Consider the following 56,654-nt stretch of genomic DNA (forward strand, 5'->3'; position numbering starts at 1 on the left):
GCCGGCGCAGCCCTGAGGATCCGGTCCGGCCTCGTCCCGGGTGCGGGGCGTCTTGGACCTGAACCTGCCCACCAGCCGCCCCGGCCGACCGCCCCCCCCCGCCCCCCCCCCGGGGGGGGCCCCCCCCCCCCCCCCCCCCCCCCCCCCCCCCCGCGGCCCCCCCCCCCCCCCCCCCCCCACCACACACCCCTGGATCAGTCCCGAGCCCCCAGCAGGTGGTCCATCGCCAGCTGGTCGAGCCGCTCGAAGGCCATGCCACGCGCGGCGGCCGCCTGCACGTCGAAGTCCTCGAAGGCCGTGCGGTCCGCCAGCAGCGCGTGCAGACCGTCCGCGGCGGTGGGCTGTGCGAGCTGGTCGAGCCGCGAAGCGCGCAGCGCCTCCTGCACCTCCGGGTCGGCGCGGAAGGCGGCCGCACGCTCCTTCAGGATGAGGTAGTTGCGCATGCATCCGGCCGCCGACGCCCACACGCCGTCCAGGTCCTCGGTCCGCGGCGGCTTGAAGTCGAAGTGGCGCGGTCCGTCGTAGCCGGCGCTCTCCAGCAGGTCGACAAGCCAGAAGGCGGCTCGCAGATCACCGGCCCCGAAGCGCAGGTCCTGGTCGTACTTGATGCCGGACTGGCCGTTGAGGTCGATGTGGAAGAGCTTGCCCGCCCACAGGGCCTGGGCGATGCCGTGCGGGAAGTTGAGGCCGGCCATCTGCTCGTGGCCGACCTCGGGGTTCACGCCGTACAGCTCCGGGCGCTCCAGGCGCTCGATGAACGCCAGCGCGTGCCCGACGGTGGGCAGGAGGATGTCACCGCGCGGCTCGTTCGGCTTGGGCTCGATGGCGAAGCGGATGTCGTAGCCCTGGGCTGTGACGTACTCGCCGAGGAGGTCGAACGCCTCCTTCATACGGTCGAGGGCGGCGCGCACGTCCTTGGCGGCGCCGGACTCGGCGCCCTCGCGGCCGCCCCAGGCCACATAGGTCTGCGCACCCAGCTCGACCGCGAGGTCGATGTTGCGGATCGTCTTGCGCAGGGCGTAGCGGCGCACGTCGCGGTCGTTGGCGGTGAACGCGCCGTCCTTGAAGACGGGGTGCGTGAAGAGGTTGGTGGTGGCCATCGGCACGGTCATGCCGGTCGCGTCGAGCGCCTGCCTGAAACGCTTGATGTGCGACTCGCGCTCGGTGTCGGAGGACCCGAAGGGGATCAGGTCGTCGTCATGGAAGGTCACTCCGTGGGCGCCCAGTCCGGCCAGGCGCTGCACCGTCTCGACCGGGTCGAGGGCGTGGCGCGTGGCGTCGCCGAACGGGTCCCGTCCCCGCCAGCCGACGGTCCACAGGCCGAAGGTGAACCTGTGCTCGGGGGTGGGCCGGTAGTTCATGCCGCGGCTCCTTGCTCGCTTGCGACTATTTCGTCATGGCGATTTACAAATTAGTATGCCGACGCATCCCTGGGAAGGGACAAGATGGTCCCGACCGGGGCGATACTCGGGTCACCACGCCCAGGAGACCGAGAAAAGACCAGGTCAGATCCCGCGATCCGCGGAAAGAGGGAGAGCCGATGTCAGCAGCCGAGGGTCCGCTCGTCGTCGGTGTGGACTCGTCCACGCAGTCCACCAAGGTGCTCGTCGTCGACGCGGCCACCGGACAGATCGTGGCGAGCGGCCAGGCGCCGCACACCGTCACCTCCGGGGCGGGCCGCGAAAGCGACCCGCACCAGTGGTGGGACGCCCTGTGCGCGGCGCTGCACCAGTGCGGGGACGCGGCGCACGAGGCCGCCGCCGTGTCGATCGCCGGCCAGCAACACGGGCTGGTCACCCTGGACGCCCAGGGCGCCCCGGTGCGGCCGGCCCTGCTGTGGAACGACGTGCGCTCGGCCCCGCAGGCCCGCCGCCTCGTCGAGGACCTCGGCGGCCCGAAGACGTGGGCGGAGCGCACGGGCAGCGTGCCGGGCGCGTCCTTCACGGTCACCAAGTGGGCGTGGCTGGCCGAGCACGAGCCGGAGGCGGTGCGGTCGACGGCCGCGGTGCGCCTGCCCCACGACTACCTCACCGGGCTCCTGACGGGCCTGGGCACCACCGACCGCGGCGACGCTTCTGGCACGGGCTGGTGGGCGTCCGCCACGGAGGCCTACGACGAGGAGGTCCTCGCCCACGTGGGACTCGATCCCGCACTGCTGCCCCGCGTAGTGCGCCCCGGCGAGGTGGCGGGTACCGTGCGCGACAGCCATGAGCTGCCGTTCTCCAAGGGCACCCTGGTCGCGCCCGGCACCGGCGACAACGCCGCCGCCGCACTCGGCCTCGGACTGCGTCCCGGGACACCCGTACTCAGCCTGGGCACCTCGGGCACGGTGTACGCGGTGGCGAAGCACCGCCCGGCCGACCCCTCCGGCACCGTGTCGGGCTTCGCCGACGCACGGGGTGACTGGCTGCCACTGGCCTGCACGCTCAACTGCACGCTCGCCGTCGACCGCATCGCCGCCCTGCTCGGCCTGCACCGGGAGGGCGTCGACCCCGGCACCACCGTCACCCTGCTCCCCTACCTCGACGGCGAACGCACCCCGAACCTGCCCAACGCCTCCGGGCTGCTGCACGGACTGCGCCACGACACCACCGCCGGGCAACTGCTGCAGGCCGCCTACGACGGCGCCGTCCACTCCCTGCTCGGCGCACTGGACCTGGTCCTCGACGAGGACGCCGACCGCACCGCACCGCTGCTGCTGATCGGGGGCGGCGCCCGCGGCACGGCATGGCAGCAGACCGTTCGGCGGCTGTCGGGACGGCCGGTGCAGGTGCCCGAGGCCAGGGAACTGGTCGCACTGGGCGCCGCCGCCCAGGCGGCGGGGGTGCTGACCGGAGAGGACCCGGCCGCGGTCGCCCGCCGCTGGAGGACCGCCGACGGGCCGGTACTGGAGGCCGTGGAGCGGGACCAGGAGACGCTGGCCAGGATCTCCGGGGTACTCTCCGACGCGGCCCCGCTGCTGGAGCGGGGGACGCGGACCCGCTGACGGAGCCCGCGGGCACCCGCCGACCGACACCGGGCGCCGGACATCCGCCGCCGGACACCGACCGAGGACGACTCAGGCATGACCGCACCGTTGCACGAGGCCCACCCGGCCGGTCCCGGGCGCTCGCTGCCCGACACCCAGCAGGGCATGCGCCGCCGCAACCTCGCCCGGGTCATGCACACGGTCGGCGCCCAGGGCCCGCTGTCGAGGGCGGCGGTCGCCTCGCGCATCGGCCTGACCCGTGCGGCGGTGTCGACCCTCGTCGACGAGCTCGTCCGCACCGGGCTGCTGGAGGAACTGGGTCCCGAGCGGCCCGGCCGGGTGGGCCGCCCCGGCTCGGCGCTCGCCGTCAGCGGCCGCGGCCCCGCCGGGGTCGGTGCGGAGGTCGGCGTCGACCACCTCGCTGCCTGCGTGGTCGATCTGCGCGGTCGGGTACGAGCCCGGGCCGTGCGCCACGGCACCAATCGGGGACGCCGCCCAGAACCGGTGACGAAGGACCTCACCGCGCTGATACGCCGGGTCGTCACCGAGGCGGAGCAGCAGGGTCTGTGGGCGGCCGGACTCGCCGTCGCCGTGCCCGGACTGGTCGCACGGGACGGCCGTACGGTCGTCCGGGCTCCCAACCTCGACTGGCACGACACCGACCTCGGTGCCCTGCTGCCGCCCGGGTTCCCCGTGACGGTGGACAACGAGGCCAACTTCGGCGGGCTCGCGGAACTCTGGCTCGGCGAGGACACGCCGCGCGACTTCCTGCACGTCTCGGCGGAGATCGGCATCGGTGCCGCAATCGTGGTCGACGGACGGCTGCTGCGCGGAACGCGCGGCTTCGCGGGCGAGTTGGGTCATGTGCCGGTCGAACCCGAGGGGCCCGCCTGCCCGTGCGGCGGCCGCGGCTGTCTGGAGCAGTACGCGGGTGAGGAAGCGGTCCTGCGGGCGGCCGGCCTGGAGCCGGGCGAGGACCGGGTCGGGCTGCTCGCCACCCGGGCCGCCGCCGGGGACGAGAACGTACGGCGTGCGCTGCACGAGGCGGGTACGGCACTCGGGGTGGCACTGACGGGCGCGGTCAACCTGCTCGATCCCGAAGCCGTCGTGCTGGGCGGCGCGCTGGCCGGGCTCGCGCCCTGGCTCCTGCCGTCGCTGGAGGCCGAGCTGGCGCGGCGGACCGCCGGGCCCGCCTGCCCGGTGTCCGTCTCGAAACTGGGCCCCGAGGGCCCGCTGCTGGGTGCGGCGCACGCGGTGGTGCGGGGCGTTCTCGACGACCCCGCGGCGGTGGCCCAACGCGCCCAACACGCCTGAGCCCCGGCCGCGACGGTCCGGCTCCCGGCTCGCAACTCACCTGATCACAGGCTCACTTCACCCGTTCGAGTGGCCGAGTTCTCCACAATCGTGGGCCCATCCGCCGAACCCCGCCGCGCCCTTCTGCCCAACCGGCAAGCGCCGTACCGTGATTCACGCGAGGCGCTCCCGTCATGCCGGTCGGCGGCAGGCGCGTCGGGGTGGACAAGGGGGTTCACATGATGGCCTGTCTGTTCACCGCGGCGTGTGTCGCCGAGCCGGCGCGGGAGCAGACGCCGATGACGACCGTCACCATGCCGCAGAACGGAGCTGTGCAGCGATGAGCGACCCCCGCACCCTGACCGTGCGGCCCGAACCGGGCGAATGCGCCTGGATGTTCGGCGGCGCACCGCCCGTGGCGTTGCATCGCCCCGGGCACGGTCCTCGACCTCTGCGTGGCGCGCTCGCCTCCCCCGAAACCGCCGCTGCCGGAGACCGGGTGGATCTGGCAGCTGGACCGGGCGCGGCGCACCGCGCTCTTCCAGGCACACGACAGCGACATCCGGGCCGAGCTGCCGAGCGACCCCATGCACGGCACGGTGGGCGTGGCACCCGCCAATTCGGAGGTGCGCTCGGCGCTGGTGCCCGACACGCACGGCGGAAACGCGGAAACGCGGACACACCCGAGATACGTGCCGGCATCACCTGCCACCTCGGCGTGAACGTGGAAGGCGCTCTGCTCAGCCTCGGCGACGGACACGCCCGGCAGGGTGAGGGACGGCTTCAGCGAGCTGGACGCCTACCAGTTCGCGGCCCAGGCCGTCGAATCGCCCTTGGCCAACGTGTGCGACACCAACTACACGTGCGTGGCCAAGCTCCGCAAGGAGTGGCTGCCGGTGCGCGACACTCACCGCGGACTGCACGCACGGCTGCTCGAGACGGTGGCGGTACTGCGGGACCGACCACCGTGCCCTCCGCCCGCGAGCATGCCCACACACGCACAAGACGACCGCACAAGAGGACCACACAAGAGGACCGCACAAGAGCCCCCCACGAGAAAGGCCATCGCCCATGGACCGGGCCAGACCCCTTCCCAGCCGACGACGGATCCTGAAGGGCGCCGCCCTCGCCGCCGTCCCCTACGCGTTACTTCCCGCCACGCGGGCCGGTGCCCATCCCCAGACCGTCGACTACCCGCCCGCCGAAGGGCAGCCGGCGAGCAGCTCCAACTACACCGCGTCCGACCGGCCCACCAGCTACTCCATCGACCGGGTAATCATCCACGTCACGCAGGAGGCGTACGCCAGCACCCTGGCCATCTTCCAGAACCCGCAGACGGAGGTGTCCGCGCACTACGTCGTCCGGTCCGCCGACGGGCACATCGCGCAGTGCGTCCGCGAGGCGGACGTCGCCTGGCACGCGGGGAACTGGGACTACAACACGCACAGCATCGGCATCGAGCACGAGGGGTGGGTGGACAAGCCGGCCTACTTCACCGACGCCCTGTACGAGCAGTCGGCGAGGCTCACGGCGGCGATCTGTGACCGGTACGGCATCCCCAAGGACCGCGCGCACATCATCGGGCACTACGAGGTGCCGGGCACGGACCACACCGACCCGGGACCGAACTGGGACTGGGTCCGCTACATCAGACTGGTCAACTTCGCCTGACGGCCGCGACGTGGCCGGACGGCAGCCCGGCTCGGTCTCTCACGGGCCGCCCTGTCCAGCGGCCTCGCCGGATCGGGCCTCGTCTGAACGAGCCCCGCCGGGACGAGTCCCGCGCGGCCCGGCCTCGCCGGACCGAGTCCCGCCGGGCCGGATCCCGCGCGGCCCGACCTCGCCTGGCGAGCCCCGAAAAGGCTGGCCTGTCGAGGTGGGCCTGTTGAGATGGGCCCCCGGGCCCGGCCGGGGGCGGGTCCTGCCGGGGGAAGTCCTTCCGGGCGGGGAGTCCTTCCCGGCGGGATGCTCATCATTGGGGCGAACCTCGTCGAAGAGGTTGTCCGGGCGCACACTCGGCGTGACGATGTCCCCCAGTCGCATCGCCGTCGGAGGCCGCATTGACCGATCCGTGGGTGGCCCTGGAGCCGGGGGCCGACCCTGCCGAGCGTGTCCGGGCACTGCGCCGGGCGCACGAGACGTTCACCGCGGTGGGCACGGTGCCGCGACCGGTGCGTCCGGTGGTGGCCGACTCCTGGCGGCGTTCCGCGCGGGCCGGTGTCGGACCGGACGGCACCGCGAGCGTGGAGCTGGCGGACGGTGACCTCGGCGCCTACCGGGCGGAGCATCCACTGGCACCGGTGATGCCGTTGTTCCGGGAGCTGCTCGGCACCTTCGCAGCCGATGGGGAACATCTGCTCGCGGTGTGCGACACGCACGGCCGGCTGCTGTGGGTGGAGGGCCATCCGACGACGCAACGGCGGGCCGGGCGGATGAACTTCGTGCCGGGTGCCCGCTGGTCGGAGTCGGCCATGGGGACCAACGCGCCGGGTACCGCGGTCGCCGTGGACCGCCCGGTGCAGGTGTTCGCGGCCGAGCACTTCATCCGGCGGGTCCAGCCCTGGACGTGCGCTGCGGCCCCGGTGCACGATCCGCGGACCGGGCGGGTGCTCGGCGCCGTGGACATCACCGGCGGAAACGGTCTCGCGCACCCGCACAGCCTCGGTTTCGTGCAGGCGGTGGCGCGCGCGGCCGAGTCCCAGCTGGCACTGATCGCGCCGCGCGGGCCCGCCGCCGGCACGCCGGAGCTGACCGCGCTGGGCCGCGACGAGGCCCAGCTCCTGGTGGGTGGTCGCGGCATCCGGCTGAGCCGCCGGCACAGCGAGATCGTGGTGCTGCTGGCCCGCCACCCGGAGGGCCTCACCGGAGACGAGCTGCTGTGCGCGCTGTACGAGGACGAGTCGGTGACACCCGTGACGCTGCGGGCCGAACTGGCGCGGCTGCGCCGGGTGCTCGGCCCGGGTCTGCTCGCGTCGCGCCCCTACCGGCTCACCGTTCCGGTCGGGTCTGACGTGACCGTCGTCGAGCGACGGCTGGAGACGGGAGCGGTCGCGGCCGCCGCGACGGCGTACGGGGGCCCGTTGCTGCCCGCCTCGCAGGCTCCGGCGGTAGTGCGGCTGCGGCAGCGCCTGGCCGACGGACTGCGCGGCGCGCTGATCGCCCGCCGCGACCCCGACCTGCTGGCCGACTGGGCACACGCGCCGTGGGGCGAGGAGGACCTGGAGGTGTGGCAGGCCCTGGCCGCCGTACGGCCGACCGCGACGGTCCGCTCCCGGCTTGCCGCGCTCGAGGCGGAACTGACGGCGCCGGGCGGTTGGCGCGGATGGGGACCCCCGGCGACGCGCTGACCGCTCCGTGGCGGCAGGCAGCCACCACCACCAAGGCCTGCGTCTCGGGCCCGCCTGCGTCTGCACCCGGCCCCCGTCCGGCTCCCGCCTCCATCGCTGCTCCCGCCGCCGCCTGCGTTCCGCCCCCGCTGCCGCCGCCACCTGCGTTCCCGCCCCGCTGCTGCGCAACCTCGTTGCAACGTGTCCCTTCCTAGCCTCGCGCCGAGAGCTGCCCAACGGCGGGCAGCGCTGCTGAGGGAGGCAGACCAGGATGACTCGTTACGCGGCGCCCGGCACCGAGGGTGCGATCGTCTCCTACCAGGCGCGCTACGACCACTTCATCGGCGGCGAGTACGTGCCGCCTGCCCGGGGGCAGTACTTCGAGAATCCGTCGCCGGTGAACGGGCAGCCGTTCACGGAGGTCGCGCGTGGGACCGCGGAGGACGTGGAGCGGGCGCTGGACGCGGCGCACGCGGCCGCCCCGGGCTGGGGCCGGACGTCGGCGGCCGAACGCGCCGGCATCCTGCGGAAGATCGCCGACCGCATGGAGACCCATCTCGAGCCCCTGGCCGTCGCCGAGAGCTGGGAGAACGGCAAGCCGGTCCGCGAGACCCTGGCCGCCGACATCCCGCTGGCCATCGACCACTTCCGCTACTTCGCGGGGGCGATCCGCGCGCAGGAGGGCTCCCTCGGCGAGATCGACGACGACACGGTGGCGTACCACTTCCACGAGCCGCTCGGGGTGGTCGCACAGATCATCCCGTGGAACTTCCCGATCCTGATGGCTGCCTGGAAGCTCGCGCCGGCGCTCGCCGCGGGCAACGCGGTGGTGCTCAAGCCTGCCGAGCAGACCCCCGCCTCCATCCACTACTGGATGAGCCTGATCGCCGACCTGCTGCCGCCCGGTGTCCTGAACATCGTCAACGGCTTCGGTGTGGAGGCGGGCAAGCCGCTCGCCTCCAGCCCCCGGGTGGCGAAGGTGGCGTTCACGGGTGAGACGACGACGGGGCGGCTGATCATGCAGTACGCCTCGGAGAACATCAAGCCGGTCACGCTGGAGCTGGGCGGCAAGTCGCCGAACATCTTCTTCGACGACGTCTCGGCGGCGAACGACGACTTCCGCGACAAGGCGCTCGAGGGCTTCACGATGTTCGCGCTCAACCAGGGCGAGGTGTGCACATGTCCGTCCCGGGCGCTGATCCAGCGCGGCCACTACGCGGAGTTCGTGGAGGCGGCGGTCGCGCGCACCGAGCTCATCAAGCCGGGCCATCCCCTGGACACCGAGACGATGATCGGCGCCCAGGCCTCCAACGACCAGCTGGAGAAGATCCTCTCCTACTTCGACATCGGCCGGCAGGAGGGAGCGCGGGTCCTCACCGGCGGTGAACGCATCGAGCACGATGGGGAGTTGAAGGGCGGGTACTACGTACGGCCGACCATCTTCGAGGGTGACAACCGCATGCGGATCTTCCAGGAGGAGATCTTCGGGCCGGTGGTCTCGGTGACCTCCTTCGACGACTTCGACGACGCCGTCAAGATGGCCAACGACACGCTGTACGGCCTCGGCGCCGGCGTGTGGACCCGGGACATGAACACCGCCTACCGCGCCGGCCGCGCGATCCAGGCGGGCCGCGTCTGGACGAACTGCTATCACGCCTACCCCGCGCACAGTGCGTTCGGGGGCTACAAGCAGTCGGGTATCGGCCGCGAGACCCACAAGATGATGCTGGACCACTATCAGCAGACGAAGAACCTCCTGGTGTCGTACTCGCCGAAGAAGCTGGGCTTCTTCTGACTTGGTCTTCAGTGTGCGGCGGGGTCGTGGGGTGGTCGGCTTCTTCGTTCGCTGTTGGGCCGGCTGCGTCTGGCGAGGTGTGTGCACATCGTTGTCCACCGTCAGCGAAAGGACGTCGCTCACCGGCATCGGTTCCGGCACGGCCCCGCGGTTTCGCCCGCGCTCGGCCGCCGGTGAGTCATCCGGGCGCACCTCGGAGTGGAGGGACAGGAAACGGCGCACATCCACGGACGCGGAGTGCGCCCGGCGGCGCCCTCCTGTGGCCGTCGTCAGGCGCCTCCGGGAGCGCGGAAGGTAGTTGCACTGGACGCAGCTCATAGCGCTTCTTCCACCAAGCGCACCTATGAGCCGCACGACAATGCAGTGCCACGAACAACCCCCGGGCGAGGTGCACGCACTCCGGGAAATTCTAGTTTCGTATATTATGCGACTTTTGTGAACTCCCTTGTCACCGGCTCACGTTACGCAGCTAGCTAGGTGCTGCGCCCGCTTCCGGCCCGGGTTCCCATGAGCCCTGGGCAGACCGACAGCACACCGGGCAGGCTCCGGGGCGTCGGTCAGGGAAGTGGTCGGGAAACCGCACGTGAGGAGTAGTCGTGAAGAAGGCATATGAGGCACCGACGCTCGTTCGGCTCGGCACCTTCCGGAAGGAAACGGGGCTCCTTCAGCGCTCCGGCAACGACCGGCTGATCCTGAGCAAGAACTGACGTCCGACGGTCCTTGACCCGACGTCATGACTGAACTGCACGAAAGTGCGGGGACGGGCCCCGGCGACGCGCACTTCGCGGTCTTCACCGACCACGTGGACGCGGCCGCCGTGGCCCGCTCCTTCACCCGCCCCAGAAGCCGGATCCTCGCGCATGCGTCGGGCCGGCCCTGGCTGGTCGGCCAGTGGCACGACGACGAGGTGGTCTCGGCGAATGCCGGAGGTGCCGCCCTCGCCGTCGTCGGCTGCTGCCCCATCGACGCCGGCGAACTGCGGCGGCGGGCCGCACGGTTGCGCGATCTCGCGGAGCTCGACGCGCTGGCCCGCTCCCTCCCCGGCAGTTTCCACCTCGTCGGCGCCCGCGACGGACAGATCAGGGTTCAGGGCACCGCCTCCGGACTGCGACTGGTCTTCCACGCGGAGATCGACGGCGTGCGGGTGGCCGCCACCCGCGCCGACACCCTCGCCGCCGTCCTGGGCCTCGACCCCGACGTCGAGGAGCTGGCCGTAAGGCTGCTGTGGCCCACCCCGTATCCGCTGTTCGAGACGTCCCTGTGGCGTGCGGTCACCGCCGTTCCTCCGCAGGACGCCGTGATCGTCGCCGCGAACGGGCGCACCGTACGGCACACCCGGTGGTGGACACCGCCGGAGCCGGTCAGGCCACTGGCAGAAGCGGCGCCCCTGATCCGGAAGGCACTTCAGGAGGCCGTCGGCGCGCGTACCCGGCAGGGCGGCGTGGTGAGCTGCGACCTGTCCGGCGGCCTGGACTCCACCTCCGTCTGCTTCCTGGCCGACCGCTCCCCCGCCCGCGTGGTGGCCAGTACGTGGCCGGGACGCGATCCGGCGGACACCGACCTGTACTGGGCCGAACAGGCGATGGGGCACCTCCCGGACGTGGAGCACGTGGTGTGGGACGCAGACGCGTCGCCGCTGGTCTACGAGGACCTTCTCGGCATCGGCGACCTCCTCGACGAGCCCACCATCGGTGTCATGGACCGCTCCCGGGTCCTGCATCATCTGCCCGGCCTCGCTGCACGCGGCAGCCGGTTGCACCTGACCGGCATCGGCGGCGACCACGTGGCATGGTGCTCGGAGGCGTACTACCACCGGCTGCTGCGCGGCCGTCCGCTCTTCGCCCTGCGCCAGTTGCGCGGGTTCCGGGCACTGTGGCAGTGGCCGCTCGTCGGCACGGTCCGCGCTCTCGCCGACTCCCGGCCGTACGGTAAGTGGCTCGCCGACGCCGCCGGCCAACTGCGTGGCCCGTTGACCCCGTCGGTCGCGACGGGTCTCGGCTGGGGCATGGCCCCGCGCCTGTTCGACTGGGTGACTCCCGACGCCGAACGGATGGCCCGTCGGGCACTGCTCGCGGCCTCGGCGACGGTCTCGCCGCTGCATCCGGACCGTGGCCTGCACACCGACCTGGAGCAGATCCGCTCGTGCACCCGCGTCATCCGGCAGTGGGACCGGATGGCGGCCCGCGCCGGCCTGCCGATGGCCTCTCCCTTCCTCGACGACCGCGTCATCGAGGCGTGTCTCGCCGTACGTCCGAGCGAGCGCGTCACGCCCTGGGCGTACAAGCCCGTCCTGAGCGCCGCGATGCGCGGGATCGTGCCCGGGGCGTGCCTGCGGCGGGCCAACAAGGCCACGGCCTCCATGGACGCCTCCAACGGACTGCGGGAACACCGTGCCGACCTGCTGGCCCTGTGGGAGGACTCGCGGCTGGAGGAGCTGGGCCTGGTCGACGGCGCGGAACTCCGCCGCCTCGCCCGGCGGCCCGCCTCTCCGGGACTGTCCGACGCCATCCTCTACTCCACGATCGCCGCCGAGGTGTGGCTGCGGGGACTCACCCGCAACCGCACCCATGTCCCACACCCCTGACCCCATCCCCACGTCAGAAAGGTCTCCACATGCCCCTGCGGTTCGGCGACAACGTCTCCACGGCCGAGACCGACTACGGCACGGTGCTGCTGGACGAACAGGGCGGCGCCTACTGGGAGTTGAATCCGACCGCCACCCTGGTCGTGCGGACGCTGCTCGACGGCGGCGAGGCGTCGGACGCGGCCGCCGCCCTGGTCCGGGAGTTCGACATCGACCAGGCTCAGGCCCTACGGGACGTCGAAACGCTCGTCCGGGAACTGCGTGGCTCGGGGCTCGCCTCATGACGACGCCCAGCGCGCTGCAACGTCCCACCGGTGTTCCCGTGGCCCGACGCCTGGCCGCCCGCCTCGTCCTGCTCCCCGCCGTCGCCCTCGCCCTTCTACCGCCCCGCCGGATCCGCACCGTGCTCGGCGTCCTGCGGCGCGGCGCCGCACCCGCCACCACCGCGCAGGCCCAGAACGCACGCGACGCCATGTGCGCCGCCAGCCTGCGCTGCGCCGGACCGAAGGGGTGCCTGCCGCGCTCCCTGGGGGCGGCCCTGTTGTGCCGAGTCGGCGGAACATGGCCGACCTGGTGCACGGGCGTACGCGTCGTCCCGCCCTTCACCGCGCACGCCTGGATCGAGGCGGAGGGCCGTCCCGTCGGCGAGGGTGTGCCGGAGGGCTACTTCGCCCGACTGGTGGCCGTCGACCCGCTGCGCCGCCCGACGCACCGATGACCGGCACGACGGTCCGGGACAACGGCAGGCCCCCGGCCGACGAGGGTGACAGGTCCACCCGGGCGGCGGTGGCAACGATGTACCGGCTCACCGCCGGGCACCGGAGCGCCGTCGCGGTCGCCACGGTGCTGACTCTCGTGGGTTCCGCCCTGGCACTGGCCCAACCGCTCGTCGCCAAGCACGTCGTGGACGCGAGCGGGCGCGGGCAGGTCGTCTGGCCCCTGCTGGCACTCCTCTGCGCGCTGTTCCTCACCGAAGCGGCGACGGGAGCCGCGGGACGCTTCCTGCTGGAACGGATGGGAGAAGGTGTCGTACGGCAGCTCAGGCGCGGGCTGGTGGGGCGGCTGCTCCGGCTGGAGATGAGGGAATACGAACGGCACAGGGGCGGCGACCTCATCTGCCGGGTGACGGCCGACACCACCCTGCTCCGGGAGGTCGTGTCGCAGGCCCTCGTCGATCTGGTGACGGGAAGCCTTGTCGCCGCCGGGGCGATCGTCCTCATGGCGTGGCTCGACCCCCTGCTGCTGCTCCTGGTCGCCGTCACCGTGGCCGCGGCGGCCCTGGTCGTGGCCTCGCTGCTCACCGGCATCAGGTGCGCGTCCGAACAGATGCAGGACTCGGTCGGTGCCATCGCCGCCGACCTGGAACGCGCCCTCGGCGCCCTGCCGTTGGTCCGCGTGCACCGCGCCGAGGAGCGTGAGGCGGCGGCCATCGGCGCACGCGTCGAGGCGGCCTACGGCGCGGGGGTACGCACCGCGAAGCTCGCCTCTGTCATGAGCCCCGCCGTCGAACTCGCCGTGCAGGGCTCCTTCCTCGTCGTCCTGGTAGTCGGCGGCCTGCGCGTCAACGGCCGGGCCGGCTCCCTCGGCGACCTCGTCGCCTTCCTGCTGTACGCCTCGTACCTCGTCCTGCCGCTGTCCTCCGTCTTCCGTGCCGTGGGGCTCATCCAACGCGGGATGGGCGCCTATCAGCGCATCGACGAAGCACTCCGTCTGCCTGTCGAGCCCACCGCACCGCGGATCACGGGAGTCCGCACGCAGCCACCCCGGCCGGCCGTGCCGTCCGCGACCCCCGCACAGCCCGCTCTCGCCCTGCGCGACGTCCGCTTCGGCTACGCCCCGGACCGGCCGGTCCTCCGCGGCGTCTCGTTCGCCGTCGAGCACGGGCAGCACGTCGCCCTGGTGGGGCGGTCCGGAGCCGGCAAGAGCACGGTGTTCGCCCTGGTGGCGAGGTTCTACGAGCCGGACGCGGGCGACGTGCTCTTCGACGGGCGGCCTGCGACCGAACTCACCCGTGCCGCATGCCGCCGACGCATCGCCGTCGTCGATCAGAACACTCACGTCGTCCACGGCACCCTGCGCGACAACATCGCCTACGCCGCGCCCGACGCCACGGAAGCGGAGATCCGGCGCGTCACAGAACTGGCCCGACTCGAAGAAGTCGTCGACCGGCTGCCCGGCGGCCTGGCCGCCGTCATCGGTGAACGAGGCAGCACGCTCTCCGGCGGCGAACGCCAACGCGTCGCCCTCGCCCGCGCGTTGCTGGCGCGCCCCGCGCTGCTCCTGCTGGACGAGCCCACCTCCCACCTCGACGCGATCAATGAGTCGGCGCTCACCGCCGTCATGAAGGACGTCGCCCAGGAGTGCGCCCTGCTGGTCATCGCCCACCGCCTGTCCACCGTGCAGCACGCCGACCACATCGTCGTACTGGACGACGGCCGCACCGCCGCAAGCGGAGGCCACGAGGAGTTGCTGGCCTGCAGCGCCCTCTACCGCGAACTGGCCGCGAGCCAGATGCTCCGGCCGGGCGGGAAGCCCGGCAGCGGCGGCGGAGCGGGGACGGCCGGTTGAGGCCGTGTGGAACGCGGTGGCCGCGCTGCCCGCGGACCCGGCCGCCTCGAACCGCTGCTCGAGCAGGGGCGAGGCGACGAACGGGCGGCAGCGGGCCCTGCGCTCGCTGTGCGCGGAGATGCCCGGATGGACGGCGGGTCTGCCCGGTCGCTGCGGGCCGATGCCGTCGCCGGGGGGCCGTGAGCGGGACTGCGAAGCCGATCCGCGGCCGGCCGACCGCCGGCCCGCTGCGGGAGCGGGCCGGGCAGCGGCGGTGGGGGGTGGCCGAGGAAGGCCGGATCACTGGGCGAAGGGCACCCGTGTCCAGCTCAGGACCTGCTTGGTGCTCGGGTCGACGGTCACCTTGAGCCAGTTGTTGACGTTCGTGGACCCGTCGACGGTGACGCGGCTGAGGTTGGACGCGGGTGTGGAGAGGCCGTAGAAGCGCAGCCATGCCGAGCCGGTGCCGAGCGGCTTGTCGCTGTTGTAGACGTGGCTGTCACCGTTGAAGAGGTACACCGGTCCGTGGAAGGCGGCCGCCTCCTCGGCGATCGCCTTCACGATCGGCTGGAAGGCGTAGTAGTCGGCGAAGGAAGGATTGGTCACCGTCGGGTCGAACATGTCGGCCTGGGTGAGGAGGACCACGGCCCTGTCACGGTGGCGCCTGGCGGCCGCGAAGGTGTCCCGGACGGTCTGCACAACGGCGGACGTGCGCCCCAGGACCTCGGCGGCCTGCTCCGGTGTGGGGGCGGTGTTGCCCGTCCACGGGGCCATGCTGTTGTTGCTGCCGACGATGTGAACGGCGGCGAAGGCGACGTCCGCCCGGGTGTAACGGACGTTCTCGGGGTAGCCCTGGTCGGCCTGCGAGGTCACCCGCGCGCTGTCCTGACCCAGGGTCCGGCCCGGACGGGGAAAGAAGACCTTCCGGATCTCGGCCAGCCGCTCCAGCGGGTTGTACCCGCCGTTGTTGGGCCGGTGGCAGTCGGTCCACTCGTTGTCGCCGACGGTGTACACCAGCGGGTCGCGGAACTTGTCGAAGTCCGCCTTGATCTGCTGGAAGTAGGCGTCGCTGCAGACGGTGGAGCCGTTCTTGATGTCGCCGAGGTGGTCGACGAACCGCACGTCGCGGTCGGCGTTGATCTGCTCGACGACGTTGGGGAAGTCGGCGATCTGAGCGTCCCCGTACGGGATGTCGCCGATCACCGCGAAGGTGTACTTCTCGTGCCCGTACCCGGCCGACGCCGGCTCGGCGGACATGGCCAGTGTGAGCGCACTCAGGGCAAGCGCGGCGGATGCCGCGCGGCGCCATGGTCTCATCTCGTCCTCCTGTGGTGTGCGAGCCGCAATGTCCTGGCTGAGCGTTAACTCGCGCCCCGGGAAGGGTGGAGAGAGGATGAACAGGCACCGTACGGCGGCCGCGGGCACAGGAGCGGTGCACGCAGGCCGACTTCGGCACGGTCACCGCGAGCAGAGGGACGAACCGATCACCGGGCGACGGCTGATCGCGCTCGTCGGCGACCTCACCGTGGCCGGGCGTCCTCGTCCGGTTGGGACGTACCGCCGGTTCCTGCTGAAGTGGCCGTGCGACGAACCGCCGCACCGTCATCGCTGTGTACCGGACGGTGACGGCCGGTGCACGGGGACGAGCGACGCCGCCCCGGCGGTCAGGCGGATGCGGGCACGGTCCCGGCCCTGGGGTCAGCGGCGGCGCACGACCCGGCGTACAGGCCCGTCCGGCCACCCCACCGGCCGCCCGCTACGGGGAGATTCGCCTCGGGTTGCCCGCGCCCTCGTTCAACAGGACCGTCGATTCCCCGTCCAGACGGTGCCCCGCCGACGGCCGGGCCGGTGAGGCTCTAGAGGATGCCGCGCTCGCTCGCCCGCGCCAGGGCCTCCACGCGGTTGCGGGCGCCCAGCTTCTCCAGCGTCCGCTGGAGATAGGTCTTGACCGTGTTCCGGCTCAGGCCGAGTACGTCGGCGATCTCCGGGTTCGTCTCGCCCATCGCCACCCTGCGCAGGATCTCGTACTCGCGGCAGGTCAGGCCGCTCTCCTTGAGCCTTCGGTTCAGCAGCACGCTGAGCAGGTGGTCCGGACTGGTGCGGACCACCCGCTCCCCGGCGTTGACCCGGCGGACGATGTCCACCAGATCCGACCGCTCCGCGTCCTTGACGACCACGGCGTGCGCCCCGGCGTCGAGTGCCTCCTCAAGGGCGGCGTGCTCGGGATAGGCGGTGAAGATCACCACTTTGACGCCGGGAACGTGGGTCCGCAGCGCCCGGACGACCTCAGGGGCAAGCATGTCGGGCAGACGCAGGTCCAGCAGGACCACGTCCGGCACCAGCCGCTCGGCCTCGCTGATCGCCTCCCGCCCGGAGCTGGCGTACCCGGAGACGGTGATCCAGGAGGCGTTGCCGAGCGCCATGGCGACACCGTCGCGGACGATGGGGTGGTCGTCCACGACCAGTACGCGCACCGTCGGCTCGTTCACTCCGGCACCCACATCTGGACGGTCACACCGCCGTCCTCGTTGCCGCCGACCGTGACCCGGCCGCCCACCCGTTCCAGGCGTTCCGACATGGTGGACAGGCCGATGCCCCTGGAGGAGCCGCCCTCCGGGGGCAGACCGGCACCGTCGTCGGCGATGGTCACGCAGACACCCCCGGACAGGGTGAACACGCTCACCACGACGGAACGGGCGCGCGCGTGCTTCTCGACGTTCAGCAGCGCCTCCCGCGCCGCGTCGGTCAGTGCCTTGATCCGGCCCGGCGCGAGGGCCGGCACCTCGGTCACCATGATCAGCCGGGCTATCACTCCGGTGCGCTGCTGGAAGGCCCTGCAGTCACCGCGCAGCGCGACTCCGAGAGCGACCTCCTCCGGTGGCGCGTGCAGCGCGCGCAGGGACACGCGCAGTGCGGCGGCCGCCTGAATCGCCTGCTCCTCCAGGTCTCCCAGACGTGCCGACACGGCGTCCCCGGCCGGCAGCTCCTCGGCCAGCGTGCGGATTCCCGTGCCCAGGGAGAAGAGCATGGCTCCCACGGTGTCGTGCAGGTCCAGCGCGAGTCGGCGCCGTTCCTCGTGTACGGCGACCTCTGCCGCGTGCCGGGCACGCTCCGCCACGACAGCGGCCGCCGCGGCCCGGCTCGCGGCCTGTTCCAGGGCCTGGGTGGTCCGGTCGCCGAACAGGGAGGTCTCCCGATTCGATCCGTAGAGGACGCCCAGGAGCCGGTCGTCGTGGATGACGGGCACGGCGATCATCGCGCCGAGCCCCTCGGTCTCCGCCTGTGCGTTGAAGTGGTGGGTGATGGTGTCGGAGCGTCGATAGTCACTGACCCAAAGCGGCCGGCGGCGGAGCATCACCTGCCCGCCCAGCCCGCACCCGGCGGAGACGACCAGGCCGTCCACGGCGGGCGTGCGGGCGTGGACGACGTGCCCGAGCACCAGCCGGTCGGCCCCGTCCGGTTCGCCCACCCACGCGACGTCCACCCCGCTCAGCTCGGGAACGTCGTCCACGATCCGGCGCATGGCGACGGACTGGTCGAGCAGAGCGAGGACCTGGCTGTATCCCTCGGTGAGCTCGAACAGGACACTCGGCAGCGGCCGGTCCCGGCTCCCGTCTGACACGTTGGTCATGGTAGGTCGTCTCCCGCCGGCGGACCAGGAGTGTGCGTACGCACTCCGGGCCCACATCCTCCCCCGCCGCCGGTGCCCTGACCATCTCCGAATGGAGACCTCCGAAGTCATACCTCCCCCTGGAGCTACCCGCGCCCCGGTGCGGCGCCCAGGATCACGGCACGAGCCGCAGCGGTCGGTGACGTGACGGAGCCGCGCACCGACGTCGACACCTAAGGAACACCCACGCACATGCCCAGCCGCCACCCCGTTCCCAGCACCATGCAGGCCGTGCCCCTGCTCGTCCGAAGACTGCTGGAGAACGGCATGAAGCTGCACGGTGGCAGTGAGGTCGTCACCGCCACCGACAACGGCACCCGCAGTGCCGACTACGCCCGCGTCGGCCGCAACGCCGCCGCGCTCGCCCACGCGCTGGCCGGCCTCGGCGTAGGGCCCGGTGACCGGGTGGCCACCTTCATGTGGAACAACCAGGAACACCTGGAGGCATACCTCGCCGTGCCCGCCATGGGCGCCGTGATCCACCCCCTGAACATCCGTCTCTTCCCCGAGCAGCTCACCTACATCGCCAATCACGCCCAGGACACGGTCGTCATCGTCGACGGCTCCCTCCTGCCGGTCTTCTCGGCGCTGTTGCCCGGCATGCGCACGGTGCGGCACGTCATCGTCAACGGGGAGGCGGAGTCCGCGCTGATGCCCGACGCCCCGGTGACCGTCCACGACTACGGGCGGCTGCTGGAGGACCGGCCCGAGTCGTACGACTGGCCGGACCTTCAGGAGAACCAGGCGGCGGCCATGTGCTACACCTCCGGGACCACGGGCAACCCCAAGGGCGTCGTCTACAGCCACCGCTCGCTGTACCTGCACTCACTGGGCATCAGCCTTCCGGACCTGATGAACATCTCCGCCCGGGACCGCCTGCTCGCCATCGTCCCGCAGTTCCACGCCCAGGCCTGGGGCCTGCCGTACGCGGCCTTCCTCACCGGTGCCTCGCTCGCCATGCCGGACAGGTTCCTGGCTCCCGCGCCGCTCGCCCGGTTCATCGCCGCCGCCCGCCCCAACAAGGGTGCGGGCGTGCCCACGGTGTGGCAGGGCCTGGCCGACCACGTCCGGCAGCACCCCGGGGCCGACATCTCCAGCCTCGAGGAGGCCGTCGTGGGCGGCTCCTCCTGCCCGCCCTCGCTGATGCGGACCTACGAGGACGAGCTGGGCATCCGGCTGCTGCACGCCTGGGGGATGACCGAGGTCTCGCCGCTGGGCGCGCTGGCCCGCGCCCCCGAGGGCACCGACGGCGAGGAGGCCCTGCGCCACCGCCTCAGCCAGGGTCGCTTCCCGGCACCGGTGGAGGCCCGGCTCATCGGCCAGGACGGCGCCGTCCTGCCCTGGGACGGCCGGAGCGTCGGGGAGCTGGAGGTCCGCGGCCCGTGGATCACCGGCTCCTACCACCTCGACGACGACCCGGAGAAGTTCCACGACGGCTGGCTGCGCACCGGTGACGTCGGAACGATCAGCGCCGACGGCTTCCTCACCCTTACCGACCGGGTCAAGGACGTGATCAAGTCCGGCGGGGAGTGGATCTCGTCCGTCGAACTCGAAAACCACCTCATGGCGCACCCGGCGGTGGCCGAGGCATGCGTCGTCGCGGTCCCGGACGACAAGTGGGGGGAGCGCCCCCTGGCCACGGTCGTGCTCCGGGACGGCAGCACGACCGCGCTCGACGAACTGCGGCGCTTCCTCGCCGGCAAGGTGGCCGCCTGGCAGCTGCCGGAGCGCTGGGCGCTTGTCGAGGCGGTGCCCAAGACCTCGGTCGGCAAGTTCGACAAGAAGACGCTGCGCAAGCAGTACGCGGACGGAGAGCTGGCCGTCGACGTCATCTCGTGAGCGGCGCCCCGTCCGGAACCATTCATCCACTTCCCGAGGAATTGTCATGAGCCGCATGACCCCGCCCCCCGAAGGAGATCCTCAGTCGGTGTCGGCCCTGTATCTGAGCCGGCTCGATCACGAGTCCCTGTATTCCGACGCGGAGCTGCTCCGGGCCATCGCCGAGACCGTCGAACGGGTCGGCGGACGGCAGGAGCTCGCCGGCCGGTACGCCGAAACGCTGCGCGACGAGGCCGCGGCGGGCGGTCGCCGGCGCGGCGAGCGGCACAGGTGGGCCCTTCGCATGGCGCGGGAGCTCGCCCGCGACCCGGCCGGTGTCGACCACCGGCTCGTGCCCCGGGGGGCCGGCGGCCCGGGCACCGCACCATCGAGAGGGACGTCATGAGCCCGGCGTTCCCCCCGCCGCCGTCGCGGGGGCCCGGCCCCTGGCAGGAACCCGATCCCCGGCAGGAACCCGATCTCCGGCACAGACCCGATCCCCGCCCGGGTTCCGGTCGCCCGGACGGGCCCGGCCCCAGGCAGGGCTCCGGTCCCAGGCAGGGCTCCGGTCCCTGGCAGGGACAGGGGTCGTCGGGAGAATCCGGCCCCTGGATCCGTCCCGCAGCGTCCTGGGGACCGATGGGACCGATGCCCCCGCCCCCTGCGCACCCCGCCGCACACGGGGCACCGGCCCCGTCCGTCCCCGAGCGGCACCAGGCCGATCCGGACCTGCTGCGGCTGCGTGCGGCACGCCGGCGCCCGGTCTTCACCGTCGCGGGCGGCGTCATCGCGCTCTACCTGCTCAACGCCCTGCTGGCCAGCGAGGCGCGCGGCGTCATGGCCGTACCGATCGCCGGGCCGCTGAACACCGGGCTGGCCATGAGCTTGCTGCAGTGCCTCACCACCGTCTGGGCGGTCCGGTGGTACAACCGCCATGCCAGGACCCGCTTCGACGCCGACGGCCCGCGTCTGCGGGACCGGCTCGAGTCGCGGGAGGATGCGCGATGACCACTGCCGCGCCATCGGCCGCAGCCGGCTCGTTCCCGGTGTTCGTGGTCTTCGCCGCCTTCGTGGCCAGCGCGCTGTTCCTGGCCCTGTGGGTCACCACGGACCGGGTCACCCCGGGGGACTTCTATGTCAGCGACGGCCGGCTCACGCCGAGGCGCAACGGTACAGCCCTCTTCGGTGACTACATGTCGGCCGCGACCCTGCTCGGCTCCCCCGGGGTGGTCGCGCTGGCGGGGTACGACGGCATCTCCTATCTGCTGGGCCCGATCGTCGCCTGGGTGGTGATGCTCCTGCTGATCGCCGAGCCGTTCCACAGCACCGGGCGCTACACGATCGGCGACAGCCTGGGGCGGCGGCTGCGCCCTCGGTCCGTGCACCTGGCCGCGGGAATCGCCGCCCTCGTCATCTCCCTGGTGTACCTGATCGCCCAACTGGTCGGCGCCGGGGCGCTCGCCGCGCCGATCCTCGGTCTGGACGGCACCGGTGCACGGCAGATCATGGTCGGGGCGCTCGGGATCCTCATGGTGCTCTACGTGCTGATCGGCGGCATGCGGGCGACGACGGCCGTGCAGCTGGTCAAGGCCGTCCTGCTGCTCGGCGGGGGCGGCTGCCTGGCTGTCCTCGTGATGTCGCGATACGGCTGGAACCCCTCGGTCCTGCTGAGCCGGGCGGCGGACCACAGTGGTCTGCAGGACGCCTTCCTGCGGCCGGGCGTGCGTTACGGCGACGACACCGTGGGCCGGCTCGACTCGCTGAGCCTGCAACTGGCGGTGCTTGTGGGAGCCGCGGGGCTGCCGCACCTGCTCATGCGGCTCGGGGCGGTACCCACCGCACGCGCGGCACGCGGATCTGTCACTTTGGCGACCTATCTGACGCTGGTGTTCTGCCTGGTGGGCGGTGTGCTGGGTTTCGGCGCGGTGGCCGTGCTCGGCCGCGGCGCCATCACGGCCGACAGCGCCACGGGCAACTCCGCCGTCCTGCTCCTGGCCGAGCGCCTCGGCGGGGCGTTCCTGCTCACCGTGATCTCCTGCGTCGCCTTCACCACGATCCTCGCGGTGGTCGCCGGGATCGTCCTGGCCGCGTCGACCGCGCTGGCACACGACCTCTACCAGGTCGGGCTGCGGGCCGGCAGGGCGTCGGAGAAGAGCGAACTCCTGGTCGCCAGGGGCGGGGTGCTGCTGATCGGGGTCACCGCCACGGGACTGTCCATGTACGCCCAGGGCCAGAACATCTCGTTCCTGGTGGGTCTGGCCTTCGCCGTCGCGGGGTCCGCGATCCTGCCGGCGCTGCTGTACCACCTGTACTGGAGGGGCTTCACCACCAGGGGAGCGCTCTGGAGCGTCTACGGCGGACTGCTCTCCTCGGTGCTGCTGGTGCTGCTCTCCCCCGCTCTGTCCGGAGGCCCTGCCGCGCTGCTGCCGGACCTGGACTTCGCCGTCTTCCCGCTCAGCAACCCGGCGCTGGTGTCCATCCCGCTCGGCTTCCTGTTCGGCTGGCTGGGGTCCGTCCTCGACCGAAGGGAACGGGGCGGGGCGGAGTACGCCGAACTGGAGGAGCGGGTCCTGCTGGGGACCGGACCGGGCCAGTCCCGTGGAACCGGCCCATGACAGGTGGACCGCTGAGCCGCTGAACCGCCGTGACCGATCCGTCGTCCCCCCGCCCGCCTCGGACGGGGGGACGACGCATGCGTCAGGGGCCGGGCGTCTTGGCGGACGGGAGCCCGGTCAGCAGGCGGTGCGCCTCCAGCGCGAGGTGGATCTCGCTCGCTCCCACCGGGTCCGCGGGTGAGCGCCCCGTGAGTTCCAGTACGCGCCGCAGACGGTGGGTCACGGTGTTGCGGTGGCAGTACATCAGGGCGGCCGTCTCGGTGGCGGATCCGCCCGAGGCGAACCACCGGCTGAGCGTCTCCAGCAGCACGTCCCTTTCGTGCGGCGGGAGTTCGAGAACGGGGCTGAGCACCTCGCGCACCGCGTGCCGGGCCGAGTCCGGGGCGCTGACCACCATCAGGCGGATCGGTGAGTCGCCGTAGGAGACCACCTCGCTGGCGCCCGGCTCGACACAGGCGGAGGCGAGCCGCGCCTGGCGGAAGGCGCCCGGCACCTGCTCCAGGCCGTGGAAGAGGGTACTCACCCCCACCCGCCCGGCGCCCCGCCGGCGAATGAGTTCCATGGCCTGGGCAAGGCCCCGGGAAGACCGCAGCGAGAGCAGCCCCACCTGCGCGTCCTCTTCCAGGCGCCAGACCGACCAGATGCCGAGGGCTCGCAGCGCGCCCTCCACGTCGTGCAGCGCATCCTCGTCCGCCGGACGTCCCCCGGCCCCGCACTCGGCACTCACCACGGCGAAGACTCCGCGTTGCGGCAGCCGCAGCGCGTCGGCGCACTCCCACAGGTGCGTGCCCTCGTCCAGCCTGCCGTCGAGCAGCGCGGCCAGCAGCAGGCTTCTGACCTGCCGGTCATGGTGGGCCCTTTCGGTCATGGCCTCGCGGTAGGCCGACGCCACCGCGTCGGTGAAGGCGTCACTGACCGACCAGACCGCCGTGGCGACCTGCGGCATCTCCCGGGTGACGTTGTCCCCCGCCTCGGTCAGGACGCACTCCCACAGGAACCGCCCGGCGAGCCGGTAGGCGTGCGTCACCGCCGACAGCGGCACCCCGTGCTCGGCCTTGAAACGGCCGGTGTCGTGCGGCACACGCAGATCGAGAGCGTCCCGGCCCAGCTGGGTGACCATGGAGTGCAGGTTGTCCGCGCAGGAGGTGCGCAGTTGGTCGTGCTTGACATGGCCGTGGTCGCGGTAGGCGTCCTCCTCCTGCGTGATCCGGTAGGTGAGGAGGTCGGCGAACCGGTCGATCCCGGGCAGCAGCACATCGACCAGCCCGCGCAGGCCGTCGTGCGTTCGCACGCCGTCGTCCTTGCGCAGGCCATCGTCCTGAGAGATGACAGTCATTCGGGCTCCCGCAGCGAGGTGAGCGGGACCGCCGTGCGGGCGGTCCCACCACGTCGGGCCAGTGGCCCGGTACCGGCCGGGCCACTGGCAGCGTAACCACGCATCGTGGCGGTGGCGAGAGGCCGCCGGCGTCAGACGCCGTCGACCGCCTTGCCGCGGATGAGGTCGGCCGCCCGCTCCGCGATCATGATCGTCGGTGCGTTGGTGTTGCCCCGGACGACGGCCGGCATGACGGAGGCATCGACCACCCGCAGCCCCGCCACCCCGTGCACGCGCAGCTCGTGGTCGACCACCGGGCCGATCGCGCAGGTGCTCGTGGGGTGGTACAGGGTCTGCAGCTCTCGCCGCGCGTACGCCAGGAGGTCGGCGTCGCTGTCGGACGCCGGCGTCAGGAAGTCCGCCCTGCGGTGCTCCCGCAGGGCAGGCCGTCCGACGATGTCCAGTACCAGCCGCAGCGCGCGGAGCGCCGTGGCCCGGTCCTCCTCGGTGGTCAGGTAGTTGTGCAGGATGCGCGGCTTCGCGCTGGGCAGCGCCGAACGCAGCAGGACCCTTCCCCGGCTGGTGGGAGCGAGCAGCACCGCCCCGATGTGGAAGCCGTGGTCGGTGGCGGCTCCCAGCCCCTCCTGGTGGAACAGCGCGGGTACGGCGTGGATCTGCACGTCCGGGGCGTCGAGACCGTCGGTGGTCCGGAAGAACCCGCCGCCCTCACCGACGTTCGAGGTGAGGGGCCCGCGCCCTTCGGTCTCCAGCAGCCGCAGGTTCTCGGCGGTCTCCGCGGTGAGCAGGGACTCGGTGTCGGTGAGGTGGACGACCGCCAGGTGCGGATGGTCCTGAAGGTTCTCGCCCACCGGCAGGTCCACCCTGGGCGTGATGCCGAGAGCCGCGAGTTCGTCGGCGGCACCGATCCCGGAGAGCATGAGCAACTGCGGTGAGTTGTACGCGCCCGCCGAGAGGACGACCTCCCGTTCGCACCGGAGCTCCTGCGTCGACCCGTCCCGGTCCACCTCGACCCCGACGGCCCGTTCCCCGTCGAAGAGGATCCTGGTGCACTGCGCTCCGGTGAGCACGGACAGGTTGGGCCGTTCCCTCGCGGGCCTCAGGTAGGCGACGGCCGTACTGCACCTGAGGCCATCGCGCTGGGTGAGCTCGTAGTAGCCGACGCCGTCCTGCTCGGGGCCGTTGAAGTCCGGGTTGAAGGGGTGGCCCGCCTGCCGCGCCGCACCGACGAAGGCGTCGACGAGGGGGCTGCGGGAGCGTCCGGGGCTGACCGGGAGCGGGCCGCCGGCGCCGTGCCACTCGGAGGGCCCGGCGTGGTGGTCCTCGGAGCGCAGGAAGTACGGCAGGACGTCGTCCCAGCCCCAGCCCTTGGCTCCCGCGGCGGCCCATGAGTCGTAGTCCCGGCGGTTGCCGCGGATGTAGATCATGGCGTTCATCGAGGAGGAGCCGCCGAGCATCCGGCCGCGCGGCAGATAGCGGCGGCGGTCCCCGAGACCCGGCTCGGGTTCGGTCAGGTAGTCCCAGTCGTACTTGCTGCGGAACAGCTTCGAGAACGCGGCCGGAACGTGGATCTCCTGCGCGTCGTCGGCCGGGCCGGCCTCCACGAGCAGGACGCGTACGTCCGGGTCCTCGCTGAGCCGGGCGGCGAGCACACAGCCCGCGGATCCCGCACCCACGATGATGTAGTCGTACATGGTGTGTCCTCTCTCGTGCGGCCGGTGGCCGACGGGCGGTCAGTGCTGGATGGCCTTGGTCTCCAGGAACTCCTCGAAGCCCAGCCGTCCGGCCTCCCGGCCCACGCCTGACTGCTTGTAACCGCCGAAGGGGGCAAGGGGGTTGAAGGCTCCGCCGTTCACGTCGACCATTCCGGCCCGGATCCGCCGGGCAACGGCCCGCGCCCGCTCGGGGTCACCCGACCACACGGCTCCGGCGAGACCGTAGGGCGTGTCGTTGGCGATGGCGACGGCCTCCTCCTCGGTGTCGTAGGGAAGGATCGACAGGACGGGTCCGAAGATCTCCTCACGGGCGATGGTCATGTCGTTGGTGACGTCGGTGAAGACGGTGGGGGCGACGAAGTAGCCGGGCCCGTCGTGCGGCGCGTCGGTACCGCCGGTGAGCAGGGTGGCGCCCTCGGCGACACCGGCCGCGATGTAGTCGCGTACACGCTTGAGCTGGACGTCGGAGACCATGGGGCCGATCCGCGTCTCCTCGTCCTGCGGGTCTCCGACGCGGTAGCCGCGCGCCACCTCGGCGGCGATCCGCCCGGCCTCCTCGAGCTTGTCACGGGGAACGAGCATGCGGGTGAGGGCGATGCAGGTCTGGCCGGAATTGAGGTAGCACTTGGCCACTCCGTCGGTGACCGCGGCCTCCAGGTCGGCGTCGTCCAGGATGATGTTGGGCGACTTGCCGCCGAGTTCGAGCGCCACCTTCTTGACGGTCTCCGCCGCGAGCGCCGCCACCCGGCGGCCGGCCCGGGTCGATCCGGTGAAGGAGACCATCGCCACGTCGGGGTGGTCCACCAGCGCCTCACCCACCGTCGGCCCGTATCCGGTCACCACGTTGAACACTCCGGCGGGCAGTCCCACCGACTCGGCGATCTCCGCCAGGAGCATGGCGGACAGGGGAGCGACCTCGGAGGGCTTGAGCACGACGGTGCAGCCCGCGGCCAGTGCGAGCGCCACCTTCAGCGAGACCTGGTGCAGCGGAAAGTTCCACGGCGTGATGCAGCCGACGACCCCTACGGGCTCGCGGACGACGTGGGAGTTGCCGATCTCCTCGGGCCCGAAGTCGAAGCCGCTCGCCAGCTCGGCGGCGTGCCCGAAGGTGAACACGGGCAGTCCCGACTGCAGTACCCGGCTCTCCTGGACGGGGGTGCCGACCTCGCTCGCCACCAGGCGCGCGATCTCCTCCGCGCGCTCCTCCAGCGCCTGGTGGATCCGCCGCAGATGGTCCGCCCGGACCTGGGGGGAGGCCTGGGACCACGCCTCGAACGCCCGGGCGGCGGCGCGCACAGCCCGGTCGACGTCCTCGGGGGTACCGGCCGGAACCGACCCGATGACACGTTCGTCCGCGGGGTTGACGACCTCGATCACCTCGGGGTTCGGCACCTGCGTCCACTGCCCGTCGATGAAGTGCCCGCTGTATGCCTTCATGGCTGCGCTCCTTGTGAACCGGATGTTTCCGGGGCAGTGTGCGCGAGCCGTTACGGCGGGGTCGATGGAGCGGTGAAGCCGGATCTGGCCGCCCGATTGTGCATCCGCACAGGGGGGACGCCCGATGCGTCCGTACCCCGGAGCCGGGCCGGCCCGCGTTGACACTCTGACATTCTGTGCAACTATTGTCAGCGTGTTGGAAGAGGAGCGACTCAAGCTGATCCTGGACGCGGCATACACGTGCTTCACCCGGCACGGCGTCAGACGCACGACCATGGACGACATCGCACGGCAGGCGGGCATGTCCCGCCCCGGCGTCTACCAGTACGTGCGCAACAAGGAGGACGCGTTCCGCCGCCTGGCGGCACGCCTGCTCGACGACGCCCTGGCCGAGGCGCGTGCCGCGATCGGCACCCGGGGAGACCTGGGGGCCAGGCTGACCGCGGCGTTGGAGGCAAAGCTGGGGCTGGCCATGGGGCTGTGGCGCGACAGCCCCGCACACGCCGCCGAACTGCTGGGGGCCGACACCCGTCTGTCGGCCGAGCAGGTCGAGGCCTACAACACCGCCATGCGCGACCTGATCTCCACCGCCGTCGCCGCAGACCACCCGGACGCGGACGCCGTCGAGGTCGCCGAACTCCTGCTGGCCTTCACCCGTGGGCTGGAGGCCGACCTCTCGGACGCCGAGGCGCCGGTCCGGCGCCTGCGCCACGGTGTGGCGCTGCTCATCACCGGCCTGGGCCGCACGGACAACGGCGGGGACAACAGCAAGGACAACAGCAGGGCCAGCCGCACGGACAACCGCACTCACACCCCCGGCAGGGAGCCGTCATGACCACCGCCGTACTGATCACCGGAACCTCCTCGGGCATCGGTCGCGCCACCGCACTGCGACTGGCGCGCCGCCCCGAGCTGACCGTCTACGCCACCGCCCGGCGTCCCGGCACCCTGACCGACCTGGCCCGCGCGGGAGCCCGCGTTCTGCCCCTGGACGTGACCGACGAGACGTCCATGGCGCAGGCCGTGGAGGCGGTCGAGGCCGACCACGGCTCGGTGGGCGTACTCGTCAACAACGCCGGCTACGGCGAGTACGGCACCGTCGAGGAGACCGGTCTGGACGGCGTGCGGCGGCAGTTCGAGACCAACGTCTTCGGCCTCGCGCGGATGACGCAGCTCGTCCTGCCGGGCATGCGCCGGGCGGGTGCAGGCCGGATCATCAACGTCGGTTCGATGGGCGGGCGGATCGTCTTCCCGGCCGGCGGCTACTACCACGCCAGCAAGTACGCGGTGGAGGCCCTGACCGACGCCCTGCGCTTCGAGGCCGCGCCGTTCGGCGTCAAGGTCAGCCTGATCGAGCCGGGCCTCATCCGCACCTCCTTCGGCGGCACCGCGGCCCACACCCTGGCCGGCTCCGCCGCCCCAACCGGCCCCTACGCCGCGCTGAACGCCGCCGCCGACCAGCAGATGTCCGAGTCCTACGGCTCGAGGATCCTGTCCGCGCCGCCCGAGAGCGTCGCCAGGACCATCGAACGTGCCGCCACCGCCGCCCGGCCCAGGACCCGCTACGTGGTCACCCCCGCCGCGAGGGCCCTCATCCACTCCCGGCGCCTGTTCGGCGCCCGCGCGTTCGACGCCTTTCTCCGGGTGCAGTTCAGGGCCACCGCATGACCACAGGGCGTCCGCCGCACGGCGACGGCCCCGCTGGGCCGGTACGGCGAAACCCGGCCTCCCGGCTCAAGTGTGATCGGCGGGTTCCCCGGGGGACACCGGTCGTCCCGGCGGCTTCGCCCGGTGCCGGTTCAGCCGCACCAGCAGGATCTGGAGCGCGGCGAGAACCGCGAGTGCGACGGCCGCCGTCCGGGCCGGGTGCCGGCCCGGCAGCCGCTTCCGGCTGCCACGGTGACGGACGATCAGGATCCTCGTTCCGGCCGGCCCGGCGTCAGGGCCAGCCGCAGGACGTGTGGCCAGTCGGCCGGGGGTCTGGTCAGGGGGGCGGGGGCGCGTTGCCGGGGGACGCGGACCCGCAGGGCGCCCCGGGCGATCCGGCAGACGACGGGGGCGGGCAACAGCACGGACTCGCCGTCGACACCGGCCGGGATCGTGTCCGTGCCGGCCTCGACGACCACTTCCGTCGCGGTCAGCCGTGTCACGGCCGGCGTGTGCGGGCCGCGCAGCAGCCCGGCCGCCCGGGCGGAGCCGTCCACGCGGACGCCGAGGACGCCCAGTTGGCCGGAGTCGAGACGCTCCCTGCGTCCGAGGTGCATCGAGTCGACGCCGCTGAGGTAGGGGTTGTTGCTGACCAGCAGCGCCTGCAGGCCGTCGACGCGGGTCTCCGGGCCGGCCCGCATCCGCAGCCTGGGCGCGGCGGGGCCGGTGAGCAGGTCGGGCAGTGCCTCCAGGATCGTGCGCATCTTCTCGTCCCGGTAGGCGGGATCGCCCACCACGGCCGCGTACGTCCCGAACGAGGCGTTGTTGACGAACACCCGGTCCCCGGCGAATCCCAGGTCGACGCGGATCTCGTGGGCGTCGGCGAGCGCCTCCAGGGCGGTGGCGGGATCATCGCGGTCGAGGCCGAGGGCCAGGGCGAAGTGGTTGCGCGTACCGGCCGGAATCACCAGGAAGGGCAGGTCGTGCCGGGCCGCGACCTCGGCGACCAGTGCCTGGGTGCCGTCCCCGCCGGCCACGGCCAGCAGGTCGGCACCGTCGGCCACGGCGCGCCGGGCCAGTTCCGCCACGTCCTGGTGCCGCCCCGGCTCCAGCAGGACGACCCGGGCACCCGCCGCCCGGGCCTTGTCCGCCAGCTGGAAGCGCTCCACCTTGCCCCCGCCGGAGCGCGGGTTCATGAGGATCCAGGGGTGGCGTGGCACCGTGACGGAGGGCTGCCGCGCCCGGCCGTGCCCGGTGCCGGGGCCGTCGTGGGCCTCGGGTGTCAGGGCGATCCGTGCGGCCGCCACGGCCAGTGCCAGCAGGCCCAGGGACACGCAGGCCGGTGCCAGCATGCCGTACGCCGCGTACAGGGCGAGGACCGCGAGCGGCACCGCCACCAGCAGCAGCGTGCCCACCGCCCGGGCGGCTCCGGTACGGGCCAGGGTCCACCACAGCGCCATGAGGGTGAGGGCGGCGCCCGCCATGCCGATCAGCAGCCAGAACACGCTTCGCAGACCCGCGGCCGCGAGCGGGACGAGCACGCCGGCCAGCAGGGCGAGCAGGGCGAGGCGGGCCCACGCGGCGTGCGTTCCGCGGCGCTCCGCGGGACGCCCCGAGGTCCCCGTGCCGCCGTTGCGCCCGCCGTCCGGCCCGCTGCCCGGCCCGGCCGGGCCCGTGCCACGGGCCCGGCCCGGGCGGGTTGCCGCCCGGGCCGGGCCGGATGCCGGTTCGGGTTCCCTCACGGGGCCCGCGGCGTGGACTTGGACGTGGTGGGCATCTCCTCCGGCCGCATCACGCACAGGGCCCAGATGATGAACCCGGAGAAGGCGATCATCACCACCGACCACACCGGGTAGTACGGCAGGGACAGGAAGTTGGCGAGGATGATGAGCCCGGCGACGGCCACGCCGGCCACTCGCGCCCACATCGCCGCCTGGAACAGCCCGAGGCTGACGATCACGGCCAGCGCCCCGAGGATGAGGTGGATCCACCCCCAGCCGGTGAGGTCGAACTGGAACACGTAGTTGCGGGTGGTGACGAAGACGTCGTCCTGGGCGATGCCCATGATGCCCCGGAAGATGTCGAGCACTCCGGCGATCATCAGCATGACGGCTGCGAAGGCCGTCAGACCGGTGGCCCAGGCCTGCTTCGCCGTGTGCGGACGTGCGGTGTGGGTCGATGCCATCTTCTGCCTCGTTTCGTCTCGTCCGGCGTGCTCAGCGGCGGCCGGGGGTGGAGGTGACGGAGGTGTCGGGGGTCTCGGGGGTGGAGGTGACGGAGGTGGCGCGGCCGCCGGGGGTGGCGTCGGACAGGATCATCGCCTTGGCCCGGGCGAACTCCTCGTCCGAGATGTCGCCCCGGGAGCGCAGCTCGGACAGCCGGGCCAGCTCGTCGACGTGGGACCTGCCGCCGCTCGCGGTCTCCCGGACGTAGGTGTTGAAGGCCTCCTGCTGCTCGCGCGCCTGCGCGATCTCCCGCTGGCCCATGCTCTTGCCGCGGGCGATGACGTAGACGAAGACGCCGAGGAAGGGCAGCAGAATGCAGAACGCCAGCCACCCCGCCTTGCCCCAGCCGCTCATGTCGTCGTCCCGGAAGATGTCGACGATGACCCGGAAGAGCAGGACGAACCACATGATCCACAGGAAGAACCACAGCATCGTCCAGAAGGCGCTCAGCAGCGGATAGTCGTACGCGAGGTTCATCTGCGTGCTCATTTCTCTCCTCCGTTCCGGGCCTTCGCCCGGCTGCCGCTCTCTGCCGTTCTCAGCGTGCGCACGGCAAGGGCCGCGCGCCTCACCCGAGGCGGGTGAGCGTGGTTCACGATGGCGCGGGACGGGTGTCGTCGGAGCGCGCTGCCGGGGCCTGGCCGGTGGCGGACGCGAGGACCGCCAGCAGGAACAGGACCACCACGACGACCAGAAGCACCAGGGCCACCACGGCCGCCGTCGGGTAGTTCCACAGGATGAGGGTCAGGGCGCCCGCCCCGATCACGACTCCGGTGGTCCACGAGCGGTGGGTGTCCAGCCAGTGTCCCGTCGGACCGGTGTGCACCCCGGTGCGCTCCAGCGCCCGTCCGGTGGCCGTGGTGCCCCGTTGCAGCAGCGAGCGAGCGCCGCGCGCCGCGCGCCCGGGGCCGTACAGGTACGCGGCCAGGGCGATGATCACGGCGGCGACCAGCAGGGTGCGCGCGCTGTCGCGCAGGAAGCGCAGGAAGGTGTCGAAGACCGCCGAGGCCGCGTCGGGGGGCAGCGTGGCGGGCGGGACGCTGTTGAGGTAGATCTGCCGTACGACGGCCAGGGCGATCAGCAGCACGATCATCATCACGCCGATGCCCGAGGCCGTGACCAGCAGCATGAAGCGGTGGGCGGGGGCGGTCCAGACGGCGGCGGCGGCGAGGACGACGGTCAGCACCGGCAGCCAGATGCCGAGGATGTTCAGCAGGCGCAGCGCGCTCTGGGCCTTGGTCAGCTGCTCGGTCTGGAACAGGGTGATCGTCCGGTCGGGGGCCGGAATGGCGGAGGCCTTCTGGAAACCCGCGTCGACCAGCCGCTGCTTGACCTGGTCGACGACGACCCCGATGTCGAGCTCCACCTTGTCGCCCTGGGCGCGCAGGGCGCCGCTCTGGTTGCCGGTGAGCATGTTCACCACCGCGGCGTGCGCGCGCCGGTTGGCGTTCGTCCACACCTGGGCGAAGGCGTCGCTGGTGACGACCTTGCTGACGGTGCGGTGCACCACCTCGGTGACCGCGCTGCGCAGTGGACCGGCCAGTGCGGTGGAGGCGTCCACGACCTTGGGCGGCGCCCCGGCGTTGGCGAGTGCCTTGGTGAGCGACGCCGTGATGGCCTGGACGTCGATCTCGTCGACGACCCGGTTGGTCAGCCGGTCGACCACGACGTTCTGCACGGCGGGTTCGGTGGCCAGCGGCGCCACCGTCTGCACGTAGCGGCCGGTGTCGAAGACCTGCGAATGCACCCATGCGGCGACGACGGCCAGCGGGGCGAGGACGAGGGTCAGGATCAGCAGCACCGAGGCACCGACCCGCCGCGCCCGCCTGTGGCGCACGTTCGCCGCCCGGCGCAGCCGCTCGTACTCCTCGCGCTCCGCGGCGGTCAGGGGTGCCGCGGATTCCGGGGTACCGCCGCTGCCGGACGGTACGGGGTCTGGGGTCGAGGCCATGGGTCCTCCTTGGTCGTGGTGCGACCGGGGCGGCCACCCGGCGGTGCGGCGAGCGAGGTCTCGGACGGCGGCGGTTGCGGGGCGAGCGGCGGGATCCGACCACGGCAGTGGCCGGCGACGCGCTCAGGCCGGGGCGGTGGGCCCGGACGGCTGCTCCGCGCGCGCCCTGCGCAGCGCCGACCGCCAGGCGAAGGCGACGCCCAGCTCGACCAGCCCCAGCAGGACGAGCCACAGGCCGAGCAGCCGGGTCAGTACGACGGCCGACTGGGTGGGCAACGCCAGCACCACGATCCCCGCCACGATGCCGAGCGCCGCCATGCCGAGGACGAAGCCGCGGTGGGACATGTCCTTGGCGCCCAGGGCCGTGTAGGCGGTGAGCATGCCGGACAGCAGCCAGACGGTTCCGACGATCAGCGAAAGCGCCGCGATGGTCTGCAGCGGATGCCTCAGGCACAGCACCCCGGCCAGGACGAACAGCACGGCGACGAGCAGCCGCGGGAGCCGCTCGCCGTACCCCTCGCGGGAGAACGCGGCGACGAACCTGAAGCCGCCGGCCACCAGCAGATACAGCCCGATGACGACCGCGAGGACCTGCAGGCTCTCGTCCGGCCAGACGAGCACGATGATCCCCGGTATCAGCGTCGCCAGCGCGGAGGCCAGGATCCAGGTCCAGGAGCTGCCGAGTCCCGACAGCACGTCCGCGGGGTCACCGGCCTCCGCTCCGGGGGCCGTCCCGCCGGGGGTGTGCTCCGGTCCGGTACGCGCCGCCGAACCACGCGATACGGTCATGGCTCCTCCTCGCGGGATCGGTTGCCAGGTCACTGCCGGACCGCCGACGGGACGGTGCGCGAGGACCCGAAGGCCAGAGTCGCGCGCGGCCGCCGCGAACGGGTCACCCATGAGGGGTGATCCGTCCGTACCGCTCCCGCGATGATCTGGAACCGGACCCGCGCACCGTCTTCCCGGACGTCCCGGACAGCGGAACGGAAGAGACACGACATGGGCGATTCAGCAGTTCCCCGGACCCGGGACGCCGCTCCCGGAGGGCCTTCGCCCCAGGGCCGCACGCCCCGCGCGTGGCACTGGGCGGCCGGCATGGTCCTAGTCCGGTCCCTGCTCGTCACGGTGGGGCTGGTCGTCGCGTACTACCTGCTGCCCATGGACTCGCACAGCACGCTCGGGGCTTCCGCCGTGCTCGCCGCCGGTCTGGCGGGCGTGGTGGCGGTGTTCGTGTGGGAGGTGCTGGTCATCTCGCGCTCACCGCACCCCCGACTGAAGGCCGTGGAGGCCCTGGCGACCACGCTGCCGCTTTTCCTGCTGCTCTTCGCCAGCGCCTACTACCTCCTGGACCGTTCCGACGCGGCCGCCTTCACCGCGCCGCTGACCCGGACGGACGCCCTGTACTTCACCCTCACCACGTTCACCACCGTGGGGTACGGCGACATCACCGCCCGGACCGAGACGGGGCGGGTGCTGGTCATGCTGCAGATGACGGGCGGGTTGCTGCTCGTGGGTGTCGCCGCCCGGGTGCTGACCACCGCCATCCAGGCGGGGCTGCGCCAGCAGCGCCGGAACGGGACGCCCCCGGAGCCGCCCGGGCAGCACCGGGACGGCCCGCCCCGGCCCGAGTAGGCGGGCCGTCCGGCTCACCCCTCCGGGATACGGCGCATCTCCAGCACCCGCAGGCCCAGCGACTGGCAGCGGGCCAGCAGCCCGTACAGGTGCGCGTCGTCCACCACGGGACCGAACAGGACCGTCTGACCGGACATCAACACGTGGTCCAGCTCCGGGAAGGCCTTGGTCAGCGTCTCCGACATGTGCCCGTCGACGCGGATCTCGTAGCGCATCAGCTGCTCTCCCGCGGTGGCCTGGGGACGGGCGTGCCACGCCCCCTGAAGTGAGCGTCCGCCCCGCCCGGCCTCCGGGCCTCACCCGGGGCAGGTGATACGCGTGGCCCGGCGCACGGGCGCGCCGTCAGTGCGTCAGGACGATCTTGACCATGAGGATCAGCAGCCCGATCACCAGATTGACCGCGGCGGTCCCGGCCACCAGGCCCCAGGAGGCGCCGGCCCGGCGCGCCGCGGCCGCCGACCAGCCCACCTGACCGGCCACCGCCACGGCGAGCGCCAGCCACACCGCGCCCTGCACGTCCAGGCCCAGCAGCGGGCTGACGGCCACCGCGACGGCCGGGGGTACGGCCGCCTTGACGATCGGCCACTCGTCGCGGCACACGTGCAGTACGACACGGCGGTCCAGCCGCCGCTGGGCCAGCCGCGCCCCGAAGAGCTGGGCGTGCACGTGCCCGAGCCAGAACACCACCCCGGTGAGCAACACCAGCAGCGCCAGTTGCACGTAGGGGAACGAACCGAGGGAGCCGGCGCCAACCACCACGGAGGCGGCGAGCATCGATCCGTAGACACCGCCGGTGTAGTCGGTGTGGGCCCGTCGTTCGGCGATTCGCGCCTGTGCCTCGGGGCGGGCGGTCCTGGACATGGTGTGCTCCCCCGTCCTTCACTGCTCTCGGCCGGCGGGGTCGGCCGCCGCGCCGGGCGTCTGCGGCGCCGGGCCACCCCGGCGGCCCGACGGGAGCGGTCCGGTGACCAGGAGACTGGCGAGTGTGATGCCGCCGGTGGCCAGGATGGCCGCCTTCAGGCCGTCGAGCTGTGCCGACGCGTAGGAGTCCGTGACGGCCCGGACCTGGTAGGGCGGCAGGCCGGCCTGCTCGGCCGCCGTGTGCACCTGCTCGGTGGAGACGAAGTTGATGCCGGACTCCAGGGCGATGCTCGTCTGCCGGCGTGCCTCCTCCGACAGACGGGGTACCTGTTCGACCTGGGTGGTGAAGGCGTGGGCGAGCGCGCCGATGAGGATGGACCCGATGAGCGCGGTGCCGAGCGCGGAGCCCAGGTTCTGCGCCGTGAACTGCAGTCCGCCGACCTCGCTGCGCTCCTCCTCCCCGGCACTGGACTGCACGACGTTGCCCAGTTGCGAGGCGAGCAGGCCCATGCCCACGCCTAGCAGGGCCATCGCCCCGGCGAACTGGGCGTCGTCGATCACCGGGTCGATGGTGGCCAGCAGCCACACGATGGCCGCCGCCAGGCACACCAGCGCGGCCCGGACCACACGGCGCGGCCCGGCCACCCGGCCCACCCGGGAGGCGACCGCGGAGGCCAGCAGCATGGTGACGGACACGGGCAGCAGGCGCAGCCCCGTCTGGAAGGCGTCGAAGCCCTGTACCACCTGCAGGTAGAGCGGGATGGTGAAGAACAGTCCCAGCAGGATCAGGTTCTGGCTGAGCAGCGCGAGCAGGCCCGAGCGCAGGGCGGGCCTGCCGAGCAGGGACAGATGGACCAGCGGGTCCTCGCCGCGCGTGCCGCGCCGGTGCTCCCAGGCGCGGAATCCGCTCAGGAGGGCGACTCCGGCGGCCACGACGAACAGCGTCGGCGCGAAGCCGAGCACGGTGAACGGCGGGTTCTGCGGCTGCACCCATCCCCAGGTGCTGCTCTGCAGCACACCGAGCACGCACAGGCCGAGGCCGGCCGCGGAGAGGGTGGCACCGACGCCGTCCAGCCGCGGCCGCGGGCCGCTCCGGCGGGACTCGGTGATCATCCGGTGGCAGCCCAGCAGGGCCACGACCACCACGACCTCACCGGCGAAGACGAGCCGCCAGGTCAGATAGGTCGTCACCCAGCCGCCCAGCAGCGGGCCCACCGCGATCCCGGCGCCGGCGAGTCCGCCGATCACCCCGTAGGCGACCGCCCGGTCCGGCCCCCGGTAGGACTCGGCGACGAGCGCCGCCATCGCGGGCAGCACCATGGCGGCGCCCAGCCCCTCGATCACCGACCAGCCGAGGGTCAGCACGCCCAGCGTCGGTGCGGCGGCGGTCAGGGCGGACCCGGTGCCGTAGACGGCCAGGCCGGCCACGAACAGACGGCGCCGGCCGAAGATGTCCCCGCACTTGCCGCCGATGATCATGAAAGCCGCCATGACCAGCGCGTACAGGGTGATGACGGCCTGGATGGCGGTCACGTCGGTGTCGAAGTCGTCGACCAGCCGGCTGATCGACACGTTCATGACGGAGGTGTCCAGCACCATGAGGAACTGGGCCGTGCCGAGGACGATCAGGGCCCGCCAGTGTTTCACGGGTCCATCGCAGCCGAGGTGCGCGGCGGGCGCCTCACCCTCCATGGGCGAGGCGGCCCGGCCCGCCTGCGTGGACGAGGTGACCCCGCACGGCCTGCGTGGGTGAGGTGACTCCGCACGGCCTGCGTGGGTGAGGTGACCCCGCACGGCCACCGTGGGCGAGGTGACCCCGCACGGCCACCGTGGGCGAAGTGACCCCGCACGGCCACCGTGGGCGAGGCCGCCCGCACCCTTCGCCGGCGAGGGGTCTCGGCCTCACAGCAGCCCGAGCTCACGCGCCCGGCGGACCGCCTCGTTGCGGCGGTTGACGCCGAGCTTGCGGTAGACACTCTTGAGGTGGGTCTTCACCGTGTTCACCGACACGAAGAGGTCCGCGGCGATCTCCTCGGTCGACATCATCTGCGCGAGCCGCTGGAGCACGTCGAGCTCCCGGCCGCTCAGCTGCTCGACGACCAGGGCCGGGGGCCGGGCCGCGAGCGGCTCCGTACGGGCGTCCGGCCCCGTACGGGCGTCCGGCCCCCGGCGGGACACGAGCCAGTTCCGGCCCTGCTCGGCGAACGCGTCCGTGCGCAGCAGGCCGCTCAGCCACGGGCCGGCCTCGTGGAAGGGGCGCCGCAGCCGCTCGCGCCGGGCGTCCAGGAGCGCCTGGGCGGCCAGCCGGCGTGCGGTGGCGTGGTCACCCGCCTGTTCGGCGGCCTGGGCCCGCACCAGCGTGGCCCGGACCGTCACCGCGGGACCGCTGTGCTCCACGGCGGGCAGGCTGTCGAGCCTCGCCAGGGCGGCCTCCAGGTTCCCGGCGGCGAGCTGGGCCCGGGCGGCCGCCACCGCACAGGCGGTGTGCCGGTCCGCCGCGTCCTCCACCGCCTGCACGGCCGTCTCGGGGTGGCCCTCGGCCAGGTGGGCGGCGCAGAGAACGAGCGCCGTGTGGTCCTCGGCCCAGGGGGAGGCCACATCGGCGGGGACGGCCGACCCCGCGGTCTCCAGGGCGCCACGGGCGTCTCCGCGGGCCAGCTGCAGCCGGGCCCGGGCGATGACCGTGCCCGCCGCAGTCACGGGGTCGGGGGGCACGGCCTGCGCGGCCGTCGCCCGGTCGAGGAGTGCCTGGGCATCGTCCAGTTCGTCGCGGTCGACGGCCACCGCGGCCAGCACCAGGTGCGCGAGGCCGGAGCCGGTCGGCTCGGGCAGGCTGAACCGTGCCGCGTCGGTGAGCGCGGCCAGGGCCCTGCGCTCGGCCCGCCCGGGCCAGCCGTTCAGATAGTCGATCAGCGCCAGCTGGCTCAGGGACTCCTCCCGGGGCAGTGCCGTCGACGCCGCGCCGGAGCCGGCCGTCGCCGCGCACAGGGCGGCCCGGGCGTCGTCGAAACGCCCCGCCCACAGCCGGACCGAACCCAGGTGGGTCTGCAGCAGGGCGGCGAGTTCGGGATGCCTGTCCAGGAGTTCGGGCGGGACGTCCTGCTGCAGGTCCAGCGCCGCCCGCGCGGCGTGTTCGGCCGGGCCGGGGGCGCCGCTCAGCCCGGCCGCGAGGACCTCCAGGAGTGCGCAGCTCAGCCGGGCCTCCGTCGTGCCCGGCCCGTCCCGGCCGGCCCGGTCCAGCTGCTGCCGGGCGCGCTCCAGATGGGCCCGGGCGCGGTCCACGTCGCGGTCGGACAGCTCACGCGCGGCGCGGACCAGGTCGGTCTCGGGGCCGGTGGCGTCGGGAGTCATCCGGGAGAACAGCTCGCCGAGGTCGTCGGAGCGCAGGCCGGTGAAGAACTGGCCGATCGCGAGGTCGTCGACGAGGGCGCGGGCGGTGAACTCCCAGTCGCCCGCGGCGGCACCGTGGGCGAGCGTCTCGGGCAGCGGCCCGGAGTGCCGCAGCCATTCGGCGGCCCTGCGGTGCAGTTCGGTCTCCAGGCCGGGGAAGCGCACCCTCAGGTGCGCGCCGAGGATCTCCGCGAACAGCGGGTGGAGGCGGTACCACGAGTGGCCGAGGTGTTCGACGAACGCGTTCGCGCGGTGCAGCTCGGCCAGGATCGGTTCGGCGTCCCGGCGGCCGGCGAGCGCGTTCGCCAGATCGGGGCAGAACCGGTCCAGGACGCTGACCCGCAGGAGCAGGTCCTGGGTCTCGGCGGGCTGCCGTTTGAGCACCTCGGCGAGCAGGAAGTCCGCGATGGTGCTCTGCCCGGCCTCGAACTCCTTGAGGTAGGTCTCGGGGTCGCTGCTCTGCTGCGCGGCCAGGGCGCACAGCCGGAGACCGGCCGCCCATCCCCGGGTGCGCTCCACCAGTGCCCGGGCGGCGTCGCCGGCCAGCCGCAGGCCGTGCAGCTCCAGCAGGGTCGCCGCCTCCTCGGGGGTGAAGGCCAGCTCCGCGGCCCGGATCTCGGTGAGCGTGCCGTCCGCACGGTAGCGGTGCAGGGGCAGCAGGGGTTCGGTGCGGGTGACGAGGATCAGGTGCATGCCCCGTCCCGCGTGGTGCAGGACGAATCCGAGCTGCTCGGCGATCTCCGGGGCCGTCACGCGGTCGTATTCGTCCAGGACGACGTTCACGGGCCGGTCGCGTCCGTTCAGCTCCGCGGCGAGCCGGGCGAGCAGGGCGTGGTCCACCGAGCCGGCGTCCGCCGGGCAGCCGACCTCCCCCACCTCCCGCACGCCGCCCGCCCGCAGGGCCTCCAGCAGGTACGCCCAGAAGACGCCGGGCGCCTGGTCCGTGGCGTCGCTGGTCAGCCAGGCCACCGGCCGGTCCAGGTGGGCCGCCCAGTCGGCGACCAGCAGGGTCTTGCCCGCGCCCGCGCCGCCGTTGACCATCGTCAACGGCGTGCCGAGCGCCTGGTCGAGGTGTTCGACCAGGCGTTGCCGGCGCAGGAACGTGGCGGGCCGCACCGGCACGGCGAAGCGGGTACGCAGGAACGGGTCACCCAGAGGATCGACGCCCTGGGCCGTCGGCCCGGGCCTGTTGTCACCGGATTCGGACACCGCGCTCACCACCACTGTCCGTCACACCATGGGCAGCGCTCCCCTCGCTCAGGATCTCAGGGTTCGCGAGCACGCGCTCGTTACGGAAGGGACGGGTGGTCGTTGCCGAGGTCGACCGGCACCCCGGGAGGGGTACCCGCCCCGGACCTTCAGGGCTGGGCCGACCGAGCCGTGGGGGGCGAAGCCGGGGCTGCGGGTGCAGCGAGTGCGGTGGGCCCGGGGGCGGCGCACGCTGGAAACGCGTCCCGGGTGCGGGCGGCACCCGGTCTGGACGGCGGAGCTGCCCGAGGAGGTTCCAGTGACCTACGGCGACCGATGTCGCTCCGTGGACGAGACGTCGGCCTCCATGCTGGAGGCGCTGTTCACCAATTCACCGATCGGCCTGCATCTGCTGGACACCGGTCTGAATGTGGTGCGGCTCAACACCGCCACGCCCGCCATGCGGGGCGTGAGCATGGACGACCTGGCCGGGCGGCCGCTCCGCGAGGTGTACCGGATCGTCGAGGACAACGACATGGAACCCGTGCTGCGGAACGTGCTGGAGACCGGCGTTCCCCTGCGCGACCGCATCATCCGGGCCCGTGTGAAGGGGGACTCGCCGCAGGTGCGGCACTTCGAGGTCACCGCCCTGCGCCTGGAGAATCCGCGGCACGAGGTGCTGGGGCTCGCGGTCACCGCGGTCGACGTCACCGAACGCGAGCGGGAGCGCGCCCGTGCCCAGGTGCTCGACGCCGTCCGGCGGCAGGTGGGGCGGACACTGGACCCGGCGGTGACCGGCGAGGAGCTCGTCGGGGCCGTGGTCCCGGAGTTCGCCGACGTCGCGGTCGTGGAGGTGGTGGACTGCGTGATCCGCGGTGACGAGCCCCCGCTGGCCCCACCGCCGTCGGGCACGCCCCTGATGCGCACCGCCTTCGCCAGCCGCCACGCGGGTGCGCCGCAGGCCCATCCGGTGGGCGATGTGCGCCGTCTGCCCGCTCCCACGCCGTTCACCCAGGCCCTGACCGATCTGCGGCCCCGGGTGGTCTCCCTCGGCCCGAGGGACGACTGGAGGCACTCCGACCCGCCCCTCGCGGATGCCATGCGCTCCGCGCAGGCCCACACGCTGCTCGTCGTACCGCTGGCCCTGCGTGACGCGGCACTGGGCCTGGTCAGCCTGTACCGCACCGGCGACTCGCCGCCCTTCGACTCGGGCGACCACCGGCTCGCCACCGAGCTGGCCGCCCACACCGCCCTGTGCATCGACAACGCCCGGCGCTTCATCCGCGAGCACACCATCGCCGCCACGGTCCAGCGGCAGCTGCTGCCCCGGCGCCCCGAGACGCACTCCTCGATGGAGACCGCCTATCTGTCGGTCACCGGCGCCGATCCCGGCGCCTGGTACGACACCATCGCCCTGTCCAGCGCGCGTACCGCGCTGGTGGTCGGCAACGTCGCCGGGCGGGGGCTGAACGCGGCCGCCACCATGGGCCAGCTGCGCACGGTCGTACGCTCCCTCGCCGCGTTCGACCTCGCCCCCGACGAACTCCTGGCCCGGCTGCACGACACCGCGGGCGAGCTGGCGTCCGAGCGTGCCGGCCTGCCGCTGGGCGATCCGCTGCGCCGGGAGGCGCTCACCGCCAACTGCGTGTACGCCGTCCACGATCCTCTGACCGGCACGTGCGTGATGGCGTCGGCCGGCCGTCTGGCCGCCGTCGTGGTCCACCCGGACCGCACCGTCACCGTCCCCGACACTCCCGCCGGGCCGTCCCTGGGCGCCGAGGAGGACGCGCCCTTCGCGACCGTCGAGTTCGAGGTGCCGGACGGCAGTGTCCTGGTCTTCACCAGTGACCCGGTGCTCACCGCCTACCTCGCGGACTCCTCCCGGCCGTTGCAGCGGGCCCCGGACTACGCCGGCCGCCCGCTGCAGGAACTGTGCGACGACATCGTGTACGCCCTTCCCGAAGGGCTGGGCGCCGGTGACGCGGCCGTGATCGTGGCCCGCACCCGCTCCTTCGGGCCGGAGGGTTTCGCCACCTGGCGGATCGATGGCGGTCCCGCCTCCGTGGCGACCGCCCGGGAACTCACGCGCAGGCAGCTCGCCGCGTGGCACGTGGACGAGGAAACAGCCTTCGACACACAGGTCATCGTCAGCGAGCTGGTCACCAACGCCGTGCGGTACGGCATTCCGCCCATCGAGCTGCGCCTCGTGTACGACCGCACGCTGACCTGCGAGGTCCGGGACTCGGGGGCGGCCGCACCGCATCTGCGCCACGCCCGGGTCGCCGACGAGGGCGGCCGCGGCCTGTTCATCGCCGCCCAGCTGGCCCAGGGGTGGGGCACCCGGTACTCGGCCGCGGGCAAGACGGTCTGGACCGAGCAGTCGCTGCCCGGCCTGTGACCCCGCCCGCGCCGCCGCCCCCTCGCCGCCCCCTCGCTACGCTGGGGCGGCCGCGCACGCCTGACGGCATCCGCCGTCCCACCGACCACCGGAGCCGCCCGATGCAGGTTCGCCGTGTCGTACCCAACGTCCAGTCGCAAGCCCTTGAGGAGAGCTCGGAGTTCTACGGGCTGCTGGGCTTCGAGGAGGTCATGAACCACGGCTGGATCATGACGCTGGCGTCCGCCGCGCAACCCGCAGCGCAGATCAGTTTCATGGGCGAGGACCGGACGGCCCCCGTCGCACCGGACCTGAGTGTCGAGGTCGACGACGTCGACGCGGCCTACGCGGTTGTGCGCGAGCGCGGTGCGCAGATCGTGCACCCGCTGACCGACGAGGATTGGGGCGTGCGCCGGTTCTTCGTCCGCGATCCCAACGGCCGTGTGGTCAACGTGCTCGGCCACCACTGACACCGGGCGAGCGGCACCGGCTTCCGCAGCCGCTCCGGCAGCCGTTCGCTCCGCCGCTGCCGCTGCCGATCGCGCAGGCGATCGCGGCCCCCGCTGCCGCCAGGCCGTGCAACCTCTTCGCAACCTCCCAAGTGGTTGTCTGGGCCCGCTTCTTCCGGTGCGGCGAAGGACGGCGACGATGTACGAGGAGACCCCGCGCGTCGAGCTCACCCCCGCGGCGGCGGAACTGCTGCGGCGGCTGAGCGACTCCCACGGGCCGCTGATGTTCCACCAGTCCGGCGGCTGTTGCGACGGCAGCGCCCCCATGTGCTACCCCGAGGGCGAGTTCCGCACCGGCGGCTCGGACGTGCTGCTCGCGGAGCTCGACGTCGAGGGGGTGGACCGCCCGGTCACGTTCTGGATGTCGCGCAGCCAGTACGAGCTGTGGAGCCACACCCGCCTGATCGTGGACCTCGTGCCCGGGCGGGGCAGCGGCTTCTCGCTGGAGGCACCCGAAGGAGTGCGTTTTCTCATCCGTTCCCGCGTCGTCGGCGGCTGAACAGCTCCGCGGGCGCCGCGTTCTGGTCCACTTCCCCTGAGTCCCAGCAAAGTTGACGAGACATCAGGGGGCAGAGGATGAGCACTGCGACATGTCGCGGCGGACGGCTCAGAACGGCGCTGACGGCACTCCTGGCCTGTGGCGCGCTGGCCGGTGCGGCCCTCACGGGGGCGGCACCGGCCAGTGGCGTGCAGCGCACCGAGGAGCTCGCACCGGGCGTGGAGTACCGCGACTTCGACCTCGACGCGGCCCACGGGGGCACGCGTGCGCATCTGGTCAGCGTCGACCTGAACAACACACACGTCCGGGTCGGTCTGCTGCATCCGGGCGCGGTGGCGGCCCGGGCCACGGTGTCCGAACTCGCGGACGCGCAAGGGGCGCTCGCGGGCGTCAACGGCGACTTCTTCCACATCACCGAGAACCAGCACCCGGGCGTCGCGGCGACCGGCTCGGCCGTCGGCCCGGAAATCGCGGGCGGGCATGTGCTCAAGGCCGCCGTGCCGCGCGGCCAGCGCTTCGGGCCCGCCCTGCCGCCGGGTACCGACACCGAGGACGTGCTCGGAGTCGGCACGGACCGCACCGCCCGGCTGGACCGGCTGTCCCTGGCCGGTTCGGTGAGCACCCCGGAGGGGCAGTTGAGGCTCGGCGGGCTCAACCAGTACGCACTGCCGGTCGGTTCGATCGGCGCCTACACCGCGGACTGGGGCGGTGTCTCACGGGCGCGTGCCATCTGCGGCACCGACTCCAGCCGGGGCGCGCCGTGCAGCGCGGACGCCTACGAGGTGACCGTCAGGGGCGGCCAGGTGGTCGCCACGGCCGACGAACCCGGCGGCGGTGCGATCCCGGCCGGCACCACGGTGCTGGTGGGCCGCGAGGCGGGAGCGCAGCAGCTGCGCAAGCTGTTCAAGGGCGAGTCGGTGCGTGTGGAGCACCATCTCGTGGCGGCCTCCGGACTCCCGTACGCCTTCGCCGTCGGGGGTTTCCCGGTGCTGCGGCACGGCACGGTGCTGTCCGGTCTCGACGACACGGCCTCGGCGGTGCGCACCGCGGTGGGCATCGGGGGCGGCGGCCACCGTCTGCTGCTCCTGGCCCTCGACGGCGCCTCCGAGTACCGCAGCGGGCTCACCGTCGCCGAACTGGCCTCGGCGCTGCGGGACCTGGGCGCGACGGAGGGCTTCAACCTGGACGGCGGCGGCTCCAGCACGCTGGTCGCCCGGGAGCCGGGCGAGGGTTCGGTGAGCGTGCTCAACCACCCGAGCGGAGGCGCCGAGCGGGCGGTCGCGAACGGGATCGGGGTCTTCTCCGGCGCGTGAGGTCCGGGCGCGGGGGTCAGGGCCGCAGACTGCTGACGATCTGTGCGGTGGCGACCAGGCCCTCGTGAATGGTGGGGGCCATGCTGGAGCCGGCCAGGAAGAAGCCGAGCATGACGCAGACCAGGGCGTGCGAGAGCTTCAGCGCGCCGTTGCGCACGAAGATGATCGCCAGGATCGCGAGCAACAGCACCACCGAGATGGAAATGGCCATCGTCAACCTCCTTCGCCACGCCCAGTTCGCGGCTTTCGGCCGCAAGTGTGGCGTAGCGGAGGGTTCGCCCGGGCGGCAGACGTGTCCGCCGAACGTGTGGTTCTGGTGGGCGCCGGTGACGTGTGATGCGGGCGTGCGGCTCCGGCGGGCGCTCTACGGCCGCCGGTCGTGGGCGTCGAGGAACGCCTCGAGTCCTGCGAGGTCGTCGGTGTTGAGGTAGTCGACGCCGGCGGCGAGCAGTTCGCCCCACAGCGCGTCGCGGGCCGGGCCCGCCGTGTCCGGGGTGGCCCAGAAGCGCACCCGCTGCCCGTGCGCGTGCGCCTCGTCGACGATGCCGCGCAGCTTGCGCCGTTCGGCGTCCGGGAAGGGGCCGTCACCGGACCAGGTGAAGTTCAGTGTCCAGTTGTCGCTGATCAGCGGCACGAAGGAGGCGGGCGCCGGGCTGCCGAGGTCGGTGAGCCGGCCGTCGTAGAAGGCCCGCCGTACGCTCTGCGCCTCCATGGGCGTACGGGCCGCGCGGTCGCCGGAGATCACGGCGATGACCGGGCCGGAGTGCACGTGTCCGTGCGCGTACGTGGTGAACAGATGCCGGTGACGCATGAGGTGGCGGTCGAGTTCCAGGTACGTCGAGGAGCCCTCCGTCTTGATGTCGACGAGGAGTTGCAGCGGCGGCCTGTGCCAACCCCGGTACACGGCACCATGGTTGACCCTCACACGGGCGGCCAGCGGTTCGAGGTAGAGGGACTCGAGGGTGCGCCGGGGGTCGAGCTCGACCGGGTCGTGGGCGACCAGGAGCTGGTCTCCGACCAGATGGATGTCGGCCTCGACGCTGCCGAACCGGTGGTCGAGGGCGTCGAACAGGGGGTGCGGGTGCTCGTAGTCGTTGTGGGCGTGGGCGTGCCGCAGCGGGCGCGGGCCGCGGTGCGCCTCGCCCGCGGACGCGCGCGCGGCGGGCGGCGCGACCGTGCCGGCGAGGGCGGCGCCGAGGGTGGTGAGGGCTCTGCGACGGGTGGTGAGGGCCATGCTCCGCCTCCCTTGAGGGGCCGTGGGGGACCTCAAGGGAGTATGCGCGGACCTGGCTGGCCAAGGGAGGCCGCCAGGTGGGGAGTTGGCCGGATCGCGGCCTGCGGTTCACCTGCCCGGCCGCGAGTGTGCCGAGGAGCCCGCCCGGGGCCGGGCGGGCTCTGCCCGGGGTGCGTCAGGGCGTCTGGAGGTCGACCAGTGCGGCCAGCGCCTCGCGGTGGGCACCCGCGGTGCCGTAGGCGATCGAGTCGGCCTTGGCCCGCTTCAGGCACAGGTGGACCGGGTGCTCCCACGTCATCCCGATGCCGCCGTGCAGTTGCAGGGCCTCCTCGGCGGCGTGGACGGCGACGGGCGCCGCGTAGGCCTGTGCGACGGCCACCGCCATGTCGACGTCCTCGGCACGCGCGAGGGAGTCGGCGGCGTTGCGGGCGGCGGCACGGAGGCTCACGACCTCCAGCCACAGCTGGGCGAGCCGGTGCTTGAGCGCCTGGAAGCCACCGACCGGCCGGTTGAACTGCTTGCGCTCCTTCAGGTAACGCACCGTCTCGGTCAACGTCCAGTCCGCAACGCCCAGTTGCTCGGAGGCAAGCAGTCCGGCCCCGGCCCGCAGGGCCCGGTGCACGGCGGGCCGGGCATCGCCCAGCCGCCGGCCCGGGGCGCCGTCGAGGGCGACGGTCGCCACCGGCCGGGTCAGGTCCAGGGACACCTGCGGGGTGACGGTCACGGCGGCCACGGCCGTGGTGTCGACCGCGTACAGTCCGCCGTCCTGCGCGGGTACCAGCAGGACATCGGCCACGGCCGCGTCCGCGATCCCGGTCAGCTCCCCGTGGAGCCGGCCGCCTTCGAGCGCCACGGTGGCGAAGGATCCGCCCGGTGCGGTGTGCAGCGCGACGGCCAGGGCGCCGATCGTCCGGCCGGATGCCAGCCGCGCCAGCAGTCCGGCGGCGCCCTCGGCGGCTGCCTCGCCCGCCTCCCCCGTCTCCCCCGCCTCGCCCGCGCAGGCCAGCAGCGCCTCGGTGGCGACCACGGCGCTCGTGAGGTAGGGCAAGGGAGCCACGGCGCGGCCCAGCTCCTCCAGCACGACGGCCGCTTCGCGGTGGGTGGCACCCTGGCCGCCCCACTCCTCGGGCACCAGCAGTCCGGCCAGGCCCATGCCGTCGGCGAGCGACTTCCACAGCGCCAGGTCGTGCGGCGCGTCCGACTCCACGCGCGCGATCACACCGGCCGGGTCGCAGTGGTCGGTGAGCAGGTCCCGGACGGCGGCGCGCAGCGCCTCTTCCTCCTCCGAGTACAGCAGGTCCGGATCGGTGCTCGGCGTACTCGTCGTGCTCATCGGGCGAGGTCCTTCCAGGCGACGTCCTTGTCGGTGCGCGGCTCGGCGGGCAGGCCCAGGACGCGCTCGGCGACGATGTTCAGCAGGACCTCGCTGGTCCCGCCCTCGATGCTGTTGCCCTTGGAGCGCAGATAGCGGTAGCCGGCGTCACGGCCGGTGAAGTCGACCAGCTCGGGGCGGCGCATGGTCCAGTCGTCGTACAACAGCCCCTCCGCACCGCGCAGTTCCACCTCCAGGCCGCTGATCTCCTGGTTGAGGCGCGCGAAGGCGAGCTTCATGCCGGAGCCCTCGGGGCCCGGCTGACCGGCGACGAGCTGCTGGCGCAGCCGCTCGCCGGTGAGGCGGGCGACCTCGGCCTCCACCCACAGCTTCAGCAGCCTCTGGTGCAGATCGTGGGTGCGCAGTTCCGGGCGCTCGCGCCAGGTCTTCGCCACCGGGCCGATCATGCCGCCCTCGCGGGGCAGCCGCATGCCACCGATGGACACGCGCTCGTTCATGAGTGTGGTCTGGGCCACGCGCCAGCCGTCGCCGGTCTCGCCGAGGCGGCGGCTGTCGGGGATGCGGACATCGGTCAGGAAGACCTCGTTGAACTCGGCCTCACCGGTGATCTGCCGCAGCGGCCGGACCTCGACGCCGGGGTCGGTCATGTCGCAGAGGAAGTACGTGATGCCCCGGTGCTTGGGCAGGTCCGGGTCGGTGCGGGCGATGAGGATGGCCCAGCGGGCGAGATGGGCGCTGGACGTCCACACCTTCTGGCCGTTGACGACCCACTCTCCCCCACTCTCGGCTTCGCTCGAGCGGGAGGTGCCCCCATCCTCGCGGACGGCCCGGGTGCCGAGGGCTGCGAGGTCGGAGCCGGCGCCGGGCTCGCTGAACAGCTGGCACCAGACCTCCTCCCCGGTCCACAGCGGCCTGAGGAAGCGCTGCTTCTGCTCGTCGGTGCCGTAGCGCAGGATGGTCGGGGCGGCCATGCCCAGGCCGATGCCGATGCGGCGCGGGTCGTTGTCGGGGGCGCCGGCCGCCTCCAGTTCACCGTCCACGACGGCCTGCAGGGAGCGGGGGGCGCCGAGTCCGCCGAGGCCCTCCGGGTAGTGCACCCAGGCGAGTCCGGCGTCGAAGCGGGCCCTGAGGAAGTCGAGGCGATCGGTGGTGGCCGGTGGGTGCGCGGCCAGCAACTCGCGGGTGCGGCGACGCAGTCCGGCCGCGTCGATGAGGCTGTCGGTCATGCGGCGGCTCCGTTCTCCAGCGCGGGCACCACGGCGACGCGGCCGGTGGTGACACCGTCGGCGACCCGCTGCACGGCGGCCGCGGCCCCGCCCAGCGGCACCCGCTCGCTCACCAGCGGCTTGATCGCGCCCCGGGCGGCCAGCTCGGTGAGCTGCTCGTGGCAGTGCTGGATCAGCTTCGGGTTCTTGGTGTTGTACAGGCCCCAGTGCAGGCCAAGGATCGAGTAGTTCTTGACGAGGGCGTGGTTGAGCGCCGGGCTCGGGATGGACCCGCTCGCGAAGCCCACGACGACGATCCGCCCCTCGAAGGCGACGGTCTTCGCCGACTGGGTGTAGGCCGCGCCGCCGACCGGGTCGTAGATCACGTCGGCGCCCCGGCCGCCGGTGGCCTCCTTGACCGCGGCGACGACGTCCTCGCCGCGCCGGTCGACCACGACGTCGCAGCCGAGCTCCCGGGCGACGGCGGCCTTCTCGGGGCCGCCGACGACGCCGATGACCCTCGCGCCGGCCGCCTTGCCGAGCTGTACCGCCGCGCTGCCGACCCCTCCGGCGGCGGCGTGGACGAGCAGCGTCTCGCCGGCCTCCAGGCGGGCCCGGCGGTGCAGGCCGAACCAGCCCGTCTGGTAGCCGATGTGCAGGGCGGCCGCCTCCGCGTCGTCCAGCGCCTGCGGCGCGGGCAGCAGCGCGGCGGCGTCGGCCACGGCGTACTCGGCGAAACCGCCGTACGGCAGTGCCGGGTTGGCGATCACGCGGCGCCCGTCCCCCGTATCGCCGCAGATCTCCACCCCCGGGGTGAAGGGCAGCGGGGGCCGGACCTGGTACTGGCCGCGGCACAGCAGCGCGTCCGGGAAGTTGATGTTGGCGGCACGCACCTTCAGCAGGACCTGGCCCTCGCCGGGCGTGGGCCGCTCGGTCTCCTCGAGGCGCATCACCTCGCCGGGCTCGCCGTTCTCGTGCACTCGCCATGCCTGCATGCGCCGCCTCCAGGAAACTTCCTCGTCCGACCGGGGTCGACCGCATACTAAGCGGTCGCTTGCCCATCGGGGAACACCGGAAGTCAGTCGTCTTCGCCACGCCGCGACGGCCGCGCCCGTACATGCATCCGCTCGCCCTGCGGCCCGAACAGGCTCAGGAACTCCACCGGCCCCTCCCCCGTCGACCCGAACCAGTGCGGCACGCGCGTGTCGAACTCGGCCGCCTCACCTGCGGCGATCACCACGTCGTGCTCGCCCAGCACCAGCCGCAGCCTCCCGGAGAGCACGTACAGCCACTCGTACCCCTCATGGGTGCGCGGGTCGGGCTCGGGCCGCCGCTGCGGTTCGAGCACCTTGAAGGCCTGCAGACCGCCCGGCTGCCGGGTCAGCGGCCAGTGGGTGCGGCCGCCGCGCACGATCGGCTTGGCCCGCACCCGCGGATCCCCGACCGGCGGGGCACCGACCAGTTCGTCCAGCGGGACCCGGTGGGCCTGGGCGATCGGCAGCAGCAGCTCGAGGCTGGGCCTGCGCAGGCCGGACTCCAGCCGCGAGAGGGTGCTGACGGAGATGCCGGTCGTCTCGGACAGGGCCGCCAGCGTCACCTCCCGCTCCTTGCGGATCCGTCGCAGTCTCGGCCCCACACCGGCCAGTACGTCGCCCGTGGTCATGCGGCCATTGCAGGATCGGCAAAGCCGTTTGTCAATCCGGCAGGGTCCGGGACCCGGATGCGGCGGGCTGCGGCTCGGGTCGGCGCACGGGTGTGCGGGGCGGGCCCGCGTTGCACCATGGCTGCATGATGCTTGCGCGGTTGGCTCGGGTGTCGGGGGAGGTCGCCGCTGCGTCGGCGCGGTCCCGGAAGATCGGTCTGCTCGCGGAGTTGTTCCGGGAGGCGGAGGCGGACGACGTGCCGATCGTCATCCCGTATCTGGCGGGACGGCTGCCGCAGGGCCGGCTGGGCGTGGGGTGGAAGGTACTGGGGCGGAGGGTCGCGCCGGCCGGCGAGCCCTCGCTCACCGTGCGGGAGGTGGACGCCCGGCTGAGCGAGCTCGGCAAGGTCTCCGGGCCCGGGTCGCAGGCCGAGCGCTCCCGGATCGTGGGTGAGCTGATGGGCGCGGCCACCGAGGACGAGCAGCGCTTCCTGCTGGGGCTGCTCACCGGTGAGGTCCGGCAGGGGGCGCTGGACGCGATCGCCGTCGAGGGGCTGGCCGGGGCGACGGGCGCGCCGCCCGCTCATGTGCGGCGCGCGGTGATGCTGGCCGGGTCGCTGCAGACGGTGGCGCAGGCGCTGCTCGCGGACGGCCCGCCGGCGCTGGAGCGCTTCCGGCTCACGGTGGGCCGCCCGGTGCTGCCGATGCTGGCGCACAGCGCCTCCTCGGTGGCCGAGGCCATCGGCAGGCTGGGCGCCTGCGCGGTCGAGGAGAAGCTGGACGGCATCCGGGTTCAGGTGCACCGGGACGGCGACACCGTGCGCATCCACACCCGCACCCTGGACGACATCACCGACCGGCTGCCCGAAGTGACCTCCGCCGCCCTGGAGTTGGCGGGCGAACGGTTCGTCCTGGACGGGGAGGTCATCTCCTTCGGCGGGGACGGGCGGCCCCGCTCGTTCCAGGAGACCGCCGGGCGTGTCGGCTCGCGCGTGGACGTGGCCACGGCCGCCGGGGCGGTGCCCGTTTCCCCGGTCTTCTTCGACGCGCTCTCGGTCGGCGACCGCGACCTGCTCGACCTGCCCTTCGGCGAGCGGCACGCCGAGCTGGCCCGGCTGGTCCCCGAGCCGATGCGGGTCAGACGCACCGTGGTGTCCGGGCCGCGGGACGTCGCCGTGGCCGAGGCATTCCTCGCCCAGACCCTGGGGCGCGGCCACGAGGGCGTCGTGGTCAAGGCCCTGGACGCCCCGTACAGCGCGGGCCGGCGGGGGGCGTCCTGGCTGAAGGTCAAGCCCGTGCACACCCTCGACCTGGTCGTCCTGGCCGCCGAGTGGGGTCACGGCCGGCGGACCGGCCGTCTGTCCAACCTGCACCTGGGCGCCCGCACCGCCGACGGCGGTTTCGCCATGCTCGGCAAGACCTTCAAGGGCATGACGGACGCGATGCTGGCCTGGCAGACCGAACGGCTGCGGGAGCTGGCCGTCGAGGACAAGGAGTGGGGCGTGACGGTACGGCCCGAACTGGTCGTCGAGATCGCCTACGACGGACTGCAGCGGTCCACGCGCTACCCCGCGGGCGTCACCCTCCGCTTCGCCCGCGTGGTGCGCTACCGCGAGGACAAGCTCCCTCAGGAGGCCGACACCGTGGAGACGCTGCTGGCCGCGCACCCGGAGGTGCGGCCGTGAGGGACCGCGGGGACCGGCGGGGCAGGCGCAGTGCCGGACTGCTGCTCTACCGGCGCACCGGTTCCGGCGACGGGCTGGAGGTGCTGCTCGGGCACATGGGCGGGCCCTTCTTCGCCCGGCGCGAGGCGGGGGCCTGGACCGTGCCCAAGGGCGAGTACGAGCCCGACGAGCCCGCATGGGAGGCGGCGCGCCGCGAGTTCCAGGAGGAGCTGGGGCTGCCGCCGCCAAACGGCGAGGCGGTGCCGCTCGGCGAGGTCCGGCAGACGAACGGCAAGATCGTCACCGCCTGGGCGGTGGAGGCCGACCTCGATCCGGCGACGATCGTCCCCGGCACGTTCCTGATGGAGTGGCCGCCCCGGTCCGGACGGACGCAGGAGTTCCCGGAGCTCGACCGCGTGGCGTGGCTCGGCCTGGGCCGGGCCCGCGAGGTGATCGTCACGGCCCAGGCGGCGTTTCTCGACCGACTGGCTGAGCACTCGCTCTGACGAGGGCCTCACGCGTTGCGGCCGGCACCGCCGCGCGGGAAGGTCGAAGCACAGCCCGCTCCCAGGGGAGGTCAGCCATGTCCATCGCCACGGTGAACCCGGCCAGCGGCGAGACGCTCAAGACGTACGAGGCCATGGGCGAGGAGGAGATCGAGCGCCGGCTCCAGCTCGCCGAGGCCACCTTCCGCACGTACCGGACGACGTCCCTCGCGGAGCGGGCCCGCCTGATGAACAGCGCGGCGGCACTCCTCGACGAGGACCGGCAGGAGATCGCCCGGGTCATGACCACGGAGATGGGCAAGCCGATCAAGCAGGCCCGCGCCGAGGCCGCCAAGTGCGCCAAGGCGATGCGCTGGTACGCCGAGCACGCCGGGGAACTGCTCGCCGACGAGGAGCCGGCCGAGACCGACGTCAAGGACTCCGGCGCCTCCCGCGCCCTGGTCCGCTACCGGCCGCTCGGCCCGGTGCTCGCGGTGATGCCCTGGAACTTCCCGCTGTGGCAGGTGGTCCGGTTCGCCGCGCCCGCGCTGATGGCCGGCAACGTCGGCCTGCTCAAGCACGCCTCCAACGTGCCCCAGACCGCCCTGTACCTGGAGGACCTCTTCCACCGGGCCGGCTTCACCGAGGGCAGTTTCCAGACCCTGCTCGTCGGCTCCGGCGCGGTCGACGACATCCTGCGCGACGAGCGCGTGAAGGCGGCCACGCTCACCGGCAGCGAGCCGGCCGGACGGGCGGTCGCCTCCACCGCCGGGGAGATGATCAAGAAGACGGTGCTGGAGCTGGGCGGCAGCGATCCGTTCGTCGTGATGCCGTCCGCCGACATCGACCGGGCCGCGCAGGTCGCGGTGACCGCCCGGGTGCAGAACAACGGGCAGTCGTGCATCGCCGCCAAGCGGTTCATCGTCCACACGGACGTCCACGACGCCTTCACCGAGCGCTTCGTCGCGGGCATGAAGGCGCTGAAGGTCGGCGACCCGATGCAGGAGCACACCGAGGTCGGGCCGCTCTCCAGCGAGCGGGGGCGGGCGGACCTGGAGGAGCTCGTCGACGACGCCAGGCGCAGCGGGGCGAGCGTGCTGTGCGGTGGCGAACGTCCCGCCTGGCCCGGCTGGTACTACCCGCCGACCGTGCTCGCGGGCATCACCCGCGAGATGCGCATCCACCGTGAGGAGGCCTTCGGCCCGGTCGCCACGCTGTACCGTGCGGCCGACCTGGACGAGGCGGTGCTGATCGCCAACGACTCACCGTTCGGGCTGAGTTCGAACGTGTGGACACGGGACGAGGTCGAGGTCGACCGGTTCGTGCGGGACCTGGAGGCGGGCGGGGTGTTCTTCAACGGCATGACGGCCTCCCATCCGGCCCTGCCGTTCGGCGGGGTGAAGCGGTCGGGGTACGGGCGTGAGCTGTCCGGGCACGGAATCCGCGAGTTCTGCAACATCACCACGGTATGGCACGGAGCGTGAGGCTTCCGCGGCTACGATCCCCTTTGTGAACCGCGAAGTGACTCTCCCTCTGATCGTCGACGACCGCGGTACCTTGCAGGTGGCCGCGGCCGACGTGAGCAAGCTGCTTCGGACGGTGGGCGGCCGGTGGCTGCGCCTGGTGGAGGCCGGGCAGGAGGGTCTCGACGAGGACACGGTGGCCGCCCTGACCATCGAACTGGCCAAGCTGGCCGACCGGATCGACGTGGCCTGCATCGCGCACAGCAGCGGGGCGGCGTCGTCCGGGTAGCCACGGGGACGACCACCGGACCGCCGGACAGCCGGTCCGGGCCCGGCGGGCTCCTGCGCGGTCCCCGGCACCTCGTCGATCCCCTGGGCCGCGCCGGCGCCGCGCCGGCCGCCCCTCCCGGGGTCCCCCCACCCGGACGCCTGCCCCGGCGTGCGCGGCGCGCGGGTCCCCGCTCGGCGTGCCGCTGCGCGAGCACCGGCGGAGGCCGTTCGGCCCGCGCCGTGGACGCACTCGCCCCAACCGGTTCCACCAGCGGTTTTCCCGCCGCCGACGCCATGGTGACGTCCGTCCGGCCGCCCCGGAAGACGCCTTGCGGCCCTTGCTCCCCGTCGCCGGTTTGGAGTAGTCCCGCGAGAGATCGTCGCCCTCCCGGGCGATCGTGGGTGGACCACCCTTCTGGGTGCACCACCCTCTGACCGGGGGGCTACCGGCCTTCCGGAAGGCGAAAGCAGGCACGGCTCATGGCGACTTTGTGCAGACCCTCGGTGTCCGTTCCAGAGCACGTGATCACGATGGAGGAAACGCTGGAGCTCGCACGCTCCCGCCACGCGGACCACCCGCAACTCCCGCTGGCCCTCCGGCTGATCGAGAACACCGGTGTGCGTACCCGGCACATCGTGCAGCCCATCGAGGAGACCCTCAAGCACCCGGGCTTCGAGGAGCGCAACAAGCTCTACGAGCAGGAGGCGAAGGCCCGGGTCCCCGCGGTCATCCAGCGCGCGCTCGACGACGCCGAGCTCCTGACCACCGACATCGATGTCATCATCTACGTCTCGTGCACGGGCTTCATGATGCCCTCGCTCACGGCGTGGCTGATCAACGAGATGGACTTCGACTCGACCACGCGCCAGATACCCATAGCCCAGCTGGGCTGTGCGGCCGGCGGTGCGGCGATCAACCGGGCCCACGACTTCTGCACGGCCTACCCGGACGCCAACGTGCTCATCGTGGCCTGCGAGTTCTGCTCGCTGTGCTACCAGCCCACCGACCTCGGCGTCGGATCCCTGCTCTCCAACGGCCTGTTCGGTGACGGCATCGCCGCCGCCGTGGTCCGCGGCACGGGCGGCACCGGCGTCCGGCTGGAGCGCAACGGCTCGTACCTGATCCCCAAGACCGAGGACTGGATCGCGTACGAGGTCCGGGCGACCGGCTTCCACTTCCTGCTGGACAAGCGGGTGCCCGCCACGATGGAGCCGCTCGCCCCGGCCCTGCAGGAGCTGGCCGGAGTCCACGGCTGGGACGCGTCCGACCTGGACTTCTACGTCATCCACGCGGGCGGTCCCCGGATCCTCGACGACCTCAGCAAGTTCCTGCAGGTCGACCCGCACGCGTTCCGGTTCAGCCGGGCCACGCTCACCGAGTACGGCAACATCGCCAGCGCCGTCGTCCTGGACGCGCTGCGCCGGCTGTTCGACGAGGGCGGCGCCGAGAACCGGGCACGCGGGCTGCTCGCCGGGTTCGGTCCCGGCATCACCGCGGAGATGTCCCTGGGCCGCTGGCAGACGGAGGACGGGGCATGATCGAAGAGACGCTCACCGAGGCCCTGCCCCCGGTGCGGCACTGGCCGGTGCCCGATCTGACCGGCGTCGACTTCGACCCCGTGCTCACCGAGCTGATGCAGGAGGGCCCCCTCACGCGCATCGAGCTGCCCAACGGCGAGGGCTGGGCCTGGCTGGTGACCGGCATGGACGACGTGCGGATGGTCACCAACGATCCCCGGTTCGGCCGCGAGGCGGTCATGGAGCGGCAGGTCACCCGGCTGGCCCCGCACTTCATCCCGAGCCGCGGCGCGGTCGGTTTCCTGGACCCGCCCGACCACACCCGGCTGCGCCGCGCGGTCGCCCCGGCCTTCACGGCGCGGGGGGTCGAGCGGGTGCGGGACGACGCCCGGCGCATGCTGGACGAACTGGTCGACGAACTCGTCCAGGACGGCCCGCCCGCGGACCTCACCGCGGCGGTGCTGAGCCCGTTCCCGATCGCGGTGGTCTGCGAGCTGATGGGCGTTCCGGCCGCCGACCGGCACGGTGTGCACACCTGGACGCAGCTGATCCTGTCCTCCTCGCACGGCGCCCTGGTCAGCGAGCAGGCCAAGGAGGAGATGGGCACGTACTTCACCGAGCTCATCGACGCGCGTGCGGGCAGCGACGACGAGGACGTCACCTCGCTGCTCGGCGCCGCCGTGGGACGCGGCGAGATCACACTGGGGGAGGCCGTCGGTCTCGCGGTGCTCCTGCAGATCGGCGGCGAGGCGGTCACCAACAACAGCGGGCAGATGTTCTACGTCCTGCTGACCCGCCCCGAGCTGGCCGCCCGGCTGCGCGCCGAACCGGAGATCCGTCCGCAGGCCATCGACGAACTGCTGCGCTACATCCCGCACCGCAACGCGGTCGGGCTGTCCCGGATCGCCCTGGAGGACGTGGAGATCAAGGGGGTGCGGATCCGCGCGGGCGACCCGGTCTACGTGTCGTACCTGGCCGCCAACCGCGACCCGGAGGTCTTCCCGGACCCGGATTCGATCGACTTCGCGCGCGGCCCGAACCCGCATGTGGCGTTCGGCTTCGGCCCGCACTACTGCCCCGGCGGCCAGCTGGCCAGGCTGGAGTCGCAGCTGCTGGTCGACGCCCTCCTCGACCGGCTGCCGGGACT

At 72.8% G+C, this 56,654-nt stretch carries 48 protein-coding genes and 2 pseudogenes (1 of these 50 running past the window's edge); 28 read left to right on the top strand and 22 right to left on the bottom strand.

Going from position 1 to position 56,654, the window contains the following annotated elements; translation table 11 throughout:
- Positions 1-194: 194 nt before the first annotated feature.
- Positions 195-1,361, bottom strand: coding sequence for a xylose isomerase (gene xylA / locus ACH4UM_RS27340; protein WP_398184555.1), 1,167 nt, complete (start codon positions 1,359-1,361; stop codon positions 195-197).
- A gap of 179 nt (positions 1,362-1,540) precedes the next feature.
- On the opposite strand from xylA, the gene xylB reads away from it, so the two are divergent.
- The 11 genes and pseudogenes from xylB (at position 1,541) to ACH4UM_RS27395 (ending at position 14,534) form a co-directional block, all read left to right on the top strand.
- Positions 1,541-2,986 carry a xylulokinase gene (xylB, locus tag ACH4UM_RS27345; RefSeq protein WP_398184558.1) on the top strand — a complete coding sequence of 482 codons (1,446 nt, stop codon included), beginning with the start codon at positions 1,541-1,543 and terminating at the stop codon, positions 2,984-2,986.
- Between the two features lie 78 nt (positions 2,987-3,064).
- On the top strand, positions 3,065-4,282 hold the full coding sequence (locus ACH4UM_RS27350) for an ROK family protein (protein ID WP_398184561.1): 1,218 nt from the start codon (positions 3,065-3,067) through the stop codon (positions 4,280-4,282).
- Between the two features lie 319 nt (positions 4,283-4,601).
- Positions 4,602-5,217: pseudogene (locus ACH4UM_RS27355) on the top strand (acetamidase/formamidase family protein); the annotation flags it as partial.
- Positions 5,218-5,332: 115 nt separating this feature from the next.
- Entirely contained in the window at positions 5,333-5,932 is a 600-nt protein-coding gene (locus ACH4UM_RS27360; protein ID WP_398184564.1) for an N-acetylmuramoyl-L-alanine amidase, read from the top strand.
- 389 nt (positions 5,933-6,321) lie between these two features.
- Entirely contained in the window at positions 6,322-7,608 is a 1,287-nt protein-coding gene (locus ACH4UM_RS27365) for a GAF domain-containing protein (RefSeq protein WP_398184567.1), read from the top strand.
- Positions 7,609-7,858: 250 nt separating this feature from the next.
- Entirely contained in the window at positions 7,859-9,382 is a 1,524-nt protein-coding gene (gene adh / locus ACH4UM_RS27370; protein ID WP_398184570.1) for an aldehyde dehydrogenase, read from the top strand.
- A 596-nt stretch (positions 9,383-9,978) separates the two neighbouring features.
- On the top strand, positions 9,979-10,089 hold the full coding sequence (locus ACH4UM_RS27375) for a keywimysin-related RiPP (protein ID WP_107047813.1): 111 nt from the start codon (positions 9,979-9,981) through the stop codon (positions 10,087-10,089).
- Positions 10,090-10,115: 26 nt separating this feature from the next.
- Positions 10,116-11,966, top strand: a complete 1,851-nt coding sequence (locus tag ACH4UM_RS27380) for a lasso peptide isopeptide bond-forming cyclase (RefSeq protein WP_398184573.1) — start codon at positions 10,116-10,118, stop codon at positions 11,964-11,966.
- A 29-nt stretch (positions 11,967-11,995) separates the two neighbouring features.
- Positions 11,996-12,250: a lasso peptide biosynthesis PqqD family chaperone gene (locus ACH4UM_RS27385; RefSeq protein WP_398184575.1), complete on the top strand. Its 255-nt coding sequence runs from the start codon at positions 11,996-11,998 to the stop codon at positions 12,248-12,250.
- The gene (locus ACH4UM_RS27390; protein WP_398184578.1) at positions 12,247-12,684 is read left to right on the top strand and encodes a lasso peptide biosynthesis B2 protein; all 438 of its coding nucleotides are present in this window, start codon (positions 12,247-12,249) and stop codon (positions 12,682-12,684) included. The genes ACH4UM_RS27385 and ACH4UM_RS27390 overlap by 4 nt, the downstream gene beginning before the upstream one ends.
- On the top strand, positions 12,681-14,534 hold the full coding sequence (locus tag ACH4UM_RS27395) for an ABC transporter ATP-binding protein (protein ID WP_398184581.1): 1,854 nt from the start codon (positions 12,681-12,683) through the stop codon (positions 14,532-14,534). The genes ACH4UM_RS27390 and ACH4UM_RS27395 overlap by 4 nt, the downstream gene beginning before the upstream one ends.
- Before the next feature lie 279 nt (positions 14,535-14,813).
- Here ACH4UM_RS27395 and ACH4UM_RS27400 read toward each other — a convergent pair whose 3' ends face one another.
- The 3 genes from ACH4UM_RS27400 to ACH4UM_RS27410 form a co-directional block, all read right to left on the bottom strand.
- Positions 14,814-15,830: a metallophosphoesterase gene (locus tag ACH4UM_RS27400; RefSeq protein WP_398184584.1), complete on the bottom strand. Its 1,017-nt coding sequence runs from the start codon at positions 15,828-15,830 to the stop codon at positions 14,814-14,816.
- Between the two features lie 539 nt (positions 15,831-16,369).
- Positions 16,370-17,002: a response regulator gene (locus ACH4UM_RS27405; protein ID WP_398184587.1), complete on the bottom strand. Its 633-nt coding sequence runs from the start codon at positions 17,000-17,002 to the stop codon at positions 16,370-16,372.
- Positions 16,999-18,144 (bottom strand): GAF domain-containing protein, encoded by a 1,146-nt coding sequence (locus ACH4UM_RS27410; RefSeq protein WP_398184590.1) that lies wholly within the window; start codon positions 18,142-18,144, stop codon positions 16,999-17,001. Before ACH4UM_RS27410 ends, ACH4UM_RS27405 begins: the two co-directional genes overlap by 4 nt.
- A 231-nt stretch (positions 18,145-18,375) precedes the next feature.
- Here ACH4UM_RS27410 and ACH4UM_RS27415 point away from each other — a divergent pair, with 231 nt between their 5' ends.
- The 4 genes from ACH4UM_RS27415 to ACH4UM_RS27430 all read left to right on the top strand — a co-directional run bounded on the left by ACH4UM_RS27415 (position 18,376) and on the right by ACH4UM_RS27430 (position 22,616).
- Positions 18,376-20,022: a long-chain fatty acid--CoA ligase gene (locus ACH4UM_RS27415; RefSeq protein WP_398184592.1), complete on the top strand. Its 1,647-nt coding sequence runs from the start codon at positions 18,376-18,378 to the stop codon at positions 20,020-20,022.
- A 46-nt stretch (positions 20,023-20,068) separates the two neighbouring features.
- Positions 20,069-20,407 (top strand): hypothetical protein, encoded by a 339-nt coding sequence (locus ACH4UM_RS27420; RefSeq protein WP_398184595.1) that lies wholly within the window; start codon positions 20,069-20,071, stop codon positions 20,405-20,407.
- Positions 20,408-20,649: 242 nt separating this feature from the next.
- Positions 20,650-21,009, top strand: a complete 360-nt coding sequence (locus ACH4UM_RS27425; protein WP_398184598.1) for a DUF485 domain-containing protein — start codon at positions 20,650-20,652, stop codon at positions 21,007-21,009.
- Positions 21,006-22,616, top strand: a complete 1,611-nt coding sequence (locus ACH4UM_RS27430; RefSeq protein WP_398184601.1) for a cation acetate symporter — start codon at positions 21,006-21,008, stop codon at positions 22,614-22,616. The genes ACH4UM_RS27425 and ACH4UM_RS27430 overlap by 4 nt, the downstream gene beginning before the upstream one ends.
- 82 nt (positions 22,617-22,698) lie before the next feature.
- Here ACH4UM_RS27430 and ACH4UM_RS27435 read toward each other — a convergent pair whose 3' ends face one another.
- From ACH4UM_RS27435 to ACH4UM_RS27445, 3 genes are all read right to left on the bottom strand, one after another.
- On the bottom strand, positions 22,699-23,952 hold the full coding sequence (locus ACH4UM_RS27435; protein WP_398184604.1) for a PucR family transcriptional regulator: 1,254 nt from the start codon (positions 23,950-23,952) through the stop codon (positions 22,699-22,701).
- Positions 23,953-24,083: 131 nt separating this feature from the next.
- Positions 24,084-25,643: a GMC family oxidoreductase gene (locus ACH4UM_RS27440; RefSeq protein WP_398184607.1), complete on the bottom strand. Its 1,560-nt coding sequence runs from the start codon at positions 25,641-25,643 to the stop codon at positions 24,084-24,086.
- 39 nt (positions 25,644-25,682) lie between these two features.
- Positions 25,683-27,101, bottom strand: coding sequence for an aldehyde dehydrogenase family protein (locus tag ACH4UM_RS27445; RefSeq protein ID WP_398184609.1), 1,419 nt, complete (start codon positions 27,099-27,101; stop codon positions 25,683-25,685).
- Between the two features lie 196 nt (positions 27,102-27,297).
- Between ACH4UM_RS27445 and ACH4UM_RS27450 the strand changes: the two genes are divergently transcribed.
- On the top strand, positions 27,298-27,936 hold the full coding sequence (locus ACH4UM_RS27450) for a TetR/AcrR family transcriptional regulator (protein WP_398184612.1): 639 nt from the start codon (positions 27,298-27,300) through the stop codon (positions 27,934-27,936).
- Complete coding sequence (locus ACH4UM_RS27455; RefSeq protein WP_398184616.1) at positions 27,933-28,769, top strand: oxidoreductase; 837 nt, start codon at positions 27,933-27,935, stop codon at positions 28,767-28,769. The genes ACH4UM_RS27450 and ACH4UM_RS27455 overlap by 4 nt, the downstream gene beginning before the upstream one ends.
- A 242-nt stretch (positions 28,770-29,011) precedes the next feature.
- Here the strand turns inward: ACH4UM_RS27455 and ACH4UM_RS27460 are convergent, their stop codons facing one another.
- From ACH4UM_RS27460 to ACH4UM_RS27480, 5 genes are all read right to left on the bottom strand, one after another.
- Positions 29,012-30,490, bottom strand: coding sequence for a diacylglycerol/lipid kinase family protein (locus ACH4UM_RS27460; RefSeq protein WP_398184618.1), 1,479 nt, complete (start codon positions 30,488-30,490; stop codon positions 29,012-29,014).
- Entirely contained in the window at positions 30,487-30,933 is a 447-nt protein-coding gene (locus tag ACH4UM_RS27465) for a hypothetical protein (RefSeq protein ID WP_398184621.1), read from the bottom strand. Before ACH4UM_RS27465 ends, ACH4UM_RS27460 begins: the two co-directional genes overlap by 4 nt.
- A 31-nt stretch (positions 30,934-30,964) precedes the next feature.
- Positions 30,965-31,462: an SHOCT domain-containing protein gene (locus ACH4UM_RS27470; protein ID WP_398184623.1), complete on the bottom strand. Its 498-nt coding sequence runs from the start codon at positions 31,460-31,462 to the stop codon at positions 30,965-30,967.
- A gap of 103 nt (positions 31,463-31,565) precedes the next feature.
- Positions 31,566-32,924, bottom strand: coding sequence for a hypothetical protein (locus tag ACH4UM_RS27475; protein ID WP_398184626.1), 1,359 nt, complete (start codon positions 32,922-32,924; stop codon positions 31,566-31,568).
- 123 nt (positions 32,925-33,047) lie between these two features.
- A complete protein-coding gene (locus ACH4UM_RS27480) occupies positions 33,048-33,713 on the bottom strand; it encodes an HdeD family acid-resistance protein (protein WP_398184629.1) in 666 nt (221 codons plus the stop codon).
- Between the two features lie 306 nt (positions 33,714-34,019).
- On the opposite strand from ACH4UM_RS27480, the gene ACH4UM_RS27485 reads away from it, so the two are divergent.
- The gene (locus ACH4UM_RS27485; RefSeq protein ID WP_398184632.1) at positions 34,020-34,556 is read left to right on the top strand and encodes a potassium channel family protein; all 537 of its coding nucleotides are present in this window, start codon (positions 34,020-34,022) and stop codon (positions 34,554-34,556) included.
- A gap of 14 nt (positions 34,557-34,570) precedes the next feature.
- Here the strand turns inward: ACH4UM_RS27485 and ACH4UM_RS27490 are convergent, their stop codons facing one another.
- The 4 genes from ACH4UM_RS27490 to ACH4UM_RS27505 all read right to left on the bottom strand — a co-directional run bounded on the left by ACH4UM_RS27490 (position 34,571) and on the right by ACH4UM_RS27505 (position 40,016).
- Complete coding sequence (locus tag ACH4UM_RS27490) at positions 34,571-34,771, bottom strand: hypothetical protein (RefSeq protein ID WP_398184634.1); 201 nt, start codon at positions 34,769-34,771, stop codon at positions 34,571-34,573.
- Between the two features lie 127 nt (positions 34,772-34,898).
- A complete protein-coding gene (locus tag ACH4UM_RS27495; protein WP_398184636.1) occupies positions 34,899-35,417 on the bottom strand; it encodes a hypothetical protein in 519 nt (172 codons plus the stop codon).
- Positions 35,418-35,435: 18 nt separating this feature from the next.
- The gene (locus ACH4UM_RS27500; RefSeq protein ID WP_398184639.1) at positions 35,436-37,064 is read right to left on the bottom strand and encodes an MFS transporter; all 1,629 of its coding nucleotides are present in this window, start codon (positions 37,062-37,064) and stop codon (positions 35,436-35,438) included.
- 255 nt (positions 37,065-37,319) lie between these two features.
- A complete protein-coding gene (locus ACH4UM_RS27505; protein ID WP_398184642.1) occupies positions 37,320-40,016 on the bottom strand; it encodes a LuxR C-terminal-related transcriptional regulator in 2,697 nt (898 codons plus the stop codon).
- Positions 40,017-40,314: 298 nt separating this feature from the next.
- On the opposite strand from ACH4UM_RS27505, the gene ACH4UM_RS27510 reads away from it, so the two are divergent.
- The 4 genes from ACH4UM_RS27510 to ACH4UM_RS27525 all read left to right on the top strand — a co-directional run bounded on the left by ACH4UM_RS27510 (position 40,315) and on the right by ACH4UM_RS27525 (position 44,693).
- Positions 40,315-42,393: a SpoIIE family protein phosphatase gene (locus ACH4UM_RS27510; protein WP_398184645.1), complete on the top strand. Its 2,079-nt coding sequence runs from the start codon at positions 40,315-40,317 to the stop codon at positions 42,391-42,393.
- A gap of 101 nt (positions 42,394-42,494) precedes the next feature.
- Entirely contained in the window at positions 42,495-42,842 is a 348-nt protein-coding gene (locus tag ACH4UM_RS27515; RefSeq protein WP_398184648.1) for a VOC family protein, read from the top strand.
- Positions 42,843-43,020: 178 nt separating this feature from the next.
- Entirely contained in the window at positions 43,021-43,380 is a 360-nt protein-coding gene (locus ACH4UM_RS27520; RefSeq protein ID WP_398184650.1) for a DUF779 domain-containing protein, read from the top strand.
- Positions 43,381-43,457: 77 nt separating this feature from the next.
- Positions 43,458-44,693, top strand: a complete 1,236-nt coding sequence (locus ACH4UM_RS27525; RefSeq protein WP_398184653.1) for a phosphodiester glycosidase family protein — start codon at positions 43,458-43,460, stop codon at positions 44,691-44,693.
- A gap of 16 nt (positions 44,694-44,709) precedes the next feature.
- Here the strand turns inward: ACH4UM_RS27525 and ACH4UM_RS27530 are convergent, their stop codons facing one another.
- The 6 genes from ACH4UM_RS27530 to ACH4UM_RS27555 all read right to left on the bottom strand — a co-directional run bounded on the left by ACH4UM_RS27530 (position 44,710) and on the right by ACH4UM_RS27555 (position 50,128).
- The gene (locus tag ACH4UM_RS27530) at positions 44,710-44,904 is read right to left on the bottom strand and encodes a hypothetical protein (RefSeq protein WP_398184656.1); all 195 of its coding nucleotides are present in this window, start codon (positions 44,902-44,904) and stop codon (positions 44,710-44,712) included.
- A 153-nt stretch (positions 44,905-45,057) separates the two neighbouring features.
- Positions 45,058-45,927 carry a phosphatidylinositol-specific phospholipase C/glycerophosphodiester phosphodiesterase family protein gene (locus tag ACH4UM_RS27535; protein WP_398184659.1) on the bottom strand — a complete coding sequence of 290 codons (870 nt, stop codon included), beginning with the start codon at positions 45,925-45,927 and terminating at the stop codon, positions 45,058-45,060.
- Positions 45,928-46,102: 175 nt separating this feature from the next.
- Positions 46,103-47,260 carry an acyl-CoA dehydrogenase family protein gene (locus tag ACH4UM_RS27540; RefSeq protein WP_398184662.1) on the bottom strand — a complete coding sequence of 386 codons (1,158 nt, stop codon included), beginning with the start codon at positions 47,258-47,260 and terminating at the stop codon, positions 46,103-46,105.
- Positions 47,257-48,486, bottom strand: coding sequence for an acyl-CoA dehydrogenase family protein (locus tag ACH4UM_RS27545; RefSeq protein WP_398184665.1), 1,230 nt, complete (start codon positions 48,484-48,486; stop codon positions 47,257-47,259). Before ACH4UM_RS27545 ends, ACH4UM_RS27540 begins: the two co-directional genes overlap by 4 nt.
- Entirely contained in the window at positions 48,483-49,460 is a 978-nt protein-coding gene (locus ACH4UM_RS27550) for an NADPH:quinone oxidoreductase family protein (RefSeq protein WP_398184668.1), read from the bottom strand. The genes ACH4UM_RS27545 and ACH4UM_RS27550 overlap by 4 nt, the downstream gene beginning before the upstream one ends.
- A gap of 83 nt (positions 49,461-49,543) precedes the next feature.
- The gene (locus ACH4UM_RS27555) at positions 49,544-50,128 is read right to left on the bottom strand and encodes a helix-turn-helix domain-containing protein (RefSeq protein ID WP_398184671.1); all 585 of its coding nucleotides are present in this window, start codon (positions 50,126-50,128) and stop codon (positions 49,544-49,546) included.
- A 125-nt stretch (positions 50,129-50,253) separates the two neighbouring features.
- On the opposite strand from ACH4UM_RS27555, the gene ACH4UM_RS27560 reads away from it, so the two are divergent.
- The 6 genes and pseudogenes from ACH4UM_RS27560 to ACH4UM_RS27585 all read left to right on the top strand — a co-directional run.
- The gene (locus ACH4UM_RS27560) at positions 50,254-51,792 is read left to right on the top strand and encodes an ATP-dependent DNA ligase (protein WP_398184675.1); all 1,539 of its coding nucleotides are present in this window, start codon (positions 50,254-50,256) and stop codon (positions 51,790-51,792) included.
- Positions 51,789-52,277, top strand: a complete 489-nt coding sequence (locus tag ACH4UM_RS27565; RefSeq protein WP_398184678.1) for an NUDIX domain-containing protein — start codon at positions 51,789-51,791, stop codon at positions 52,275-52,277. Before ACH4UM_RS27560 ends, ACH4UM_RS27565 begins: the two co-directional genes overlap by 4 nt.
- A 77-nt stretch (positions 52,278-52,354) precedes the next feature.
- On the top strand, positions 52,355-53,740 hold the full coding sequence (locus ACH4UM_RS27570) for an NADP-dependent succinic semialdehyde dehydrogenase (protein ID WP_398184681.1): 1,386 nt from the start codon (positions 52,355-52,357) through the stop codon (positions 53,738-53,740).
- Between the two features lie 25 nt (positions 53,741-53,765).
- Positions 53,766-54,008: a DUF6213 family protein gene (locus tag ACH4UM_RS27575; RefSeq protein WP_398184684.1), complete on the top strand. Its 243-nt coding sequence runs from the start codon at positions 53,766-53,768 to the stop codon at positions 54,006-54,008.
- A 452-nt stretch (positions 54,009-54,460) separates the two neighbouring features.
- Positions 54,461-55,528 (top strand): annotated as a pseudogene (locus ACH4UM_RS27580) (type III polyketide synthase); the annotation flags it as partial.
- Positions 55,525-56,654 carry the 5' portion of a cytochrome P450 gene (locus ACH4UM_RS27585; RefSeq protein ID WP_398184687.1) on the top strand. 85 nt of this gene lie beyond the right edge of the window, so 1,130 of the gene's 1,215 nt are visible here — the first part of the coding sequence; the start codon lies at positions 55,525-55,527; the stop codon falls past the right edge of the window. The pseudogene ACH4UM_RS27580 and the gene ACH4UM_RS27585, both read left to right, overlap by 4 nt.

This window comes from Streptomyces sp. NPDC020801, from assembly GCF_044334385.1.
Lineage (GTDB): Bacteria > Actinomycetota > Actinomycetes > Streptomycetales > Streptomycetaceae > Streptomyces.

Bases quoted from the DNA above. Each gene is read 5' to 3' on its own strand.
- xylA (WP_398184555.1), bottom strand. From the start codon at position 1,361: ATGAACTACCGGCCCACCCCCGAGCACAGGTTCACCTTCGGCCTGTGG.
- xylB (WP_398184558.1), top strand. From the start codon at position 1,541: ATGTCAGCAGCCGAGGGTCCGCTCGTCGTCGGTGTGGACTCGTCCACG.
- ACH4UM_RS27350 (WP_398184561.1), top strand. From the start codon at position 3,065: ATGACCGCACCGTTGCACGAGGCCCACCCGGCCGGTCCCGGGCGCTCG.
- ACH4UM_RS27360 (WP_398184564.1), top strand. From the start codon at position 5,333: ATGGACCGGGCCAGACCCCTTCCCAGCCGACGACGGATCCTGAAGGGC.
- adh (WP_398184570.1), top strand. From the start codon at position 7,859: ATGACTCGTTACGCGGCGCCCGGCACCGAGGGTGCGATCGTCTCCTAC.
- ACH4UM_RS27380 (WP_398184573.1), top strand. From the start codon at position 10,116: ATGACTGAACTGCACGAAAGTGCGGGGACGGGCCCCGGCGACGCGCAC.
- ACH4UM_RS27385 (WP_398184575.1), top strand. From the start codon at position 11,996: ATGCCCCTGCGGTTCGGCGACAACGTCTCCACGGCCGAGACCGACTAC.
- ACH4UM_RS27390 (WP_398184578.1), top strand. From the start codon at position 12,247: ATGACGACGCCCAGCGCGCTGCAACGTCCCACCGGTGTTCCCGTGGCC.
- ACH4UM_RS27395 (WP_398184581.1), top strand. From the start codon at position 12,681: ATGACCGGCACGACGGTCCGGGACAACGGCAGGCCCCCGGCCGACGAG.
- ACH4UM_RS27400 (WP_398184584.1), bottom strand. From the start codon at position 15,830: ATGAGACCATGGCGCCGCGCGGCATCCGCCGCGCTTGCCCTGAGTGCG.
- ACH4UM_RS27410 (WP_398184590.1), bottom strand. From the start codon at position 18,144: ATGACCAACGTGTCAGACGGGAGCCGGGACCGGCCGCTGCCGAGTGTC.
- ACH4UM_RS27415 (WP_398184592.1), top strand. From the start codon at position 18,376: ATGCCCAGCCGCCACCCCGTTCCCAGCACCATGCAGGCCGTGCCCCTG.
- ACH4UM_RS27420 (WP_398184595.1), top strand. From the start codon at position 20,069: ATGAGCCGCATGACCCCGCCCCCCGAAGGAGATCCTCAGTCGGTGTCG.
- ACH4UM_RS27425 (WP_398184598.1), top strand. From the start codon at position 20,650: ATGCCCCCGCCCCCTGCGCACCCCGCCGCACACGGGGCACCGGCCCCG.
- ACH4UM_RS27430 (WP_398184601.1), top strand. From the start codon at position 21,006: ATGACCACTGCCGCGCCATCGGCCGCAGCCGGCTCGTTCCCGGTGTTC.
- ACH4UM_RS27435 (WP_398184604.1), bottom strand. From the start codon at position 23,952: ATGACTGTCATCTCTCAGGACGATGGCCTGCGCAAGGACGACGGCGTG.
- ACH4UM_RS27440 (WP_398184607.1), bottom strand. From the start codon at position 25,643: ATGTACGACTACATCATCGTGGGTGCGGGATCCGCGGGCTGTGTGCTC.
- ACH4UM_RS27445 (WP_398184609.1), bottom strand. From the start codon at position 27,101: ATGAAGGCATACAGCGGGCACTTCATCGACGGGCAGTGGACGCAGGTG.
- ACH4UM_RS27455 (WP_398184616.1), top strand. From the start codon at position 27,933: ATGACCACCGCCGTACTGATCACCGGAACCTCCTCGGGCATCGGTCGC.
- ACH4UM_RS27465 (WP_398184621.1), bottom strand. From the start codon at position 30,933: ATGGCATCGACCCACACCGCACGTCCGCACACGGCGAAGCAGGCCTGG.
- ACH4UM_RS27470 (WP_398184623.1), bottom strand. From the start codon at position 31,462: ATGAGCACGCAGATGAACCTCGCGTACGACTATCCGCTGCTGAGCGCC.
- ACH4UM_RS27475 (WP_398184626.1), bottom strand. From the start codon at position 32,924: ATGGCCTCGACCCCAGACCCCGTACCGTCCGGCAGCGGCGGTACCCCG.
- ACH4UM_RS27480 (WP_398184629.1), bottom strand. From the start codon at position 33,713: ATGACCGTATCGCGTGGTTCGGCGGCGCGTACCGGACCGGAGCACACC.
- ACH4UM_RS27485 (WP_398184632.1), top strand. From the start codon at position 34,020: ATGGTCCTAGTCCGGTCCCTGCTCGTCACGGTGGGGCTGGTCGTCGCG.
- ACH4UM_RS27490 (WP_398184634.1), bottom strand. From the start codon at position 34,771: ATGCGCTACGAGATCCGCGTCGACGGGCACATGTCGGAGACGCTGACC.
- ACH4UM_RS27495 (WP_398184636.1), bottom strand. From the start codon at position 35,417: ATGTCCAGGACCGCCCGCCCCGAGGCACAGGCGCGAATCGCCGAACGA.
- ACH4UM_RS27515 (WP_398184648.1), top strand. From the start codon at position 42,495: ATGCAGGTTCGCCGTGTCGTACCCAACGTCCAGTCGCAAGCCCTTGAG.
- ACH4UM_RS27520 (WP_398184650.1), top strand. From the start codon at position 43,021: ATGTACGAGGAGACCCCGCGCGTCGAGCTCACCCCCGCGGCGGCGGAA.
- ACH4UM_RS27525 (WP_398184653.1), top strand. From the start codon at position 43,458: ATGAGCACTGCGACATGTCGCGGCGGACGGCTCAGAACGGCGCTGACG.
- ACH4UM_RS27530 (WP_398184656.1), bottom strand. From the start codon at position 44,904: ATGGCCATTTCCATCTCGGTGGTGCTGTTGCTCGCGATCCTGGCGATC.
- ACH4UM_RS27535 (WP_398184659.1), bottom strand. From the start codon at position 45,927: ATGGCCCTCACCACCCGTCGCAGAGCCCTCACCACCCTCGGCGCCGCC.
- ACH4UM_RS27540 (WP_398184662.1), bottom strand. From the start codon at position 47,260: ATGAGCACGACGAGTACGCCGAGCACCGATCCGGACCTGCTGTACTCG.
- ACH4UM_RS27545 (WP_398184665.1), bottom strand. From the start codon at position 48,486: ATGACCGACAGCCTCATCGACGCGGCCGGACTGCGTCGCCGCACCCGC.
- ACH4UM_RS27550 (WP_398184668.1), bottom strand. From the start codon at position 49,460: ATGCAGGCATGGCGAGTGCACGAGAACGGCGAGCCCGGCGAGGTGATG.
- ACH4UM_RS27555 (WP_398184671.1), bottom strand. From the start codon at position 50,128: ATGACCACGGGCGACGTACTGGCCGGTGTGGGGCCGAGACTGCGACGG.
- ACH4UM_RS27560 (WP_398184675.1), top strand. From the start codon at position 50,254: ATGATGCTTGCGCGGTTGGCTCGGGTGTCGGGGGAGGTCGCCGCTGCG.
- ACH4UM_RS27570 (WP_398184681.1), top strand. From the start codon at position 52,355: ATGTCCATCGCCACGGTGAACCCGGCCAGCGGCGAGACGCTCAAGACG.